Genomic DNA, 55,205 nt, shown 5'->3' with positions numbered 1-55,205 from the left:
TCGCAGGACTTGTCGGGCGGGCGCAGGCTGCCTTTCCGCTTCTTCGCGCATGGCTTTGTAGAGTTTTTGCTCCTCCTCTTCGGTGGTATTGCGCAAGCGGATTTCTTGAACAAACGCCTTAACGAGTTGCGGATGGTTTTGCTCGGCGGCGGCGCGTTTGTAGATGTCCGTTACCTTGACAAGCGCTTGTTTTTCAAGCCTTTGCTGTAATAGCGAATCCACCGACTTCCACATGCGGCGGTAGTAAAGCGAATCAACGGACATGGCGGTAGCGATTTGATAATCAGTCGTTTGAATTTCGGTCTTTGGCCAAGTCATTCCTATCCAAAGGGACAGCAGACTCCAAAAAATCGGGGATAAGTTCATGGCAATGTTAGTTTGTGAGTAAATTACGTAAAACACTGAACCTTTTTTACCGCAAAGTGCGCTATGGTTTACGCAGAGAACGCCAAAGTTGGATCTATTCTAACCTTTAAATTGTGTTTATTCGCATCAATCATCATGATCTGCGTGCTATTTTATTTGTGTTATCATAATTCCTGAATCATACCAAAGGTTACTGACGAAGTAAAAAATGGAAATTTTTAACATCTCTTCCGATATCCGCGAGGCGCATACGCTCCCTACGCAGTTTTACACCGACCCGTTGTATTTTCAACAGGCAAAAGAGAAAATATTTGCCCGCTCGTGGCAGTGGCTGGGCGATGACGCTGCCGTGCAGTTGCCGCAACATGTGCAGCCGCTCACGCTGTTGGAAGGCTACCTGAACGAACCGCTGTTGCTCAGTTCCGATGAGCAGGGCGAAATCCGCTGTTTGAGCAATGTTTGCACGCATAGAGGCAAGGTGTTGGTTCAGCAGGCAGGCAAATGCCGCAAACTGATTTGCGGCTATCACGGGCGGCGGTTTGCGCTCAACGGGCAGTTTGAGCATATGCCCGAGTTCAAAGAAGTTTGCAATTTTCCCTCCGAGGCGGATAATCTCACACGTATTCCGCTGCAAAAATGGCATCGGTTTTTGTTTGCCGCGCTCGACCCACAGTGGGATTTAGCGCCCGCGCTGGCTGAAATCAACCGCCGCGTTGGTTTTCTGGACTTTGAGCGCTTCGGCTACGACCCGCTGACCTCCCGCGACTATCTGGTGCGGGCGCACTGGGCGCTGTATTGCGAAAACTATCTGGAAGGTTTCCACATTCCATTTGTGCATCCCGATTTGAACGCAACGCTAGATTTTGCGACTTATGCCACTGAAAATCACAGTTTTATGAGTTTACAAGTAGGCTATGCAAGCAATGGGTCCGATTGTTTTGCTTTGCCCAAAGGCCACCCCGATGAAGGCAAAGAAATCGCTGCCTATTACTTTTGGATTTTCCCCAATCTGATGCTGAATTTCTACCCTTGGGGGCTTTCGGTCAATGTGGTGAAACCTTTGCAACCCGACCTTTGCAAGGTGAGTTTCATTACGTACGTATATGACTATCAGCGATTTAGCCAACAAACAGCCGCGCTGACCGACAAGGTAGAGCGCGAAGATGAGGCGGTGGTGGAAAGTGTGCAACAAGGCATCCGTTCGCGCTTTTACAAGGCAGGCCGCTACTCGCCGCGCTATGAAACAGGCGTACATCATTTTCACCAATTGATAGCCAAAGCTATGAACGCTCAATAAATTCGGGTTTTTTTCGTTAGAATTACGCTATATTTCTATAATCAAATTGCTGATTTACTCATATATGCAAGGCTTTCAGGCGCTCACAGTACGTACAGCCCATTTGCCTCAGAAGGTGTTTGTACGGATGGCTTTATGTTTTTGGCTGTTTACAGGTCTTGTTTTAATAGCTCATGCACAAAAAATAGAATACAAGGTTGAAATTGTTGACGAAGATGGTGCGCCTATCAACCAACAAGGTATGCTTATTTTCAATAAGAAAGAACAGGCAACCATTCGCAATGGCAGGGGGCTTGTACTTTTGCCGCGCAACGCTCAGTGGATTTTTAGTGTGAAAGTCAATTTACAATCCGATGGAAATATTGATTATCAGCCTATCCATAAAGGCTGGACGATAAATAAGGATGCAGGAAAAATAACAGTGCGGCTACAAAAAGTAAGACCTGTTACGCTTTCGGTTAACTATCCGAATAAGAAGCCTTGGGGGGATGCCACAATTGTATTTCAGGGGCCTAATAACAATGATACCTTACAGTTGAAAGCCTCTCAAAATGGATTGATTAAGTTTGCAATCCCGCACCATGTAGATGTTGTCTCAGATAAAAATTACAAATTTTTTGTGGATGGATTTCCTGCAACTGTGGTATCAGAGCGAAGTAATATTATCAACATTGTTGCAGAGAGCGTGCGAACAGCAGATAAGGCAGTAGCCGCAGATAAACGCTCCACAGATGAGACGCGTCTGATGCTTTTAGATCATACCAGTAAAAAACCGTTGGCAAATAAGCGCATCACGATTGGCGACCAGACTGTTACCAGCGACGAACGCGGAATTGTCAGCGTGAAAATCAATAATGATTTAGACATCAAGGATTATGACATCACCAATCAGTTGGTAGATGACAACAACGGATTGGTAAAAGTATTTATCAAACCTATTCCACCCCCGATTGATATTACCTCCAGCGCATTATCGCTTGAAATGCAGTTGGAAGGACTGATCCGCATGCTGGGCGATAGAAATAACGTAATGGAGCAGGCGATTGAGAAAATTAAACTGCGGATCAATGCAGACCGGAGCTTTACCAAAGAACAGCGCGAACGACTCACCCGACAGATCCAGATTCTGGAAAATATTACTGACCAAAACGATTTAGCCTATAAAAAAGCCCATCAGGAAATCAAAAATATTCTCAAGCAGATCGGTACACGACCTGTTTCTGACACGACTATGGAGAAAGAACTCTCTATTGTCAATGCAAAACTAAAACAGGCAGAAGAAGAAAAAACACGCATCAGACAGGAGCAACTGGAAGCAGAGGAAAAATCGCGGATGCAGTTGGCAGCAGCGCTCAGCGTAGCAGGATTACTGTTGTTTATCGTATTAATATTTTTTATTGTCAATAAAAGCATCAATCGTCAGAAGCAGGAACTGGCGATGCGCATGGAAGAAATCAACCGTCAAAACGATAAAATCCGCTCACAAAACGAGTTGCTGATGATGCAACAGGATGAAATCGCACGTAAAAATTTGCGGTTGGAGGAACTTAACAACGAGAAGAATAGCCTAATGGATATTGTGGCACACGACCTCAAATCGCCACTCAGCAAAGTTGTCAACATTGCTCAGTTATTACCTGTCGTTGGTGATTTGAACGAAGATCAGCGCAATTATGTCAATATTATCCGCAAATCTGCCCTAGAAGGTACGCGCTTTATAGACAACTTGCTTGATATCAATGCAATTGAGCAAGGACAAACCATCGAAATTTCACAAGAGAACATCAGTTTGGCTGTTTTTCTCCCCGAGTTGCTGAAAAGTTTCCGCCATCAGGCCGACATGAAATCCATCCGCATGCACTTCCAGAACAAAGCCGATGATGCTATGATTAGCACAGACCGTGAATATCTGAAGCGCATCATAGAAAATCTGGTTTCAAATGCGATTAAGTTTTCACCGGCAGGCAGCAATATTTACCTCAAAGTGAAAGAAGTCGATATGCACCTGCATATTTCCGTGAAAGACGAAGGCCCGGGCATTAGCGAAGAAGACCACAAGCGGCTTTTCAAAAAATTCCAGCGACTTGCTGCACGCCCCACCGGCGGCGAAAGTTCAACAGGTTTAGGCTTGTCTATAGTTAAGCTACTGACTGAAAGGCTCGGTGGACGCATCATGGTCAACAGCGTACAGGGCAAGGGATCTGAATTTGTAGTCGTATTACCCAAAGATCCGGCTTTTAGCCCCAAAGTACTGGCTGCCGAATCAGAACTGGCATTCAGGCAGGATTGATGTCTTTTACAAGGAACTAATGGAAACACCTTCCACAAGGTAATCCATACTTACAGGCAAACCGTTGCAAATACCGTCGAGGTAATCTGCCTGCTCACCGGGTTCGATGAGAGAAAAGACAACCCGCTTGGCCGCCCCAGATATTTGCCTTGTGTTTTCGATGATAAATACCTCATACTTATCCGTTTTTTTGCTATCAGGTATTTGCCGTTGAAAATCAAGCGTTTGCCCCACTTTTACGCTGCCGAAATTGGATGCGCGGCTTTGTAATACGGTCTTGTCAAGGGGCAGTTAATTTGCATGAGGAAACAGTTAGGTCAATCAAAAATATGAATAATGTCTGTTTGGGCTGTCAGGTGCAGGGCGTGCAGTCCTGCTTTTTTTGCTCCTTCGATGTGCTGGATGGAGTCGTCTATGAATAGCGTTTCCGAAGCGCGAAGCCCGTGTGTTTCCAGAATGTAATGGAAGACCTCTGCGTGCGGTTTGCGCATGCCCAACAGATGAGAGTAATAATCCTGCTCGAAGAGATGCCCTAATCCTGTGATACTATGCTGATTTTCAATGATTTGATCGAATGCAGTTTTGTGAATGGCGTTGGTATTGCTCAAAAGAAAAGTGCGTTTGCTTTCTTTTAACTGTTTCAGCAGTTGCAGGCGCTCAGCCGGCAAGTCGAGCAACATGGCATTCCAGCAGTTGTCTATTTCCGCATCGCTGAGCGGCACTCCCAACTCCTTGCGGAGCGCGTGCCGAAACTCTTCGGGGCTTATTTTACCGATTTCGAAAGCATCGAAAAGCGCTTTTTGGTTGGCTTGGGTGTACCATTGAGCAAAATCTTTCCCTGTAATTTCCGAAAAGGCACGAATGGTACGCGGAATATCGAGATTTAAAATCACCCCGCCCAGATCAAAAATAATATTGGGAAAATCCTTTGGCTGCATCGTTTTTCTTTTTTCCGTCAAAATTGCCCGAATTTGCGATACTTTTTGTAACCTTCGCACAATTTTTCACTAAATAACCCATGAATAGACTACTAGTATGGCTTTCATGCCTTTATCTGCTTAGCGGTTGTGCTTCGCTGCCCGATCTTTCCGGGTATGCTCAGCAAACCCGCGAGTTGGCGGTGGCAGTTAATCAGTCTTACAACCGAACAGAAACCGATGTTACCCAGCGTTATATAAAAACAAGCCGCAAGTATATCATAGACACGCTGCGCAGTGCATGGCAACCTACGCAGCAGGCGCTGGCCGGCATGGCAGCCTATGCTGACGCGCTGGCAAAATGCACTGCCTCTAATAATGATCCGAAGGCACTCAACCACTTAGGAACGCAGTTGCAGCGGCTGGCAACTACTGCACGAGGCTTTGCGCCCGTTCAGGGCAGGGCGGCGAGCGAGCTAGCCAACACGGCAGTATTTCTGATCAAGCAGGCGCAGTTGGCAGCTACGCGGCGCAAATTAGCCTTTCTGCTCGAAGATTCGGATGTTGTTATCCAGCGTATGGCTGTACTGATACAGGAAAATCTGACGGACTTACAGCGCATCCATCGCGTAGTTTTGGAAGATAATTTTGATGATCTTTTTGTCAAATATGCAAGAACGGCGCGTCAGTATGAAGAGCGTCTGAAAATCAATGAATCGCTGATGCCGGAAATGCTCGCCATCGCCGAATACAGACAGGCAAAGTTGCAGGAGCGAAAGGCTAATTTATTACAAGCAATCAACATAGACCGCAATCCGGCGCAGCCTGCAACAGAGGAAGAGTTGGTTAAGCGCCGTGAGGCCGATATTTTGCAGGTTTATAATACAAATCAGGAATTTCTGAAAAATAACGAGTCTATTTACAGAGAATATGCGCAAAGCAGCGCTGCTATTAACGAACAACTCGTACAGTCTGAATTGCTGCACCGCAATACTATTGCTGCTTTGCAGGCATGGGCACAGGCGCATTCCTCTTTGAAGCGCATAGATGCTGTTGGACGTTTCTTTAGTTTTGCAGAATTTATTACAGCGGTACAAAATATCCAGCAGATCCATGCAGCATACGAAAGACCTTTTAACCCACAAAGAAGATGAGCAGAGCAAGTTGGGCTGCCCGATTGTTAGCCCTCACCGAAAAAGCCGAAGCGGCTGTCAGCAGTAAAAATCTGGACGCACAGATGCAAGTGCGTCAGGAACTGCGCGATTTTATGCAAAATCCCGAAGTTCCTACCGACGTATTGAACATTGCCAAAACTTTTAAGGACGACCTATCAACTGCTATCATTGACGGATCTATTAAAAACATACAGGCGCGAAGCGAGGAGCTGCGCCGCCTGACTGCAACTCTTGGGGAAATTACCGCCGATGTGCAGAATATCCGACAGGTAGTAGTTGCAGCAACTTCCCGCATTACCGACGGAATGCAACAGGCGATGACTGCTTTACAAGAGTTTCAAAAGATAGAAAGCCAGCTCAAAGCCAAGTTCAAATCTGCCGAAGACATAGAGACAATGGAAAAGTTGCAAACTGTATTCCAGTCCCTCAAAAAAACGCAGGAAGTTGTCCAAAACTTCAAGAAAGAGGTTGTCGACAAAAACAAGATGAGCTAATCTTTCACCAGAAGATCGCCAATGCTAATGTGCCGGTCTGCTTGCCCTTCATAAGTATAGTAGTTTAGTGAGGTAGCATCAGGAGCAGTTTATCCGGTAGGTTCGCCGGACTGCATAATTTCCCGCAGGCGTTTCTGCGATTTGTCCGATAGTGCATCGGGATTGATGTCCAACTGTCGGATAATGTCAGTCAGGCTGTTAATTTTTCCTTCCAGCGGAAAGAACTTATTAATCAGAATGACGCGGGTATCTTTCAAGATGCAATAGCCGGACTTGAAATTGCCTTTTTCGTAGCGCAAGATATAATCGGTTTCTGCAATGAGATTTTCCAGCGAGTCTAAAAATGGTTTTGTGTAGCGAATCATTGCTTCCTAAGCATTTGTCAGGCGGCGCACAGTTTCGACGAGTACATCAAAGTTGATTGGCTTTTGGATGTAATCGTTAATGCCTACGCTGCGGAAATCGTCCATTGTGTAGTTTTTGGCATTACCCGTGATAGCAACAATAGGCACAGATGCTTTGCGGGCATCGGTCAGTTGGCGCACCTTAGTAGCGCACTCCATCCCATCCATTACGGGCATACTGATGTCCATTAGGATAATATCGCAGTCGTTGGTTTCCAAGTAGTCCAGCACTTGCTGGCCGTTTTTAACTACTGTGATATCGAAGTTTTGGAACTGCAATACGCGGCGGGTAATATTTTGAATCACAGAACTGTCTTCGGCTATGAGTACTTGTTTGGGCATGTTGATTGGGGTTTAATAAATTGATGCAATTTTACGAATTAATCTGCAAAATTGATCGGTAATGCTGCTGGAACTCTGTAAAAAGGCGGATGATTTCGGCAAATTCTTCTTCCGCACGGCTTGTTTGTCCTTGTTTGAGCGCAGCCTCAAAACTTGCAGCAGCCGCGTATAACTTTTCTATGCCAAGCGTTCCGGCATTGCCTTTCAGGGTGTGCAGAATGCTCTTGGCTTGGTCGAATTGCTGCTCGGAAACGTGCATGGCAAGTGCCTCGATTAGTTGGCGGCTTTCCTGCTCAAATTCAACAAATGATTCTTCTACCATTTCTCTGCCGCCGTATTTGGTCATTTGTGCAATGACTTCGGGGCTGATAACATTCGGCGAATGGTTGCTTGGCGGGTGCTTTAATGTGAGCAGATCCTCTGCTGCATCGGCAGGCGGCGGATTGTGGATGTCCTTGCCGGCAATCATTTCTTTGACTTTAGCAATCAGCGCCTGTGCCTTGATTGGTTTGGCGATAAAATCGTCCATGCCGGCTTGTAAGAAACTTTCTCGCTCTTCTTGCATGGAAAAGGCTGTCATAGCAACAATCGGCGGCAGATTGGGGATGCCGAGCTGTTTGATGTGCTGCGTAGTCTCTATGCCATTCATTACAGGCATTTGAACGTCCATAAAGATAAGATCAAAGGCCTGCTGCTGTACGATCTCAATGGCTTCTTTGCCGCTGCGGGCGATGCTTACATGACAACCTGCGCGTTTGAGAATGCTGCGGGCAACGTTGAGGTTAACGCTGTTGTCATCTACGACTAAGATATAGGGGTTAGAAAGAATCTGCCCGCTGATTTGTGTGTCGCGCAGGTGCTCACTTTCCTCCATCACCACATCATCTGCAGCGCATTCTTTGGCGCGAAAGGTGAACCAGAAAGTACTGCCTTTGCCCGGTTCGGATGCCACGCCAATGTCGCCGTGCATTAGGCGGCAAAGCTCTTGGGAAATAGACAGCCCAAGCCCTGTGCCGCTATAAGATTTGGTGTAGCTGTTGTCTAACTGGCTGAACTTTTGAAAGAGTAGATTTTGCTGTTCGGGCGCAATACCAATGCCTGTATCTATTACTTTGGCTCTGAGCAGATAACCCTGTTGGTGTTCGTCCAGCAAAATATCGTTGGGATCGGGCATTTGTTCAACTTCGAGCAGAATTTCGATGCTGCCTTTTTCGGTAAACTTGAGCGCATTTGAAGTCAGGTTGGAGAGGATCTGCAAGAGGCGCGTTTCATCGGCAATGATATAGCGCGGCACATCTTCTGCCACCCGATAGCCGAAGGCAATATCTTTCTGTAAAGCCCGTTGCTGGAAAAGCGCGATGAGCTTATCCATCATTTTGAGGGTAGAAATCGGGGTTTTGCGCAGCTCCATTTTACCGGCTTCAATTTTGGACAGATCCAATATGTCATTCAGGATGTGGAGCAGCGTTTCCGAAGATTTTTTGATCGTTGTGATATATTGCTGGTATTCAGGTTCTAAGTTTTCGGCTTCCGACAGCAGATCTATCATCCCAATGATACCATTCATAGGGGTGCGGATCTCGTGGCTCATGTTGGAAAGGAAGCGTTTTTTGACCTCGAGCGAGTGTTCGGCAAGCTCTTTGGCGAGGCGTAACTCATCGGCAGCTTTTTTCTTGACGGTGATGTTGTGTGCAACGCCCGCAACTTCATCAACCTCAAAGCCATTTGTCGTAATAATTGGGCTGAGGAAAACCTCGTACCAGTACTCTTCGCCATTAATGCCGATCATCTTGCGCTCGAACTGCTGCGGATAGCCCGAAAAGGCGAGTTTGTATTTGTCTAACCAGAAATACGCCTGTTCGCGGTCGTTCTGGCGATAAATATCAGGCAGCGACATGCCTGAGGTAAGGTTGAGGTTGTACAGCAATCGCAGCGAATTGGCATAGTTACCATTGAAGCGCGTAATGACGAGGTCTTTGTTGACCGACCACATCAGGTGTTGCCCACTTTCAAAAATAGCTTGCAGGCGGGCGTTTTGCTCGTTGATTTTTTCCTGATTTTGCGTTCTTTGGATAGCCGTTGCCAACTGCCCCGAAATAAAGTTGAGCAAATCCAAGTCGCGTTTGTTGTACATTTTCCGGTCGCGGTACGACTGCAAGATAATCATCCCGATGACTTTCTGGTCAATTTTGAGCGGTACGCCCATCCAAGTCTGCGGCAGCGGATCTTCGGCATGAATATCATTACTCTGAATGATGCGCCGCATCATGTCGTCGTAAAAGAACATAGGGCGGTCAAATGTGAGTGCATATTCAGCAAAGGCTCTGCCTTGTATGCCCTCGTCGGGGGCGTAGTCCGAATTGACGAAGTAAGGGAAATAAACACTCTGATCTTTTTCGTTGCGCAGTGCAATGAGGAAGCTATCTACTTCTATGGTTTTCTTAAGCTCCATGTAGAAGTTGTGGTAGAGCATCTCCAGATTGGTACTATTGACCGTCAGGCGAGACAGGTTATAGTACAGGGTTTGTGCCTTTTCCGAGCGGATTTGCTCGGTAACGTCGTGGAATACAGCCCGATACATAGCGGATTTTCCTTCCTCAAAGCTGTAACTGATGCTGCCGCGCAGGCTGATTTTGCGCCCACTGCGGCTGACAAAGCAGGTTTCAAAATTACCAACTGCACCTTCTATGGCTGCTTTTTCCAGCATTTGGCGCATGGTGAGCGAACTGTCTTCATGGACAACATCTTGCAAGCGGATCGTGCGGAGGTCTTCGGGCGTGTACTCCATCGTATTGTACCATGCCTTATTGACAAATGCGAACTGGCCTGTCTCATTGGTGATTTGAATCAGATCGCTTGCATTGTCGAATAGGTCTTGCAACAGCAGGTTGCTTTGCGTAAGTGCCTGCTGTACGCGCATGGTTTCGGAAATATCTTCGCCAACAATTGTCACCGAAGCCGGCTCACCACTTGTATTGTTCCAGACAATAGTATTGAACCGCAGTTGCAGGTATTCGCCATTAGCACACCGTAGCTTGCCGCGAAAAGTATTGAGAAGTTGCTCGTGGAAAAATTTACTGTTGCCAATGAGTTTATCCGTATTGTCGAATATTAGGATCTGCTGTAGGGGGATGCCGATTAGCGCTTCTTCATCCCATCCGGTGCTCTGCAACAAAAAGCGGTTGCAATAAGAGATGCACCCGTCTGTTTCTACCGTCAGTGCAAGGATCTGTGCTTTTTCTATGGCACTCTCCAGCCCCTCGCGCGAGTAGCGCAGGGCTTCAGCGCGTGTAATTTCTAACTCCTTAGCTTTGCGCTCGGTAATGTCGGATGCTGAAAAGATAAACCCTTCGAAATCGTTTTGGTTGTCGAAATAAGGCACGCCATTTTCCAACATCCACCGATAGTCGCCGTTTTGTTTGCGCAGCCGGTAGCTGATCTCAAAGTTTTGCCGCTTGATCAGGTTGCTGTTGAATACGCTCATGACATGGTTGCGGTCTTCGGGATGAACGTATTGCAGCCACTGAATCTGTCCTTCCCCTTGCAAGCCGACAAACCGATACCAACGCTGGCTAAAGAATACAAAGTTGCCGTTTGCGTCGGTAGTACGCAGCAACGAGGGCGAGTTATCGGCAATAATTCGAAAGCGATTTTCACTTTGTACTAACTTGTTTGCTAACCGCGCTTGTGTGATGAAACTGCCAATTTCGGTACTAAGCAGGTTGAGCAACAGTGCAGAGTTGCGTATATAGCTTTCTAACTCTACAAGCAGCACGTGTCCGACTTTGTTTTCGATGATAATCGGAATAAACATCAGGTGGGTCTGCTGCTCTCGGCTGAGTGTTCCGGCAGGAAGTTCGAGTGATTGCCGTTCCTGAAAGACAGTCGGGTACTGAGCAGTCTGAATTTCCTTGAGAATGGGTAGCAGGCGGTTGTCTATGTTAAAATGGAACTTGAGCAGCGCAAAGTAAAGATCGTTGCTCACTTGGTAAAATCCTGCACCTTTGATATAGTCCAGTTCATAAAGTTTGGCAATAGCAGCGATGAGAATATCATCGGTTCGGTGCATACCCGCAATAGCGCGGATAGTTTCTTTGACTACTTTCAGTTCGTTGTAGCTGGCAATAACAGATTCTTCGTTTGCCTGCTGGTGGGTAACATCGCTTAGGAAACCTATCAGCATATCTTGTCTGCCGTAGCGTACTTTTCTGAAAAGGACTTCGTTTTCACGCAAATCGCCAAGGGGGCTTTTTGCCGTCCAGTGGTAGGTAGCTTGCTGGTTTTTCCATGCTTCGATGATCTGTTCGCGCAAGCGTTTTTTATGAGCGGGGACCGAATGTATGAAGTCTTGGAAAGGGATACCTGTTAGTCCTTTGGCAGATTGTTTTTGTAAAAAACGTGCAGCAGTTTCATTGATTTCTACTACTATTCCGCCCGCATTGAGTAGCACCATTGCCTGTGGACTGTTTTGAAATAATTGGCGGCAATAGTCTTGCTGCGATGTTTCGGGCTGCTCGCCGCTAATGTCCCATGCCGACCAGCGGACATAGCTGCTGCTTTCTGTGATGCCTGTTACTTGCTCCAAGCGAGCTTCGAAGCGCACGTAGTGCAGGTTGCCATTTTTGTCTATCAATTGCTGTTCGCCCTCTGTACGGGTCTGTTCGATGAGCTGCTCGATGTAACTTTTGAACAGATGCCTTTGGTCATAAACAATAAAATGGCGGAGATTCTCGGGTTTTCCTTCCTTGCTGAAGGGCTCGAAAAGTTTCCTCATTTCATCGCTCATGCGGATGATATTACCCGAAAGATCATGCAGACATATCCAAGAGGCGCTGCTCCTTGCAGGCTCTCCTACCTGATGATGTAGTTTTTCCTCCAGTATCTTAAGTTGCGCACGCAACTTTTCGGCTTCCTCTTGTAGCAATGCTCTGCTTTTTCCTGTATCGGGAATGATCATGCTTTGTTTCTCTATGCGCTCGAAGACACTCCTAATGTAGCAATTTACCCATAAATAGTATAACTTTTTTAGTGCAAATATTGACCCGAATTTAAATCTGGCAGAAGGGATTGGTACGCTGTTCATATCCGATGCTCGTCTGCGGCCCATGTCCCGGATAAACAACTGTTTCAGGCGGCATCGTGTAGAGTTGCTTGCGAATATTAGCGAGTAATTGCGCGTGGTTTCCGCCGGGAAGGTCTGTCCTGCCAATGCTGTTGAAAAACAGCACATCTCCGCCAATGCAAAAACCATCTTTCGGGCTGTAAAATACCAGATGTCCGGGCGAGTGTCCGGGTACAAATCGGATTTCCATTTGCGCACTACCAAAAGTTAGCGTATCCTTTTCGGTCAGAAAACCCGATGGCTCGGCGGGTTCGTAGCCACCGAAGCCGTACATACCTGCATATTGCGGTACAGAAGATAGTACGACCTGCTCTTTTTCAGGAATCAGGAAAGGGACTTTGTAGGTCTGCTGGATGAAATAATTACCCAAAACATGGTCTATGTGGCAATGTGTATTGACAAGCAGGACGACTTCTAATCCATTATTGGCAATGTATTGTTGCAAAATAGCCTTTTCGCGCCGATGATAGCATCCCGGGTCAATAACTACAGTTTTGCCCTGCGGATCAGACAGCAGATAAGTGTTCTCTTGAAATTCGTTGAAGGTAAACGAGTGAACTTTAATCATTACCAAGCGCTATAGCACAACTAATTTTACATCTATGTTGCCCCTTGTGGCTTTTGAATAGGGGCAGGTATTATGTGCAGTAGCTACGAGTTCTTCGGCTTCTTGTCTGCTAAGATGGGGGAGTGCAACGTGTATTTCTGCGCCCAGCCCGTAGCCGCCTTCCTTGTCTGTACCGATATGTACCAATACAGTAACAGTAGCATCAGTCAGATTTTTTCCTTTACCTGCAGCCTGTAAAGCTCCACCAAAGCAAGCGGCATAGGCTGCAGCAAACAGTTGTTCGGGGTTGGTGAAATTACCTTTAGGTCCGCCGAGCGCTTGTGGTTGGCGCACCTCCAAATCTAAAATACCGTCATCGGATTTGACGTTGCCTGTGCGAGCGCCTGTATTGGTTACAGTTGCAGTGTAGTGTATCTTGCTAAGCATAGTAATTAGTTGATTGTTGTTGATATGGGTAAAAATAGTAACTATTAGCAAACTTTATGCTTCGGGCACAGGAGGAATTCCCGACCCTTCGGGTACTTGTTCTATCAGACGCGCTATTTCTTCCCTGATCTGCTCTATTGTATAGCTGTCATCGAAAACGATAGGGGGCTTGAAACGAACCGAGAGCGTTGTTCCGCGCTTTTTGAGGCGTAGTCCTTTTTTGTCGAAAGCGCGGCGGAAACCATTGAGAACGACAGGCACAACAATGGGCTTATAGTCCTTAATGATGTGTGCTGTACCCTTGCGGATGGGAGCATAAGGTTTGGTAGTGCCTTGTGGAAAGTTGATCACCCAGCCGTACTCCAGCGCTTTTTTAATCTTTTCAGGTGCATGCCGGTCAGGTGCGCGTTGTACGTCTTCGCCCTTGCTGCGCCACGACCTCCTAACCGTTACTGCGCCGGCATAGCTGAACAGCTTCGGCAAAAATCCGCTTTCCATCATGGTTTCTTCCGCAGCCACATAAAAACTTTTAACACGTGGCATAAAAAAATAGACAGGAAAGCGGATAGTGTCTTTCATTCGCCACTTGACACTGCAAAAAATATGGTACAGCGCGATCACGTCGGCATAGTAGGTCTGATGGTTGGAGATGAATAAAACGTTTTTATCCGGTAAATCCATCAAATATTCAGAGCCTTCTATTTTGAGCTTATTGATAATATTCATTCTCGCATAAGTACCAACGGCAAAAACGCTCATTAATGCGCGTTTGAAAATAAGCCAGTTGCCAAAAGGATCGCGCCGCAGAAGTTTTAAACGGGGCAATTTGACTTTCTTAGGATTAAATATGCGAAGTGCCATTGCTGATGAAGGTTTACATTGTTGCAAAATTGTTATGATCGCATCCCGATATTGATACCATCTTCACTCACGCATAATTAATAAAAAAGCAGCTAATTCGCTATTCACTAATGAACGAAATGACTTCCGATGGAAGTTCGTGTCCGCCTTCAAAGTTGACAATCTTCGGACAGAGTCCTGCTGCTTCTAAGGCATCAAAATGTTTTTCGGCTTCGCCTTCGGCAATCAATTCGTCCTGATTACCATAAACGAAAAGCAGTTCATGCTGAGGAATAGCCGTTTCATGGATATTTGCCAGCACGTCGGCAGGCATTTCGCCCGCCCATAAAATCAGGCGGGTGTAGGGCGCTTGGTTTTGTGCCAGCCAGCGGCAAAGCGTTGCGCAGCCCTGCGAAAAGCCCAGCATATAAACCTGCGGCACGTCTTTGAAATGCGGCTTTGCCGATTCGGTTGCATAGACGGTTTGCAGGTAGCGCATGTTGTTGGCAATGTCGTTCAGGCGGTCTTCGCGGGTCATCCAAACCGCGCCGACTCTGCCCTCAAAGCCTTTGAGGTAGTGTTTGGAAAGTCCCTGCGGCGCGATGATATAGTTGCGGGCAGGGTCTAAATGAGTAAACTTACGCAAAAAATAGGCTGCCAACTGCCCGTAGCCGTGCATGACAAACCAGATTTTTTCTGTTTGAGCCGAAAGTTCGCCCCAAGTGTAATAGCGGGCGTTGAAATTAAAAACAGCATCGTGTTGTGTAATATCTTCCATCGGTTACAGCCGCTCGCGCAAGGTTTTTGCCAGTTCTTCGTAGCCCGGTTTGCCCAAAAGCGCAAACATATTGACTTTGTAAGCCTCTACTCCGGGTTGGTCGAAAGGATTGACGCCCAAGATATAACCGCTAATGGCGCAGGCTTTTTCAAAGAAGTAGAACAACTGCCCGATGTAGTATTCGCTAATGGTCGGTATTTCAATCACCAGATTAGGCACGTTGCCTTCTATGTGTGCCAGCAGCGTGCCTTTTTCCGCCATTTTATTGACGGTGTGCATATCTTTGCCTGCTAAGTAGTTGAGTTTGTCCAAATCTTCGGTATCGGTCGGAATCAGTACTTGGCGGCGGGTTTTGCCTACGGAAATCACTGTTTCAAACAGGTTGCGCTCGCCGTCCTGAATGAGTTGCCCCATCGAGTGCAGGTCGGTTGTAAAGCCAACGCCTACAGGCAGAATGGCTTTCAGGTCTTTGCCTTCGCTTTCGCCGTAGAGTTGCTTCCACCATTCTACGAGGTATTGCAGGCGCGGGTGGTAAGTTGCCAGAATTTCAATGTTTTTGCCCCGACGGTACAGCGCATTGCGCACGGCAGCGTATAGCGAAACCGGATTTTTTTCCATGTCGCTGCCTTGCTGCGAATGAAGCTCCATGTCGCGTGCGCCTGCCATCAGTTGGCGGATGTCAAAACCTGCCACAGCAATCGGCAGCAAGCCCACAGGGGTCAGCACCGAAAAGCGCCCGCCCACATCGGGTGGAATGGAAAAGGTTTGGTAGCCTTCCTGCGTAGCCATTTTGCGCAGCGCACCCGATTCGGGGTCGGTGATGGCAATGATGCGCTCGCGTGCGCCTTCCTTGCCATAGCGCTTTTCCAAATCCTGCTTTAACAGGCGGAAAGCAATTGCAGGCTCGGTAGTTGTTCCCGACTTGGAAATAACGGCAACGGCATAGCTTTTATCTGCCAGAATGTCCATCAGGTCGGCGTGATAGTCGGCGCAAATGTTCTGCCCTGCAAAAATGACTAATGGGGCTTTGCGTTGTTCTTTGCTCAGCATTGGGCTGAAATGGTGCGAAAGCGCATCAATCACTGCCTTTGCGCCCAGATAGGAGCCGCCAATGCCCACTACGACAAAAATATCGGCGACTTGCTGCATTCTGCGGGCAGCAACTTCTATTTCGCTAATTAACTGCTCGCTGGTGCTGCTCGGCAAGTTGACCCAGCCCAGAAATTCGCTGCCTTTGCCGGTGCGGTTGCGCAAGGCTTCGTGGTGCTGGTCTATTTCTGCCTGATAGCGGCTAATATCTCTGTGAAGTACAAACTCTAAGATTTTGCTGATGTCAATTTTCAATGGTTCCATTTCTTTGCGTTCAGTGTGCGTAGCAAAGATAAAATTTTAGTCTTAACGAAACCGACGCATATCAATACCGCACCTGAATTTCACTTAAAAAAGAAGTTGCCGCGAATCTGTACCGAGCAAGGCGTTTCGGTAGCAAGCGGTACGGGTTTTCCGGTGAGTTTGTCCAACCAACTGCGGCGTTTGTCTTTGACCTGTAACTCGCTCATCATCAGTTGAATTGCCCGATGAATAGTTGGAAAGGGGGGAGTAATATCTTAATAACACCCAGTCCTCCTGTGATGAAAATATCCAGATGTTTACCTTCCAGCGCTTCGTTGCGCAGGTCTATAATGGTTTCGCTGAAATAGCTTTCAATGCGGATTTGAAACTCATTACCAACTATTTGAGCCGTCCGAAAGTCAATTTTCTGCGTTCCGAACAGGGCAGTACCTTTAACGGGACGCTCATCCAGCACAGGCATCTCCTGCTTTTCACTGTTGAAAATGGTTTGAAAAGGCGCTGTTTGCATAGTTGGAGACACCACTGTGCGTTCGTAGGCAGCCTCTTGTACAAACTGCGGTTGCTGTTGTGCAGGTGGAAAAATTTTGTGGCGAATGGATTTGGGAAAGTCGGAAATTACAGGCTTCAAATCTTCAATGCATTCGGCTTTCATGGCTTCCTGCAAGCGCCTTTCGTATTCTTTTTCATCCAGATTTTGCTAGGAAAAGGCAGTTTGCAGCGCCTGAATGACCTCTTCCATCTTTTTAGGAAGTCCGTAAGTAGTTTTCATGGCTGTGGGCGTGTGTAAAGTAGTACGGCTCATTTGACGATTGCGCAATTAAAAAGTGCGATACGTAGAGTAATCATACGCCAAATCAGCCTGCCGGGTTTTTTAAAAAATATAACCTCAGCGTTCTTAGCGTAAACCTCAGCGTTCTTAGCAGTAAAAAGAGTTCAACCGTTAAGGACACTGAGTTTAAAACGCTGAGTTCGCTGAGGCTCAATTTATTTGCGTATTAGTTGCTCTTGGCGTTCTTCACGTACTTTTCCAGCCACTGATCCATTTCCCACAGCATGTGCATCACGGATTCCTTGGCGCGGTAGCCGTGGCTTTCGTGTGGGAGCATTACCAATCGGGTAATAGCGCCATGTCCTTTCAATGCGTTGTAGAAACGCTCACTCTGGATCGGGAAAGTGCCTGAGTTGTTGTCAGCCTCGCCGTGGATGAGCAGAATCGGCTCTTTGATTTTATCGGCATACATAAACGGCGACATCTGGCTGTAAATTTCAGGAGCTTCCCAGAACGTGCGCTCTTCGCTTTGGAAACCAAACGGAGTCAGCGTGCGGTTATAAGCGCCGCTGCGGGCAATGCCTGCACGGAAATAGTCGGTGTGCGCCAGCAGGTTTGCGGTCATAAATGCGCCGTAGGAGTGTCCGCCAACGGCAACACGGGCAGGATCCATTACGCCGAGGCGCGTGCCTTCCTCAATCAGCGCTCTGGCGTTCATCTCCAACTGTTGCACGAAAGAATCGTTTGGCTGCTTATCGCCTTCGCCTACAATAGGCATCGAGGCATTGTCAAAAACGGCGTAACCTCTTGTTACCCAGAAAATAGGCGAACCCCAAGAGAGGCGCGTAAAGCGATACGGCGACCCACTTACACGACCTGCAGCGTCGGCGCTCTTGTACTCACGCGGATATGCCCACACGAACGAAGGCAGCGGTCCGTCTTCTTTTTTGTAGCCCGCAGGCAAGTACAAATCGGCAGTCATTTCCACGCCGTCGGCGCGCTTGTATTTCAATAATTGTTTGGTTACGCCTTTCAGACCTTCGTAAGGATTGGTGAAAGCAGTCAGTTGTGTTATCTGCTTTTTCTTCAAGTCGCGAAGGAAGTAGTTCGGATTCTCGGTTGTTGATTCGCGGACGGTAACTAACAGCTGTTTCTCATTGTTGATAATATCAACAGGTCGCTCGTAGTAAGGAGCTTCTGAACGCCATAAACGGGTTACTTTCTTGGTAGTCAGGTTGAATAAATCTACAAATGGACGGTCGCCTTCGGGAGAAGCGCCTGCGCCGAAGAAGTAAATTGTGTTGTCTTTCTGGATGTCCAATACGTTGCGTCCGAAGGCGTTGCGCTTGGTGCGCGGCGTGCCCGGATCGGTGTAGGTGTCTTCGTAGGAGCGGTCGAAGAGGACAACCGGAGCGGCTTGCGCATCGGGATGGATGACGTGTACGATCTCTTTGCGGGTAGCCCACCAGCGCTCGCGGGCGAAAGCCGTTCTCTCATTGCCCCATGTAATGCTCGTAAAACGGAATTTGGTTGCCAGAATCTCCTTTGCTTGTCCGTCGAAGGGAGCATTGAGCGCGAACACGCGGTCGCGGATGGCTGCTTCTTTTTTGGGATCGCCCTCGTCCTGTGCTTCTACCCATACGATGGTTGCAGGTGCATCGGCTCGCCAGCTGTGGCGGCGCGGGCCTGTTGGTACGGCATCAAAACCTGTCGGGAGGTTTTCTGCCAGCGGGCGGTCTGTCAAAACTTTTACCAACTTGCCCGTAGCAGCGTCGTAAACAGCTACCTGATAAGGGAAGTTATTGACAGGTACTAAGTAAGAAAATGGACGCTTGATGATTTGCATCATCACAAAACGGCCGTCGGGTGAAGCAGAAGCCTCGCCGATCATACCTGCCTCGCCGATTGGGGTCAGCGTGCCGTTCAGGTCAGTAATAACTGTTTGAGCTGTGGCGTAGTACTCAAACATTTTCTCGTCGGAAGGAGATTTGAGCAAGTCCTGATAGGTGCGTGCAGGGGCGCGTTTGCCTACGTTTTCTTGTACTATCGGGCCTTGCGGCACGTTATCGGCAGCAGGGGCAGCGCCTCTTCCCTGCGGAATAATGGTGCAAAGCAGGCGCTTGCTATCGTTCATCCACTCAAAGGGAGTACCGAGCACGCTATTGAGGACAAAGTTACCTACACGGTTGGCAGTTGCTGTTGCTATGTCAATTACCCATAGTTCAATGGACTTATCTGTTGTATGTGCGAAAGCAATTTTCTTTTCATCAGGCGACCACGAAACGTTGGAAATCAGCGCATTAGCAGGCATGCCTTTCACATCAATTTCTTCTTTGCCCATCACTTTGCGCAGTTTAATGCCTACAATGTAGCCTGCGCGGCTCGGGCCATTAGTATTAGGATTGATCCGAAGACCAGCTAAGCGCAGTTCGGGCTGTGAAAGCTCGGCAATGCTTGGCAGTTCGGACTGCATCAACAACACCATCCAGTCGCCTTTGCTGTCAATGCTTACGCTTGGGGTAGAGGATGCATTGACCAAATCAACAATAGATTGCGGTGGGGTCTGGTATTTGACATCTATTTGCGCCAGCAGTTGTGCGGCAGGGCTGAGACCGCATAGCAGCAGCATCGCCCCGCGAAATAGTAGTTTTTTCATACGTATTCGTGTTGTTTTTCCGAATGCGCCAAAGGTACGCAATTTTCCTATTTACAGGGAAGAGTAAACACAAGTTGCCTGTTTGTTGCACACGCCACAAATCATACTGCAATGCATCATATACCACGTGGATTTTATCCTGATTATATACTGGTAGCATGAAAATCAACCCTGCCCCCCTTTTGCTGATCTGAATTTATCCATCATGCAATTCATAATGGTATAAGTTACCGATTAGAAAATATCGCTTTGTGTCTGCTATGCGGGCTAAAGTACGTTGTCAAATTTAGGGTACATATACAAAAAAGGCGTACCGCATGATGTAGTACGCCTTTTTTACTTTGATCTTGCACCGGACTATACCATTGCCGTAATTTGGCTTTGGGCATAAATGCCGCTGCGCAGTTTATCAGAAATTTTTTCGAATGCTTCAATAGTGCGGTTTACATCATCCAAACTATGAGCAGCTGTAGGAATCAGACGCAGCATAATTACATCTTTCGGCACTACCGGATAGATAACGACAGAGCAGAAAATGTGGTAGTTTTCGCGTAGGTCTATGATCAGATTGGCAGCCTCGTTAGTGCCGCCACTCAGGAATACAGGGGTTACAGGGGACTCGCAGGCACCGATTTTAAAGCCGCGTGACTTCAGTCCGCTTTGCAGCGCATTAACAATTTCCCACAGCTTATCTTTCAGTTCGGGCATTGTGCGCAGCATTTCCAGACGCTTCATATTACCGATGACAATTGGCATGGGCAGCGTTTTGGCAAAAATCTGCGAACGACAGTTGTAGCGCAGGTACTCAATCACGTTTTCAGGGCCTGCAATAAAGCCGCCAATACTTGCCATTGATTTGGCGAATGTAGAAAAATACAAATCTACTTCGTCCATTACGCCGAAGTGTTCAGGTGTGCCAATACCTGTTTTGCCCATCGTGCCGAAGCCGTGCGCATCATCTACCAGCAGGCGGAACTGATATTTTTGCTTCAAGGCAACAATCTGATCCAGTTTACCCAAATCGCCAAGCATACCAAATACGCCTTCTGTAATTACCAGAATAGCGCCGCCTGTTTCATTGGCAAGTTTGGTAGCGCGTTGCAACTGCTTTTCGCAGTTTTCAATATCGTTGTGGGGGAACATGAAGCGCTTGCCCATGTGCATCCGCAAGCCGTCTATGATACATGCGTGGCATTCTGAATCGTACACAACTACGTCGTGGCGGGTCAGAAGTGCGTCAATAACCGACATGATACCCTGATAGCCATAGTTAAGCACCATTGCATCTTCCTTGCCCACAAACTCGGACAGTTGTGCTTCGAACTGTTCAATAATTGTAGAGTTGCCCGACATCATGCGTGCGCCCATCGGATAGGCAAGTCCGTATTGTTGTGTGGCTTCTGTATCAGTTTTGCGGATTTCGGGATGATTGGCAAGTCCCAGATAGTTGTTCAGGCTCCAGTTCAACACTTCCTTGCCTCTGAACATCATATGAGGGCCGATTTCGCCTTCCAGTTTAGGGAAAGCAAAATAACCATGAGCTACCTGCGAATGTTGCCCCAGCGGGCCACGATTGGTTTTGAGTTTCTCAAATAAATCTACCACGGCTTCAAGTATTGGTTTTTTACGATAAATCCGGCAAAGTTAAGGAAATAACCTGAGTCCGACAACGCGCAATTGGCGCGCTTTTGGGGCTTACTTATACGCATGAGTAGTTAAAAATTTTTTAACCAGTTGCTAAGCAAAGCCGCACCACAGGCAGTCATTACCGATTCGGGATGAAATTGTACTCCTTTGATGTCATACTGCTTGTGAGACAGTGCCATAATTGTTCCATTGGTACTAAGGGCAGTTACCTGCAAGCAATCGGGAAGGGTTGCTACTGCCCATGAGTGGTAAAGCCCGACCTCAAAAGTTTCGGGCAGCCCGCAAAACAGGCGCTCTTGCGGCTCTGTTACGCGGATAGGAACTTTCATGCCGTGCCATACCTGCCCCATATTAAACAATACCCCGCCAAAGGCTTCTGCGATTGCCTGATGCCCTAAGCATACTCCTAAGATAGATTTCTTGCTGCCATAAGTCATTAGAATATCGCGCATCAGCGGTATTTCCGAAGGCACGCCCGGCCCAGGCGAAAAAATTATTTTATCATAGTTTGCAACTTCGGGCAATGAGATTTCATCGCAAGTGCGTACTGCCCATATACCATCGAAATTTTCATCAATCAGTTGTGCAAGGTTGTAAGTAAAAGAGTCGCGATTATCTAACAATAAAAGTCGGACAGACATGAAGCAGGGACAAGGTTTTTTACTAAAAACAACTTATTTTTCACTCAAAAATACGGGAATAATCCAATGGTCAATTTCTACGAAGTGCTGGGCTTGCCCAATTTTTCCTCAGTGGCGGAGGTTAAATCTGCGTTCAAACGATTGGCCTTACAGTATCATCCCGATCGCAACCCTAATGATCCGCAGGCGGAAGACAAATTTAAAGCGATTAATCAGGCTTATCAATACCTGAGAAACCCCGATAAGAAAGCCCGTTATGACTATCTTTTGCGCATTGGCTACGATCCGAGGCGATATGCTGCACCTGCAAAAAAGTCTGTCTATCAGCCGCAACAACGTCGCCGCGCCTACGTGCGCACTATGTCGCCCGAAGAGCAGGCAGAACACGACCGCTACATGAAAGCCGCGCCATGGGTTGCTGTGGCAATAGTTGGATACATGTTTTTTATCGTTTATTCGCTGTTCGCATTTATTGGAAGAGTTAATTACCACTGGGCTTATGAGGCATATAAGGAAGGCAAATACATGAAGGCAGAGTACTACCTCAACCAAGGTTTAGGAACAGATCACAATTATTTTCGCGCCTTGTTTCTGCGCGGGAAAATTTACATAGATCACTTCGGATTTTACAGCGAGGGGCGCAATCTGATTCAGGCTGCCATAGACAACGCAGAAATTGAGTTTCCTGAACACTATTTTTATCTCGGACTTGCCCATGCTTATTTGCAAAATCCCGATTCGGCACGGCTCAACTTTTTATATGCTTTTGAGCGGATGCCGCCCGACAAGGAGAAATACATGCGGGCAGCAACGCTTTTACTGTATAAAAACCAAGCGCTCGATCATGCAAAAACGATCTTCGAGGAGATGCTGCGCAAGGGTATGGCAGATGAGGCTGTCTTTACAAGTCTGGCGCTGATTGCCAATGCCAAAGAGGATTATGCGGCAGAGGTGCAGGCCTATTCCAACGCTATTTTGTGCAATCCGCGCAACGGAAACCTGTATTACCAACGCGCATTGGCTTATGTAAATCTGGCGAAAATTCCGGAGTCTTGTTACGATTGGAATATTGCTAAAAAACTTAACCGCCAACTGCGCGATGAAACGCTGGATTATTTCTGCGAAAGTTATGCAGCAAGTTTAACTACTTCTCAAGCAGTACCAGATAGCGAAACGCCCAGTGCCAACTGATGCGAAAACGCTGCGGCGCAACACTTTGCAGCAGATCTTCTAATTCTTTTCTTCGAAAAGCCCGCAATACCGAAAGCGGGGCATCGTGCTGCACCAGATAGGAGCCGCGCAGTCCCCGCGTCAGCCATTTGATGCTGTAATAGGCGAGCGGATGCCTGTGTAAGTCGTTGATAATGATCCCTTTACGAGCTTGTGTGAGCAGTCTGCCCAGTAGTTTTTGCAGCTCCTCGTCGGTAAAGTGGTGGCAAAACAGGCTGAGCATAAACACGTCGGGCTGCACTTTTTCAAAATCTGCAGACCAGAGGTCGGTGCAGTGGTAGCTGATTGCAGGGGAGTGTTTCGGATGGTTTTGCGCATAGCTCACCATGAAGGGATTAGCATCGTAGCCTGCCAATCGTAGCGGAACTTGTTTTTTGGCTGCCCAATGGGCAAAGTAGCGCAGCGTATCTCCACCGCCGCAGCCGACATCTGCCACAGAAAGCGGCTGACCACTATCCTCAATAAAATATTGCAAACCCTTGAGCGCCACACTGTTGCCGCCCAGATAAGTATTGACATATTCCAGTTCGCGCAGGTTCTGTGCAAGGGCTTCGTTGCCAAGCGTCAGGTCATCCATCAGTTCCGGCTGGTTGCTTCTTCGGCTAAAATCAGGCATGGCGGAAGTCTAAGTTTTGCAGTTGAATCATTGCCGACTCCATCGTTAGCCCGGGGCCAAATGCCGCTGCCAGCACTTGTGCGCCTGGTTGGTAACTTTCGCTGCGCAGCGTAGCCATCAAATGCTGAAGCACAAACAGGATAGTGGCAGAGGACATATTGCCAAAACGCTGCATGATGTCGTATGCCCAGCGGTTTTCATGCGAGCTGATGCCAAGCCCGTTTTCAATTTCGGTTAATATTTTTTTGCCTCCCGGATGAAAGACAAAATACTTGATAGCATCGGCAGGTAGCTGTAGTTGTTCTTGAATTTTTTCGATGAAAAATTTGATTTTCCTACCCAGCAGTCGCGGTACGTAAGATGAAAGTTTCATCTCAAAGCCAAAATTGCCGATGTGCCATGCCATCTCGTTGCTGCCTTCGGGTATCAATCCACTGTAAAAGCCTTCTAAGGAAAGCAATCCTTTATCGGGTGTAACAGGTTCTACCAGTAGTGCCGCTGCGCCGTCTGCAAAAATAGCATTGGCGAGCAATTGGTCTTCAGTATTGATTTTCTGGAAGTGCAGGGTACAGAGTTCCACGTCGGCAATCAGAACTTTTGCTTCGGGATAGGCTCTGCAAATAGCCTCGGCAGCTTTTAGTGCATTAAAAGCTGCATAGCACCCCATGAAATAAATACAGGTACGCTGCACATGTTGCGGCAGCCCGAAACGAGTCATCAGGTCAATATCCAAGCCCGGGGCATACATACCCGTACAGCTAACCGTAATCAAATGTGTGATTGTACCGAAATAATCGGCGGGTAACTGCATATTTTCTATTGCTTTGCCAGCCAGTAGCGATGCTTCGCGCTTGTAGATGCTCATTCGGTCTGCGGTAGTAGGGAAAGGCTCCAGATTTTCGGTCAGCGGAAACAACTCACGCTGTTCTGTACCGCAGAAATCGGGAATAACGCTGTAACGTGTTTTGATGCCCGTTGCCCGATAGATCAGCCGTACTTTTCTGGCTTCGTTGGGAGGCAGGGCGAGCGATGTAGCCACCCAGTCGGGTGCGAGTTCCTGCCTGATTTCGTGCGCAGGCGCTGCCGTTCCGATGGCTGTGATGTGTGGTTTACGCATGAAGCGGTTTATTTTAGTAATTTGCGTCAATTTAGCAAAAAATGCGAAATGAAGCACAAGACGATGAGTAGCCTCAGACTTTTAATAGTTGCTGCGTTGCTGCTCGGAGGGCTTGCCTCCTGCAAAAAGACTGTATCCGGCACAGCAGTGCCACCGTTTTCGATGGATTTGAGCGTTTACCGACCACAGTTTGCCGCATCCGAACAGCCCATAGGGCAACCGCAAGGCAATAGCGTACCTGCCGCCACAACGGTTAGTATTGCAGGAGACATTCAGGCGCAGCTCAATGCGATGCGCGAAACGATGTCAGCAAGCAACAAAACGCTGAAGTTTTCGCAGGGTTATCGCGTGGTCATCTATTCGGGCGGCAATCGCGACGAAGCCAACAAAGTAATGACCGATGTGCGCAGATTAACTACCGAAGTGCCCGAATTGGTGTACGAACAACCCAATTTCAGAGTCAAGGTGGGTAACTTTTTTTCTAAAACAGATGCTTTTGCACTTTATACACAAATCAAACCTGCGTATCCTAATGCCTTTATTACCAACGAACGCATTACGATTCCGCTGGAAAAATATCGTTAGACTTTTTTTCAATAATAGCTATGCAATTTAAACTTTTCGGAAAAACCGGCTTGCGCGTATCAGAACTATGTCTGGGTACGATGACTTTCGGCACAGAATGGAACACCGGTGCAGATTATGAAACAAGCAAAAAAATATTTGATACTTACGCGAATACAGGTGGTAATTTTATTGACACTGCAAATCGCTACACAGAAGGGACGAGTGAAAAGTGGTTGAGCGAGTTTGTCGCAGCCGATCGCGATTACTTTGTGATAGCCAGCAAATACACCCTGTTCGACGAGCGCAACAATCCTAATGCGAATGGCAACCACCGTAAGAACATGATGCGATCGGTGGAAGGCAGCCTGAAGCGTCTGAACACAGGTTTCCTCGATATTTTTTGGGTACACATGTGGGATTTTACTACTTCGCCCGAAGAGGTGATGCGTGGCTTAGATGACTTGGTGCGGCAAGGCAAGGTACACTACGTAGGCATTTCAGATGCGCCTGCTTGGGTGGTTGCGCAGTGTAATACACTGGCAGATTTTCGCGGTTGGACTTCTTTTGCGGGCTTGCAGATTGAGTACAGCCTCATCCAGCGCAGCGCCGAACGCGACTTGCTGCCGATGGCTAAACATTTCGGCATGGCGGTTACCCCTTGGGCGCCGCTTGGCGCGGGTATGCTGACGGGCAAGTACAATCAAGGGATTCCTACCGATCAGGCGGTGCGGCTAAGCGAAAAAAGTATCAAACTAAACGATAGAAACCGCGCTATTGCACAGAAAGTTTGCGATGTGGCAGCGGAAATTGGCGCAACTCCTTCGCAAGTAGCGTTGGCTTGGTTGCGTCAGCAAGGCGACAACATCATCCCTATTCTGGGGGCGCGCCGTTTAGAGCAAATCCGCGACAGCCTCGGCTGCCTGCGTGTGCATCTCTCCGAAGAACATTTGGCAGTTTTGAATGAGGTAAGTCAAATTGAACTGGGCTTCCCCCACGACTTCCTGCAACTGCCAACAGTTAAGGATGCCATTTTTGCCGATACGAAAGACAAAATTATTTTCAGAAAATAGCCTATCATGTTCGATGAAACCGACTACCGCATGATGCGGGAGGCACTCCGTCTGGCGCAAGTAGCAGCCGAAATGGGCGAGATTCCCGTAGGTGCGGTGGTGGCTTGGCAAGACAAAATTATCGGCAAAGGCTACAACCAGACGGTTGCGCTGAATGATCCAACAGCGCATGCCGAAATAATCGCCATTACTGCCGCTACACAATATCTCGGAGCGCGTTACCTCAACGAATGCACGCTGTACGTAACGCTGGAGCCTTGTGTAATGTGTGCAGGGGCTTGCTTTTGGGCCATGTTCAAGCGAATTGTGTATGGCGCTGCCGATGAAAAAAACGGCTTCTCCAAGCTAGGCGAACAGGCGCACCGCGCCTTTCACCCAAAAACCAATCTCCAACAAGGGCTGATGGCAGATGAAGCGATTGCGCTATTGAAAAACTTCTTCAAAAAACTGCGCCACTAATACCTATGACGCTCTGTTTTGCCGACTTGTCCGAAAAGCCCGTATGGACAGCCGATCAAATCCTGCAACTGACTGATTATCAGTTAGAAGCTTATAAGGATATACCTCGTGCTGCTTTGCTGTTTAGTCGCGACTGGCTGCGCGGACAGGAAGTCTTTCATCTACAAACCTCCGGCTCTACAGGCACTCCCAAGCCCATTGCCGTAAGCCGCAGGCAGATGCTGGCAAGCATTCGCGGAACGGCGGCGGCTTTGCAACTGCAAAGCGGGCAAACGGCATTAGTCTGCCTCAATCCTGCCTACATTGCAGGCATGATGATGCTGGCGCGTGGCTGGGAATTAGGCTTACAAATGCAATTAGTTGCACCTTCGTCGCGTCCTTTGCAAAATTTTTCTTCTGAAACAGGCTTTGACTTTGTAGCAATGGTGCCGCTGCAACTGCAACAAAGCCTCGCAAATTTCCCTGATCGCCTGATCTTAGACCGTTGCCACAAGCTCATTATTGGTGGGGCTGCTCTGAACGCCGATCTGGAAGAGGCTGCGCAACAAAGCCCTGCTGCGATCTACGCAACCTTTGGCATGACCGAAACCGTATCGCACATCGCACTGCGGCGTATCAATGGCAATTCGCCCGAAACAGCCTATCGGCTCCTGCCCGGCATAGCTGCCCAAGTTGACGAGCGCGGCTGCCTGATGCTCAAGGGCGAGGTAACTGAAAACAGGTGGGTGCAAACAAACGACATTGTAACTTTTACAGCACCCGAAGTATTTCGCTTTGAAGGTCGGGCAGATTTTGTAATCAACTCTGGAGGCATCAAAATATTCCCCGAACAGTTGGAGGAAGAAATACGGCGTTTGCAACTGCCGATGCTGTCAGGGAAACGCCTGATGGTTGGTGCAATAGCAGATGAAAAATTGGGGCAGGCGGTTGTGCTGGTCATCGAAGGTGAAAAAAGCAGCGATGCAACCGAACTTTTGACCATACTGAAGCAAAAAATGCCTCGTTTTCAGGTGCCGAGGTATTTAGCTTTTCTCAAACAATTTCCTGAAACGCCAACCGGAAAGATAGATCGCAGCAAAGTCAATGCGCATATCTCAAATGATGATATATTTGCGACATCAACTTCACCCAACTCAAGCATGACGGCAAATTTTTATAAGAAACTTTACAAGCATATAGGCGTATTGCTCTATGCTATTGCCAAAGCCGACGGACAGATCCATGACAAGGAAGTAAAGGCAATTCACAAAATAGTAGTGGAAGATCTTGCTCCGCTCGAAGAGAGTGTGGACAGTTTCGGTACAGATGCTGCGTTTTTTGCCGAGTTTGAGTTTGAAATCCTCCAAGACCGCGACATCAGCGCCCAAAAGGCATTCGACCGATTTGTTGCTTTTGCCAAAGAAAACGATAAAAACCTTTCCGAAGAGTTGCGCGGGCTGATTGTGAAGAGCGTAGAAAAAGTAGCGGCAGCTTATCGCGGTACGAACAAAGCCGAAGCTGCGATGATCGAAGCACTCAAAAAACAACTTTTCTAAAATTTTTTTTCGCCCAATAGGGAACGTTTGTCGGTTTGCGGTATTAAGCAGTAAAAAACATATGTTCCCTATGAAAAAGCCTCAGTTCATCCTGTTTATTCTTTTGCTGCTTGCCGGCGCTGCTTTTGCTCAAAATCCCGAAGCAGTTTTCAAAAAAGCTATCAAGTCTTCTGTCAATGTGATTGGCAGCGGAAAAACCGGATCCGGTTTCTTTGTGTTGCCCAACGTAGTGGCTACCAACTTTCACGTAATCGAGGGCGAAGGCGAGGTGGAGATCCATGCCAACGACTCCGATCAGGTCTGGAAGGTAACAGGCGTTGTCGGTTATGACATTGTCGCAGATCTTGCGCTGTTGCAAGTAGCAGGCAAAGGGCTGCCGCTCGCGCTGGGCAGCGATCCCCAAGTAGGGCAGCAAGTATTTACCATCGGCAGACCGCTGGGCTTTGCAGCTACTTTTACCGACGGACTGATCAGCGCGATCCGCGAAATGAACAATGTCACAAATCTGCAAATCAGTGTGCCTGTATCTCCGGGCAATAGCGGTGGCCCGCTAATCAACCTGCAAAACGAAGTCGTGGGCGTGGTTGTCAGTTCAGTTTTGCGCGGGCAGAACCTCAACTTTGCCATCCACATCAACCACCTGAAAGATTTGCTCAAGAATCGTTTTGAAACACCAATGCCCTTGGTGAATCTGCTCAAGACTGTAACCATAGAGACAAGACGTTCTGCAACCGACTATGAAAACGAGGCAGCTTTTATCGCAGAGGTATTGCGCATGATCAACCAATTCAGGAAGGGGCCTTGGCCGAGCCAATACGGGATGCTTCCTGCGCAAAATAACCTGACATGGAACGACTTACTCGCACAGGCAGCGCTTAGCACCTTAGACAAAGTCCAGGGCGTTGCGCCGATGACGGTGAAGACTTACGACGGCGAAACCTCGCTCCGTCGGGCAGCATTGGCAGGAGTAAAGGCGAACGGCGTACACGAAATGCTGATCCACGGACACGACAATATTGAAGATTGCTTAGAGGCTTGGTTGAGATTCCCGCAGTTTCGCAGCAAAATTTTGGATCCGAGAGTCAAAGAAATTGCTATTGCACGTCAGGGTTTATTTTGGTCAATGATGCTGGCTTATTAAGGATACCCAATGCAGTCCTCGCGGCAATGATGACCCATGTTGCAGTTCGCCAATGCTAAAGCTACTCGCTACATGGGTCATCTGCCAAAACAACTCAACCCAAAGCGCACAAAGTAATCAATCCATAGCCACGGAGGAGGAGCCACAAGCCAATGCAGACATCGCTTTCACTGTGGCAAAAAGTTGCTGCCTATAATAATTTTGACGTTCGGGGCATGGTTCGCGACTTTTCCGATGAGGTTGTCTTTCGGCATGTGCAACAGGGAGAAACGACTATGATGCTGAACGGCATCGAGGCATTTATCTGTCAGGCAGAAACCGCTAAGGGCTATTTTTCGGAACGCAGGCAGCAAATTACTTCTTATGCACACAGGGAAAGTCAAACTTTAATTACGATTGATTATGTCGCCGTTTTGGCAATAGACTTTCCCAACGGCATGAAAAAAGGGCAGGAAATCCGCATGAGCGGTAAATCTGTTTTTACATTCAAAGACAATAAAATCATCGGACTGACAGACGAAGGCTGATGCGCCGACAGAGAAAAGCAGGCGGCAAGCACATGAAAATTCTACGGGATTGTTTACCTTAGTATCTCATTTCCGAAAGGTACACACATGCCCATAGATTTAGGAATTGTTAAACAGTATGGCAATCTGGAACTGCTCGCCAAACAAATGGTAGAGGGTTTCATTACAGGTTTGCACAAATCGCCTTATCACGGTTTTTCGGTAGAGTTTGCCGAGCATCGCCTCTACAACACGGGCGAAGGCACGCGACACATAGACTGGAAGGTTTTTGCCAAAACTGACCGCCTCTACACCAAGCGCTACGAGGAGGAGACCAACCTGCGTTGCCAAATTTTGATTGACAACTCCTCGTCTATGTATTATCCGGAAAAAGATTTGGGTAAAATCCGATTTAGCATTGTAGCGGCTGCCTGCCTTGCCTATATGTTGCAGCGGCAGCGCGATGCAGTGGGGGTTGCGGCCTTCTCCGATCGGATAGAGTGGGAGACTCCTATCAAATCTACGCCTACGCACATCCACAATGTGTTTTTGCGTTTGCAAAAGATGCTCGATGAGCCTGTGCCAAATAAAAAAACAGAAGCCGCCCAGATTATCCACCAGATAGCCGATAAGATTCACCGCCGTTCGCTGATCGTTATTTTCAGCGATATGCTGGACAATCCCGATCATCAAAGCGAACTGTTTTCAGCTCTGCAACACCTCAAGCACAACCGCCACGAAGTACTGCTTTTTCATACGATTGACAAAAAGACCGAAGAGGCGTTTGAGTTTGCAGACCGCCCCCATATTTTTGTTGATCTGGAAAGCGGCGAGCGGGTCAAATTGCAGCCTTCGCAGGTGCGCGAGTACTACCGCGAGCAGATCGCCCGCCAGTTCCACGACTTAAAACTCAAGTGCGGACAGTACAAAATAGACTTCATCGAGGCAGATATTGCCCAACCTATAGACCAGATTTTGCTTGCTTATCTGATTAAGCGCGCCAAAATGAAATAAACACGCATTATGCCTGCTTCCCCAAATCGCCTGCTGAAACAAAAACACGGCTTCGGTTCATTTCCTGTTTTTTTTCTGTCGCTTTGCACTTTGCAGGGCGCACTGATGATCCTTTGGCTGGGGCATGCCATCGGTCATCTGGGCATGATTGCCGCCGTAGGTATGGTGATGCTTGCCCATGCCATTACGATACCAACCGCGATGGCTTTTTCTGAAATTGCCACCAACCAGAAAGTAGAAGGTGGCGGTGAATATTTTATTATTTCGCGCTCTTTCGGTATTACTATTGGCGTACCGATTGGCATTACGCTCTATATGGCGCAGACCATCCTGACTGCTCTGTATCTAATTGCGTTTTCGCAGGCTTTTAAGCCTTTTTTTGATTATTTGCTTGCCTCGCCGCTGAATATTTATGTGTATGATTATCGCGTAGCAAGCATTCCTGCTTTTGTATTGCTGACACTTTTGCTGTTGCGTTTCGGTACAGAAGTATTGCTAAGGCTGCTCTATCTGGCAGTTCCGATAATGGTATTAGGTTACTCCTTATTTCTGGCTGGCCCTGCTACTTATCGCAGCGAGTTGGCTTTGAGCGAACTAACGCAGCACGTTGACCAGCCAATGAGCTTTTTTGCGGTGCTTGCTTTGAGTTTTCCGATGTTTGGCGGGATCACTGCCGGACTGGGATTTTCCAAAAAACTGCGCGAGCCGCGCCGTTCTTTACCACGCGGGATCATCGGCGCTGCTATTGTCGGCTTCTTTGCCTACATTGTTTTCATTGTCAAACTGTACATGATTGCGCCGCCCGCAGAGTTGGTAAGCAATCCCTTAGTGATGGCTGAAAAAATGCCCTTTGGTGTTGAAATTATCCTTGTGCTGGGGGTAGTGAGTTTGCTGTCGGCTGCGGGGTCTTTTCTCATGGCGAGCCGCACCTTGCAGGCGCTGGCTTCAGATCGGGTACTGCCCAATCTAGTTTGGGACAGATGGCTTTCGCGCATGAACCGCGAGGATGTTAATAATCCACTTCCAATTCATGCGATACAGACAACTGCAGTGCTGGTGTTGGTCGCCCTGATTTACGACAATATGCCCTATATGCTGGAGGCTGTGTCGGTACTCCTTTGCCTTACCTTTGGCTCGATCTGCCTGATCTCTTGCTTGGAGCATTTTGCAGCAGATCCTGCCTATCGGCCGCTGTTCCGCACCCGTTGGTACATTTCGCTGGCCGGAACAGTTGCCAGCATCTTTGTAATGACCAATATCAACCTGCGCTTTTCGCTATTGGTGCTTGTCCTGATGGTTTTTACTTACCTAGTCGTCAGCCGCTATCAGCACCGCAAGCAGGGGCTGTCTGTTATTTTTCAGGGAGTAATTTTTCAGCTGAGCCGCACCTTGCAAATCTTTTTGCAGAAAGCCCGCAAAGAGCCGGAGGCAGAACACTGGCGACCTTCCATCATCTGTATTTCTACACATTCATTCGATCGCGTGTCGGGCTTTCAATTTTTGCGGTGGATTTCTTACAAATACGGTTTTGGTACTTACATCCACCTGATAGAAGGCTATCTGTCTAAAGAGACACACCGGCAGTCTAAGGAATGCTACAAGCAACTCATACAGATTTCGGATACGACACACAGCAACGTGTATATAGATACCTTAGTCAGTCCTTCGGCAACGGCAGCTATTTCGCAAGTGATCCAGCTGCCGGGTATTTCGGGTAAGGAAAACAACGTGATTATGTTCGAGTTTTCCAAGTCTAATCCGGAAGGGCTTGCAAATATTGCCGCTCATTTCCAACTGGCACGAGCCACAGAATTTGATGCAATCGTATTAGGCAGTTCTGACCGCAACTTTGGTTATCATAGCGAAATTGACATCTGGATAACATCTAACGACTACGAAAATGCAACTTTGATGATTCTGTTGGGCTACATTATCCTCGGACATCCCGAGTGGAGCAGTGCCTGTATCAAAATTTTTGCGATTTATCCTGAAGACGAACTGGCAGAGCAAAAGCAAAATCTAATGGAACTCATCAATTCAGGACGCTTGCCGATTTCGCCCTCCAATATCGAGCTGATTCCGCAGAAAGAGAACGTGGACACCAAAACGATCATCAACCAGAAGTCCAAACGTGCCGATCTGACGATTATAGGTGTGCGTGCCGAGTCTGTGAAGCACAGCGGCGAAGCAGTTTTCATGGGCTACGACAGTATCGGCGATGTGCTTTTTGTCAATACGAAAACCATGAAATCGCTGCGCTGATGGCGGGGCTGTATCTGCAATCTAGCCTGCTGCTTGGGCGCGTGCTTGCCAATTTGCCTTATTTGCTGCAAAAAGGCAGGGCGATTCGCGCAAATGTCGCCCGCCTGCCCTTGCCGCAAGATCAGCCTTTCGGCATTGTGGGCGAGGGACAACTGCCGTTCAGGCTACTTGTTTTTGGCGAATCTACAGTCGCAGGGGTCGGTATCCCACACCATGCAGATGCATTGGGCGGCGCTTGTGCGCGTGCGCTTGCTGCGCAACATCCTGATTTACAGGTAAAATGGCTGGCAGTCGGAAAAAATGGATTGACAGTAGCAAAGGCTATCCGCTACTTTGAGGAACAAGTTCCGGCACAGCAAACTTTTGATATGCTGCTGATTGGCTTGGGTGCAAACGATGTTTTCAAATTCACTCCTGTTTGGAAGTGGCAGAAAGACATACAAAAATTACTACAGATAGCCGCCGCGCGCAGCCCGCAGATCGTTTGGGCAACGGTTCCACCGGTTGGGCAGTTCCCGATTTTCCATACACCCGAAAACAGGAAACTGCAACAACTGATTGCCCGCCAGCGGCAGCTACTTGAACTTGCACTCGTAAACGTACAGCAAAACTCTGCTATTCCTTTTACCTATGTACAACTTGATTTCAGCTTTATGACTGATGATATGTTCGTTGCCGACGGGGTGCATCCTTCGGCTAAAGCCAATGCGCTTTGGACTGCTGAAATGATCAAAGCTATCGGGAAACCACTCATTAGGCGCTGACACCTTTGAACGCTTCCATCAGGCGGCTGAGTTGCATCAGATCGTTGGCGGTAATTTCCGGCAAGCGAGTGGATTCTATCCAGGCAATATGCCGGAACAGTTTGTGCACGGTATCTTCGTCTGCTCCTGTCTTGCGCGCCACATGCCGCAACCATTGCGGATCGAAGGTCGCTTTGTTAGGTGGTAGTGGAAAGTGTCCGGCCGTAGTGATTCCGTGTTGTTGCCGCAGCTGCTCCATAAAGAAGCGGATTTTGCGTTTTGCCATTGCCTTATGATCGGGATTGATGAAGTAAAGCCTCCCTACAGCTTTGACAAACTCCAGCGAGGTATTTTCGGGTGGGCGAATAATTGGAATAGCTTTCTGGCGACGCTTGATACCAAAGAGTGCAAAAATCAGCAGCGTAAACAACGAGAGCCGCCAAGCCCACGCAAGAGGCGGCTGGCTAAGTAAGAACCGCACAGGGGAGCGGCTACCTCTGATGCGCGTTTTGTAATATTCATCCCAGATAATACGGCGACCTTCGGGCAGGTAGGAGAGGGCAGAGGCAATGTACTCCCGATGATTGCCGTAGAGCATATAGTAGTTGGTAAATATTTGAGGTACGCTGTGCAGCCAAAAGTTGCCTTTCCCATAAGGAACGCGAATAAACACAGGTGCGCGGTAGGTATTTTGTCCCAATACGATCGCATTTTTAGCGCTGGCGAAGTGATAAGATGCGCTGCCGCGTTTCAGAAAGTAGGGCAGCGGGGCTTTCAGCAGCGGATTGACCATGAACAAACCCACCGAATCGGTCAATTCTTTGAGCACAGGCTGCTTGGAAAGATAATAGTTCGCAAAAATTGCCAGTTGTAGGCTGTCGCTCAGCGGTGAACTAATTGACTGTGCCGCAATAAATACATCACTCCCGTTGCGGACTAATTGCAGCATGACTTGCGTATCTAATGAATCCATGCGCAGATCTTCCTGTATCAGGATGTAGTTTGCCAAAGCAGTGTCTCTTATTAGCAGCCGCTCATAAAAAGTTTGCGTATTTTCGGTAACAGGCTGATTGAACAGTGTAGGAAGTTGGCGATAGAGGATATAGTTGCCGTAGGGGATTTTGTCTTCTTGTCTGTAAGTTGTGCGCCAGTCAATCGGTTTTGGGGTAAGGTACTCAACCGCCAGCAGCAGCAGGAAACTGCCGATTACGAGGGCAATATACTTGTTGTTTCCTTTCATACCTGTGCGGTTTGTGCCTTATTGGTTTGCCGGCGTAGCGCTTGCTGGCGTTCTTTGAATGATTGATAAGCAGCAGGATTTACCTCAAAATGACCATACCAAGTATAAGCAAAAGAGCGCGTAACTGATTCAAAATCAGTATTGAATTGCGTTTTGGACATCTCGGCTACATACTGCATATTGGTTTTCTGCGGCTCCCATCGGATCATTCCATTATCGCTCAGGTGTTTGAGTAGTTGCAGGTATTGCAGGCGAATGGCATAGCGGAGATCGCCTTGAGCTTCTGCTGCCGCAATAGCGTTCTCAAACGAAATAGCATGAATATTTTCGCTGCCAATGATAAACTCATCAGGTACAGCGCTGCGCTTGCGGACAAAGAGACCGGGTTGTAAGCCCAGTATCCGCGCAATTACAAAACTGATAATAGTTGCAGCAATTATGTAGAAAAAATAGTCAATCCATTTGCCGTCTCTGTCGCTTTTGAAGAAGGCATCGAGTTTTTCGCGCAGCCATCGGCGAAAGCGCTTCTTAATACTTTCAGAACTGATTTTAGGTCGGTCGTAAAGAAATTCATCATTAGACAGGTAAGCCGCAATAGCTGCGCTGTCAAATTTCAGTATCCGCACAGCGCTTTTATCCTGCTTTTTAGGATTGATAGGCGACTCTACGCGGTCTTTACCGTAGGCTGGTTGTGTGGCAGGTAGTTGCTTCCAGATGTCATCGCCGCTGCTTTGTGCAATAGATTCCGCAACAGTAAATAATATTGCTACTAAGCAGGTAATCAGTAGTTTGCGCTGCTTTTGCTTCATTAATAGCTCTCTTCTTCGTCTGTGTAGGATTTGCGTTGTATATCGCCTCTGCCTAATTTAGAAATTCGTCCGAGCAGCCCCGTTCCTTCTTTGATTTCAACCAGATGGTGATAGTGAAAGGCGTACATTGTCAGTGGGATAACCTGGATAATAAAATTACCCAACAGATATACTATACTGGCTAAAATCCCCCAGATTCCAAGAGAATCCAGTCCGGTAGAGGTACTCAGGAAGGGCAAAGCTCCAAATGTCAGCACAAAGGGCAACTGGAAAATATAGGAAAACAGGTAGTTGATAATTGCGGCAACTATGACAAGCCCAAAGGTTTCCCACCAGTGATTTTTGACAAGCTGGAAAGCGCGGGAAATAGCTTCTATCACATTCATATCTTCGGCAACGATGGCATAAGGAACAAAAAGCAAGGGAATTGCCAGATAAACGCCGGGGATAATGAATAACAGGAACGCAGGCAATAAAATGGCGTAGGTCAGGATCATCGCGCCGAGTAGCTTGAGCCAGTGCTTTTTCAGTTCGCCGAGGACTTCTTCTACCGAAAAAGTTGCCGCCTCTTGTTCGCGGTACAGTTTGATGTAAGAAAAAACAACAGATGCAGGCAGGAATCCAAGCAAGACAAAGTAGTAAAGGATAAAAATCAGCCCTATGGACAGGACAGTAGTTACACTTTCTGAACCTGTAGCGAGGTTGTCCGCTTGCGAATAACGGAAAAAAAGCAGTCCGGCAGCGCCGCCAATAGCCAGCAGTGGCGTAATTACCACGAGCATAGCGCCTGTAAGCGGCAGAAAATTGCGCTTGATAAAATCAAAAGCTACATTGATGCGACTTCCCAGATCGCGTTCTGCCTGAAATTCAATTTTGTTGTCGAAGTACATGTTTAGTTATTGCTGTTTTGATATTCCTGTTCGTTGGCGTAGCCGATTTTCTTGACTAACTGTATCGGATAAATTACAAAATACCACACAATGAATGCCGCCGATCCGATGATGATACCTGCTTTGAGGAATGCGGGCATTTCGGTCAGGCGGGTAATATAGCTTTCCAGAAAGCCTGCCATGACAAACACCGGCACCAGCCCTACAATGATTTTCAATCCTTTTTTTGCTCCAATCTTAAAAGCCTCGCGGCGCGGATAAGTACCCGGAAACAAAAAACTGTTGCCCATTACTATGCCCGCCGTACCTGCGATTACGACAGCGGAAATTTCGAGCGTACCGTGAATCCAAATCGTCAGGAATGAATCCAGAAACAGCCCGCGCTCATAGAAAAAGTACTGGAAAGCGCCCACCATGATGCCGTTGCTCAGCATGATCCATAGTGTGAGGATAGGGGTAAACAAGCCGCCCGCAAAGGCATAAAATGAAACGCGCACATTATTGAATGTGATTGCCATGAACATATCGGCGCGTCCCATGCTTTTGTAAACAGCCATTGGGTCGTTGTTTTTGATATTTTCCAGCGTCATGTTTACATAAGCATCACCCAAGATCAGCCGACAAAAACTCTCATCGTGTGCAGAAGAAATAACACCTATGCCAACAGCCAGCAGAAAAAACAGCGTTGCAAAAAGCAACTGCCTATGCACGCTTTGGAAGAGCAGCGGCAGCTCAGTTTTCCAAAACTGCACAATGCGCCCTGCATCTTCGCGTTTGTTGCGGTAGAGCAGCCGATGCGCTTTGGCCGCCATTTGGTTCAGGTAGGCAGTTGTTCGGCTTTCGGGATAGAACGTGCGGGCATAAGCCAAGTCGTCCGTAAGCTGGATGAACATGTCTGCCAGTGCATCAGGATCGGTTGTTTCCCTTTCTGCACCGGGTTTTAGGTTCAGTGCCTGCTCAAATCTTTGCCAGCGTTCAGTATTTCGCTGAATGAAAACGGCTTCGCGCAACATGATGCCGTAAAATGCTATTTTTTTAGTGCATTTGCAAAAATAGCGGCAAGCTCTTGCCAGTTTTCGGCTGAAAAATCGGGGTGTATGTCTGCAGGCATTTGTTCGCTGCCAAATAGTAGGGTGCGCATACCTGCCTTTTTGCCGAATTGCATATCGCTTGCCGTATCGCCAATTATCAGCGAACTGCTAAGTACTATTTCGGGGAAATCCTGCACCGCCCGCAGCGCCATGCCAATCTCAGGTTTACGGTCGGGGTGATTATCCGCAGCCAGCGCGGGGCAGTGATATACGCGATCAATCATTGGCAATTTTTGCAGCATAAAAGCATGAATAGCCGCCAAATCTGCTTCGCTCATAAGCCCTTTGCCGATGCCCTGTTGATTGGTTACGACTACCACGCGGGCAAACAGCGGACGCAATTGCGCCAGCGTTTCCGCTACATTGGGAAGCAGGATAAAATCGTTGACAGTCTTGACGTAGCCGCCTACAATCCGACGATTGATTACTCCATCGCGATCGAGAAAAAGGGCGCTTGTAGCAGGGTTGAACATTTGAGAATACAAGTATTAAGATTTCAGTCAGACCCACAGGGTCTGACCGTGATTGAAATACTGTTTTTAATTCAAAAAATCAGCAAAAATCTGTGTCATCCGCAGTCGTCAGCGTTCTCAATAGGCAAAACTATCGGCTCAAATACAGGTTTCGCTCCGCGTAGAGTTGCAGGAATTTATCATCGTCCAGATCACTGATGAAGTAGATCGCTTCGCCTGTGGACTTCATTTCGGGCCCTAACTCCTTGTTCACACCCGGGAACTTGTTGAACGAGAACACCGGAATTTTAATAGCGTATCCTTCGCGATGCGGATTGAACGTAAAATCTTTGATTTTTTTCGTTCCCAGCATCACCTTCGTAGCATAATTTACATAAGGTTCGCGGTAGGCTTTGCAAATAAACGGCACGGTACGGCTGGCGCGTGGGTTTGCCTCGATTACGTACACAACGTCGTTTTTAATAGCAAACTGAATGTTGATCAGACCAACGGTTTTCAGCGCAAGCGCGATGGTGCGGGTATGGTCGCGGATCTGCTTGAGCACTAAATCGCCGAGGTTGAACGGCGGCAACACGGCATTGGAGTCGCCTGAGTGGATTCCGGCAGGCTCAATATGTTCCATGATACCGATGATGTACACATCTTCGCCGTCGCAGATCGCATCGGCTTCGGCTTCAATTGCTCCGTCTAAAAAGTGATCGAGCAGTACGCGGTTGTCAGGGTCTTGGTTTAAAATATTGACAACATGCTGCTCCAATTCCTGATCGTTGATAACAATTTTCATGCTTTGCCCGCCGAGTACGTAGCTGGGGCGCACCAGCAGCGGATAGCCCAACTCTTTGGCGAGGTCTGAAGCCTGATCGGCATCTTCAATTACTCCGTAGGCAGGGTAGGGGATTTTATGCGCTTTCAGCAAATCGGAAAATTTACCGCGATCTTCCGCCAAATCGAGGCTTTCAAAGTCCGTTCCGATGATCTTGATGCCGTAGCGGTGCAGTTTTTCGGCTAATTTGAGGGCAGTTTGTCCGCCTAACTGAACAATTACGCCTTCGGGTTCTTCGTGTTCAACAAGGTCAATGAGGTGCTCCCAGAAAACCGGCTCGAAGTAGAGTTTATCGGAAATATCGGGGTCGGTGGAAACAGTTTCGGGGTTGCAGTTCATCATGATGGTTTCATAACCCTCTTCGCGGGCAGCCAGTACGCCGTGTACGCAGGAGTAGTCGAACTCGATGCCCTGCCCGATGCGGTTTGGCCCTGAACCCAGTACGATGATTTTTTTGCGGTCGGAGCGTATTGATTCGTTTTCGCTCTCTTCAAACGTGCTGTAATAATAAGGAGTCTTTGCCTCAAATTCAGCGGCGCAGGTATCTACACATTTATATACACGGTTGATATTCAGCGCTTTGCGACGGGCGCGCACTTCGCTTTCCAAACAGCGCAACAAGTGTCCTAATTGACGGTCGGAATAGCCTTTTTGCTTGGCAGTTAAAAATAATTGACGCGGCAGGGTTTCGAGCGTATATTTTTGAATTTCTTTTTCCAACAAGACCAATTCCTCGATTTGGCTCAAAAACCAGCGGTCAATTTTGGTCAGTTTTTGGATGGTTCTGAAAGCGATGCCCATTTTGAAGGCATCGTAGATATGGAACAGGCGATTCCAACTGGGATGCGCGAGGCTTTTCAGGATGGCTTCTTGGTCTGTTAGCTCTTTGCCGTCGGCCCCCAGCCCGTTGCGGCGGATTTCCAGCGACTGACAGGCTTTTTGCAGCGCTTCTTGAAAGTTTCTGCCAATGCCCATCGCTTCGCCTACGGATTTCATTTGTAGCCCCAGTTCGGTATTGGCCCCACGGAATTTATCGAAGTTCCAGCGCGGAATTTTGACGATTACATAGTCTAATGCAGGCTCAAAATAGGCGGAAGTCGTTTTTGTAATCGGGTTGATGAGTTCGTCCAGATTGTAGCCGATGGCGAGTTTGGCAGCAATTTTAGCGATTGGGTAGCCTGTTGCTTTGGATGCCAGCGCTGAGGAGCGGCTTACACGCGGATTGATTTCAACGGCAACAATAGTATCGTCCACCGGATTGACGGCAAACTGTACGTTGCAGCCGCCGGCAAACTGCCCGATGCCGTTCATCATCTTGATTGCCAGATCGCGCATTTGCTGATAGACCGTGTCAGGCAGCGTCATGGCAGGGGCAACGGTGATGGAGTCGCCCGTGTGTACGCCCATTGGGTCAAAGTTCTCGATGGAACAGATGATAATGATGTTTTGGTTGTTGTCGCGCAGGAGTTCTAGTTCGTATTCGCGCCAGCCGAGAATGCTCTGCTCTACGAGCACCTCGTGTACGGGCGAAGTTTGCAAACCATGTTGCAGCGCTTTGTCAAACTCTTCGGGGCTATTTACAAAGCCGCCGCCTGAGCCGCCGAGCGTAAACGAAGGGCGAATAACGAGCGGAAAGCCAATTTCCTGTGCAATTTCTTTGCCTTCCAGAAATGATTTGGCGGTGCGTCCTTTGCAGACGTTTACGCCCAATTCCAGCATTTTTTTGCGGAACAGTTCGCGGTCTTCGGTGGTGTTGATGGCGTTGATATCCACGCCGATAATTTTCACTCCGTATTTTTTCCAGATGCCTGCCTTTTCGCACTCAATGGCAAGATTGAGCGCCGTTTGTCCGCCCATCGTTGGCAGCACGGCATCAATTTTATGCTTTTCAAGAATTTTGACAATAGACTTTTTCTCTAACGGCATCAAATACACGTTGTCGGCGGTAACCGGGTCGGTCATAATGGTTGCTGGATTGGAGTTAATCAGCGTAACTTCAATGCCCTCTTCGCGCAGTGAACGCGCCGCCTGCGAACCGGAGTAGTCAAATTCGCAAGCCTGTCCGATGACAATAGGCCCGCTACCAATGATAAGCACGGATTTGATGTCTTGATTTTTCGGCATCTCAAATCAGATTTTACTTGGAAAAATGGATGAAAAGGAACTTCACAGGGCAGGACAAACGCGTGCGGTTGATACAAGCCCAAAAATTGGGCGAAATTAAACCATTTGGAAATGGTTTGTGCGATTAGAAAGGTTAAATCTTTTGGAATTATTGTCCGGAACGGGAATCTTTGAACGTGAGCCATCCTCGCACGCCACATTAAATTTTTGGAATGCTTGTTTCACAGATTCCTGTAGATTTTTATGAAAAAAATCAGTGTTCTAAATGTCGTTGCTTGTGCTGCATGAGGAGCAGACATTTTCAGCTTGCCCTGTGCTATTTTTCTGTGATGAAATATACCATGATGAATTGCATGATGGGTCAATCGAGGCTTTCTAAAAAGGCTGAATGTAGCACAGACTTCAATCTGTAGCTATTTGATTATCACGTGATTAACAAATAACAGGCTAAAGTCTGTGTTACTTTTTGGACAGCCTCAGAAAAAGGGAAATACAGCTTACAACCGACTGTTGAGAATCTCAGCTATGTGCATCACCCGCATATTGCTTTTCTGTCTTTTGAGCAAACCTTCCAGATGCATCAGGCAGGAAGTGTCCGTTCCTGTGATGACCTGCGTGCCTGCCGCTGTATGGTCTGCAATGCGGTCTAAGCCCATTTTGACGGATACAGCTTCTTCCGACACTGCAAAAGTTCCCCCAAAGCCACAGCATTCGTCTGTGCGGCGCAAAGTGGTAAGCTGAATGCCTTTTACTTTGCTCAGTAATTGCTCTACTTTGGAAAACGGCGGTGCTACCAGCTCAGATGATTGTGCCAGCCGCAGCCCGCGCTGCCCGTGGCAACTTTGGTGCAATCCTGTTCTGAAAGGGAAAGATGCGCCCAGATCTGTTATTTGTAGTACATCGGTCAAAAATTCGCAAAGTTCATAAGTGTGTTTGCGTACGTGCTGTACTTCCTCAGTTTGTGGCAGCGTGTCGTAGTGTTTGCGGATGTGGTACACGCATGAACCCGAAGGGGCTACGATGTATTCAAAATCAGTAAAATTTTTGACTAATAGCTGCATGGCAGGCAGCGCTTCGGATTCCATGCCGCTGTTTGCCATAGGTTGTCCGCAGCAGGTCTGATCTGTGGGGTAGCCAACTTGGATACCAAGCCGCTCGAAAATCTCGAGCGTAGCTATGGCTACCTGTGGATAAAACTGGTCAATATAGCAGGGAACAAATAATCCGATTTTCATAGATTGCCTTAAACTGCTTGAAGGGGTTGCAGCGGCAAATATACAGTAAAGGTAGAACCTACGCCCTTAGCGCTCTCTACTCTGATATCCCCTTGTAGCTCTTCAACCAATTGTTTAACAATAGCAAGTCCCAGCCCTGTGCTACTTTCGTTGCCAGTCGGGCTGGCACTCAGGCGCTTAAACTTGGTAAACAGCAGCTTTTGCTCGTCAATTGGAATGCCCTGCCCCTGATCTGTTACTTTGATGATTAAACGCTCCTGTTGCACGCCTGCGTAAAACTGCACTTTGTGGCCTGTAAAAGTGAATTTGATAGCATTGGAAACCAAATTATCAATAATGCGCAAAATCCATCTGGGGTCAGTTATCACCTGTGTATCTGCGTCGGTTTGCCACTCGAAGTCAATCTGTTTCTTTGCTGCGCGGTTCATGTGGAGCTGCAAACTCGGCTCTATTATCTCTTGCAGATTGACCTGCTCGAATTTGGGGGGATTGTAGCGCCCTTCGTGTGCATTGAGGAACAGAATATCGCCGATGAGCGACGTGCCGCGCTCAACGGAAAGCTCGATTAGTCGGAGGCATTCCAGTTGATGATCGTCCAGATTTTGCTGCATTTGGATGACTTCTGTCAAGCCTTTGATGCCGTCCAAAGGGGTTTTCAGGTCGTGTGCCATTACTCCCATTAGCCCGTCTTTTTCCCGATTGAGTTCTGTAAGATCTTCGTTGCTTTTTCTGAGGAGAGTAACGGTTTCTTCTAACTCTTTAGCTTTTTGGCGATAGGCACGGCTGCTTGCAGAAAGATCCTTGTTTATTTTTTCGATAGTTGCCTGCCGTTCGGCGAGTTGATCATTTTTTCGTCTAGTTTTCAACGAGACGTAAATCAGGCTTCCTATAATCATTATGAGGGACGCAATGATAACGATTGTTGCCTGACGGGCAGATTTTTGCGTTTCTGCTTCTGTTTTTTTGCGTTCCTGCTCTTTGCTAAGCTGTACTTGGGCTTCTTGTTTGTCTTTAAGTTCCTGTATGTATTTGAGTTCGATAGACTGGTTGACGCTGTTAGCAGTGTTGATGCTGTCTTTTAAGTTCCAGTGCATATTGAGCCATTTTAATGCGCTGTTGTAGTTGCCTGCTACGGAATCCAACTTGTAGAACAGCAGATAGGTAGTGAGCAGTTCCATTCTCGTCTGCGAGATATCGCCGATTCGTTTTGCTTGTTCAAGTGTTTTTTTAGCATCCTTAAGTCGCCTCAAACCAATATAGGCTTGTGCTAACGAGTTGAGCGATCGAACGTGCTGCCAGTTACTCGTTCCTATGGCAAGAGAGTTGGAGGCAATTGCATAGCGGAGGGCATCGTCATATTGGCGGCGATCCGAATAAATATTGCTGATAGCAGACAGGGCAAAGGATGCGTTGTAATTTACATGGTTGGAAGATGCAAGTTCATAGGCTTTCCAATAGTAGTGTAGCGCCGAATCGCTATTGCCCGACTTGCGATGCGATTCCCCAATATCTGTCAGCGACGCAGTTGTGGCATATAAGTCGTTTTCCCTGCGGCGAATTTCGTAGGCTTGTCTGAAATAATAGCGTGCGCTGTCATAATCCCTGATATTGCTGCGAATCCGTCCGATATTGGTAATGGAGTTAGAAATACCGATATTATCGCCGATCGCTCTTCGCAGTTGCAGAGCGTTGTGAAAGTACTCTAAACTAATGAAAACATAGCCCTGATAGCTGTACAACAGCCCTATGTTATTTAAAGTACGTGCCAGATTGAGTGTGTCTATCTTGGGCAGGCTGACATAAATACTTTGTGCAAGTTGATAATGGCTGATTGCTTTGTCATATTTACCTTTATTGGTATAGACAATTCCCAAAATACGATAGGCGTTTGCTTGTAGTAATTCGTTGTTAGATTTCACAGCGCCATCCAGCGCACTCTTGGCGTAATGCATGGCTTCCTCGTTGAATGCATGTTGCCATGCAAAAGTGGCCATTTGCAAATAAATGCGTGTGCGGGCAGTATCGGATTGTACTTTCGACAGTTCTCTATTCAGGCTATCCAATAGCGGATGACTTGCCTGAGCATGTGCAAATGCACTGCTCAAAGCGAGGATTAATGCCCCTAAAATGGTTAGCAAGCTGCGTTTCAATGCTTGTTTTGTCGTTGAGTAGTCAGATAGGAATTATCGAGTATCTACAGACAAAAGTAGATAAAAAGTCTTACATTCGTTGCGAAAACCTGTCTGGTTTTACAAATGAAAGATATTGTCATTTTTTCGCACAGCCGCACCGATGGCGCGTATTCATCTACAGCTTTTTCGTTGGCTAAGGCGCTCGCTGCGCAGCGCCGCGTATTTTATATCGAGCAGCCGTTTACATGGAAAGATGTATGGAAGCAATGGAACACGGCGCCTATTCGCAATAGAAGGCAGGCAATAGGCGGCAGTCCGCTTTTTTACCGCCAAAAAGATTGGCCCGAAGGCTTTACTGCTATTGCGTTGCCGCCTTTTCTACCGGTAAATTTTCTGCCTGAAGGCAAATTTTATCGGCTATTGCAGATGATCAACGAGCGGCTGCTTTGGAAAGCGATTCGCCGACTTATCAGCCAATACCAACTGCGCGACTGGGTTTTTATGAATGTATATTATCCTTATGCAGGCTTTGATTTCCCCAAAGACCTACAGCCGCTTACAAAAATTTACTACTCGGTAGATGATATTTCGCAAGAACCTTACACTGCACGACACGGCGTTATAGGCGAGCAGCGCATCGTTGCTGCCTACGAACTTGTACTAACAACCAGCCGCACACTCTATAACAAACTACAGGCGTGGAATACTGCTACTTTCTATCTGCCCAACGCTGCCGACGTAACACTGTTCAGTCGTTCGGTTATGCAGGATTTTGTGCGCCCCGCCGATTTGCCGCCGCCTGATAAACCTTGCATTGGCTATGTAGGCAATGTAGATGCTGCCCGCAATGACTTTGCGCTGCTGGCCGGGCTGGCAGCAGCCTGTCCGGAGCTAAACGTCGTACTGATCGGACCGCTGAGTTCGCCGCAGGAGGCAGCGGCCGCAGGTTTGCGCCGGCTCTCCAATGTGTTCTTCTTGGGCAGCAAGCCAATGACAGAACTACCAGCCTATCTCCAACACATGCATTGTATGCTGATTCCGTTTCTTTGCAATACGCTGACCAAAAGTATTTATCCGCTGAAGATCAATGAATATCTGGCGGCGGGGAAGCCCGTTGTTGCAACAGCTTTTTCGGAAGACATTCGCTCATTTGGGCATGTGATTGAACTGGCAGACTCACAGGAGGATTTTATTGCTGCTGTACGCCGTTCTATAGCTACCGATACGCCCGATAAAGCCCGCCGGAGAATGCAAGTTGCCGCGCAGAACACTTGGGAGGCACGTGCGCGGCAATTGGAAATTATGATCGAGGATTTTCTTCAAAGCAATACTAACGGCGTTTCTTAGCCATTTTCTGCAACTGGGCAGGATTCATCTGGTTCATTTTCTTCATCATGTTGCGCATGGCATCAAACTGCTTGAGCAGGTTGTTGACCTGTACGACAGAGGTGCCGCTACCTGCCGCAATGCGTTTTTTGCGGCTGGCATTGTTCACCAATTCAGGATTGCTGCGCTCCTTAGGTGTCATCGAAAGGATAATAGCCTCGATTGGCTTAAAGGCATCATCGTCAATGGCAACATCTTTCATCATGGTGCTCATGCCGGGGATCATTCCTATGAGATCTTTGAGGTTGCCCATGCGCTTGATCTGCTGTAGTTGGCTGAGGAAGTCGTTGAAGTCGAGTTGATTCTTGCGGATTTTCTGATTGATGCGGCGGGCTTCATCCTCGTCAAAGGCACGCTGCGCACGCTCCACAAGCGAGAGTACGTCGCCCATGCCTAAAATTCGCTGCGCCATACGGTCGGGGTAGAAGTAGTCCAGTGCCTCCATTTTTTCCCCCGTACTGATAAACTTGATAGGTTTGTTTACCTCTGTGCGGATAGAAAGGGCAGCGCCGCCGCGTGCATCGCCATCTAATTTGGTCAGTACAACGCCGTCGTAGTTAATCCGTTCGTTGAATGCCACAGCCGTATTTACAGCATCCTGCCCTGTCATGGCATCTACTACAAAGAGTGTTTCAGAAGGTTGCAAGGCAGTTTTCAACTCGGCAATTTCGGTCATTAGCACCTCGTCGAGCGCAAGACGACCTGCCGTATCTACGATCACTATTTTTTTGCCTATAGCCTTTGCGTGTTGGATAGCGTTGCGGGCAATAGCTAATGCGTTTTTGCTGTCCGGTTCGGCATAAACCTCTACGCCGATCTGTCCGCCGAGTACTTTTAGCTGATCAATCGCAGCGGGGCGGTAGATGTCGCAGGCTACGAGCATCACCTGCCTGCCCTGACTTTTGAGCAGGTTGGCAAGTTTGCCCGCAAAAGTCGTTTTACCTGCACCGTTCAAACCTGCAATCATAATCACGGCAGGATCGCCTTTGATGTTCAGGTCGTGGCGCTCGCTGCCCATCAGTTCTACGAGCTTGTCGTAAACAATCTTTACAAACAACTCGTTCGGATTGACAGCAATGAGGACTTTCTGGCCTATGGCTTCGTCCTTGATTTGGTCGGTAATCTGTTTGGCGATTTTATAGTTCACGTCTGCCTCTACAAGTGCCTTTCGGATCTCTTTGACTGTAGTGGCGATGTTAATTTCAGTAATCGAGCCTTTGCCTTTCAGCGTTTTCAGCGCTTGGTTGAGCCGCTGCGACAGGTTTTCAAACATAGTCGGATATTTTTTTATTTGTTGAATTCAATGAATTTGACCACATCCTGCGATTTACCCAGCACGATGATCACGTCGGTGTATTCCAGTTCTGTATCTTCCGAAGGGCGAATGATGAGGTGTTCTACGGATCGTTTGCGGGCATCGAAATACTCTTCGTATTTGCGTTTGATAGCGATAAGCTCCAGCCGGAAGTTGTCTGCCAGTCCAATGTCTTTGAGCGAGCGTTTGAATACGCGGCGCGGCACCTGAATTTCTACGATTTCGTAGCTGTCGGGCAGTGGCAAAATTGCCTTCATATTCGGGTTGAGCAACATTTCGGCGACCATCATACCGATCTCTTCCTCAGGGGAAATAATTTCATTGATACCGAGTTTTTGCAGAATCAGTTTTTGCTGCTGGCTCATTGCCCGCGCAATAATGCGTTTGGCTTTTAGTTCGAGTAACTGTACAACCGTAAGCAGCAGCCCTTCAGTATTTTCGCCGATAGCTACCAGTACGGCATCCATATCGGCAATACTCTGCGAGCTGAGCGCCTTGAAATCAGTTGCATCAAGCGCTACAGCATAGGCAACATCGTCGCGGATTTCCTCAATCAGGTCAATGTCTTTGTCTATGGCAAGCACTTCAGCGCCCCTAGCCGCCAGATTGCGTGCTACCGAGTAGCCAAATTGACCCAATCCTATAACTGCAAAACGATTTCCGTTACTCATCCGAGTTTGTATCTTAAAAAGCCGATGACTACCTCCAATGCCCTGTCCGGGCTTCGATTGTTAGGCACGATCATATCTACCTCATTTTTGAGCGGGCTGATATAGCGCTCGTAGGCAGGCATTACGTGGTGCTCGTAGCGGTAGAGTACGTCGTCTAAGTCATAGCCGCGCTCTACGTTATCGCGCAGAATCCTCCGCTTGATTTTGATATGATCTTTTGCTTCTATGAAAATTTTCAGATCTATCAGCCTTGCAATTTCAGGAAAATAAAATACAAACAGCCCTTCAACAACAATAATCGGTCGTGGTTTAAAAACCAGCATCTTAGGTATAATTGCTGGATTGTTGAAGGTGTATTCTTTGCGCTGCACTTCGTAGCCATTGCGCAGTTGCATAATATCATGCACAAACTGCTGATCGTCTATAGATTCGGGTGTATCAAAGTTTTTAATGCCGTTTTCGTCTGTAGGTTGCTGGTCGCGGTCGCGGTAGTAGTTGTCCTGCGAAATGAGACAGATTGTATCTTCCCTAAAGGTGTACATCAACTTATTCAGGAAATAAGTTTTGCCCGAGCCGCTGCCCCCTGAAATACCGATTAAAAAAGGATGGTTCATAATCAGTTGCAAAATTAATGTGTTTCCTTGCATTTGCGCATGCTTTTTACTTAGTCGGTTTGCATACGATTTGTAATTGAATAGCATTCTTGCCAAATTTGCACGATATTGCCTGCTGAATCGGTATTTATCGGGTTGTCTTCAAATACCGTTGAATTTGGTTGATAATTACTGCGCATGTTAAGTATTGAATCGCTCGGGCAGGAACTTGCCGTACCTCGCAGAGTAGCCATTATTCCCCATCAAAAGCCTGATGCAGATGCACTGGGTTCGAGTTTGGCTTTGTGGGGTTTCCTGAGAAAAAAGGGGCATTCACCGACGGTGATTTCGCCTACAGACTATCCTGATTTTCTGTTTTGGATGCCCGGCAATGATTCGGTGATCAGCTATTCGGAGCAAACAAAAGAGGAATGTGCTAAAGCTATTGCCGATGCAGAAGTAATATTTTGTCTGGACTTCAATGACCCTAAACGCTGTGAGCCGCTCGATACTTTCTTGCATGCCAATACTTCGGCTATCAAAGCACTCATAGATCATCATCAGGACAAAAAAGATTTTGCAGATTTTGAATACTGCCGCGTAAGCGCCGCAGCTACTGCCGAACTGATCTACGAATTCATTGGGCTGATTGGCAGCCACAACGATATAGATACTGATATTGCTTCCTGCATCTATGCGGGTATCCTGACCGATACAGGCAGTTTTAAATACCCGGCTACAACGGCAGCCATCCATCGCATTGTTGCAGACCTCTTGGAAACAGGCATAGACCACACAGCTATCCATCGCAATATCTATGATACCAGCACCTTAGATCGCCTCAAACTTAAAGGATTTGCATTGAGCGAGCGTCTGAAAGTAATTCCCGATCTGCAAACAGCTTATTTTATCCTTTCAAAAGCTGACTTGGGGCGTTTCCGCCACCAGACAGGGGACACAGAAGGACTTGTCAATTATGGACTTTCGATCAAAGGTATCAAACTTGCTGTCATCCTTAAAGAAGACGAGGGCTTCGTTAAAATGTCGCTGCGTTCGGTAGGCAATCTCTCTGTCAATGAGATGGCGCGTACTTATTTCAATGGCGGCGGCCATATGAACGCAGCAGGCGGACGGCTCGATATGTCCATACAAGACGCTGAGGCTACCTTCCTTGAGGTATTATCGGCATACAAATCCATCTTAGCTGAGAGTTAATTACTATTTTCGCATCAAATTTCCACTTAAACACTAATTTTGATAGCATTCATGTTCAAATCTTTTATTTCAGTTTCGTGCGCAGTTGCCGCATTTGCTTTGTTGACAGGTTGCGGTCAGGGCGGCAGTAGCATTAAAACGCTGCCCAATGGTTTGCGTTATGCCAATCACACCAATAATAAAGGTGAAACAGCAAAAGCCGGCGAGTATATGTCGCTGCATTTCCAGATGTGGGGCACTAATGCAGAGGGAAAAGATACCCTCTTGCAAGATACCCGTGCGCTTGGCGAACCGATGATTCTCATGCCTGATAATCCTGCCATCGGACGTATTGGAGAAGGATTGCAGCGGGTTGTAAAGGGCGATAGCGTATCCTTCTACGAATCTGTGGACTCCTTGTATGGACAAATGGTGCCGCCATTTCTGAAAAAAGGCAGCAACATTCGTTTCGATATGAAAATCATAGACATCATGAACCAGCAGGCGCTGGAAGCCATGATGGAGAAACGCCAGCGCGAGCAAGTAGGCAAAGATGAAGAAATAATTAAGAAGTTTCTTGCCGATAAGGGCATCAGCAATGCGCAGCGCACCAGCTCCGGATTGTATTACACGATTGACAAAGAAGGTACAGGCCCTCAGCCTAAAAAAGGCGATGAGGTACAGACCCACTACACTGGTTCTATCATACCTACCGAGCGCAAGTTTGACTCTTCTCTGGATCCGGGACGCGGCGAGCCGTTGAAATTCTCCTGCGGCGTAGGACAGATGATTCCCGGCTTCGACGAGGGTGTTATGCTGATGAAGCAAGGCGGCAAGGCAACTTTTTATCTGCCTTCTGCTTTGGGTTATGGCCCGCAGTCGCCTTCACCTGATATTCCAGCGAATAGCATCCTGCGTTTTGAGGTAGAACTTGTTTCCGTGAAACCGGCATCTGCGCAATAGGTAATACCTGCCTAAGGCATTTTTAGAGGCTGTCCAAAAAAAGTAGCACGGACTTTAGTCTGTGATTGGTTAATCACTTGATAATCAAACAGCTACAGACTGAAGTCTGCGCTACATTCAGTCTTCTTGGACAGCCTACGAGATAAAAGGCTGCATGGTAGATGATTTATTTTATTATAAGACCTGTGTTCAGGTCGTGGATAAAAGTTTGGAGTCGTATCGGGTGGTTAAGAGTTTTGGCTCTTTTACTACACAGGAAACAGCGCTCATCCATTAGGCAAAAGCCCAGATAGAAACCTATCAGACTATCAGAGCTTATATCAGAACTTAAAATCGCTTGATTTTTCAAATACAATACAAGCAAAAGATGCAACTTTAGTCGTCCCAATCGTCCTGCCACTGCCTGTAGGCGCGTTGCAGTTCGTTGAGCGCATGGCGGTCTTGTATTTTTTGGCAAACAGCAATTCCTTTTTCGTAAGTGGCAATCGCTTCATCGTTGCGTCCCGCTTCGCGGTACATCGCCGCCAAGTGGTAATAGGTGGCTGTATAGTCGGGTTGGTTGGCTGCCAACTGCTCCAACATTTGCAAGGCTTTAGCAGGTTCGTCCTTGCGGTATTCCATAGCGACCGCATAAATCAAAAAAGCATCATCTGGCTCATTTGCAAGCATTTGCAGCAACTCTTGCAATCTTTCTTCGGATTTCATCAAACAATGCGGTTTAAGAAAATGTTATGCAAGCATAATATTTTTGGGCAAATCCTTTGATTTCATCTAAAGGATGGCTTAATTCGCAAAACAAATAAAGTACACCGAAAATTCATCTTTTCCATTAGCCTAATGATATGAAAATCTTAGTTTGTATCAGCCACGTACCGGACACAAACGCTAAAATTCCGTTTAAAGACGGAAAGCCAGACCTAAACGGCATCAGCTTTGTCATCGCTCCTTATGATGACTTTGCGCTGGCGCGCGCCGTAGAGTTGCGCGACCAAACCAAAGGCAAACTCACTGTGCTGAACGTAGGTTTGGCAGATACAGAGCCAACCATTCGCAAAGCGCTGGCTATTGGCGCAGACGATGCTATTCGCGTTAATGCGCATCCGCACGATGCCTTCTATGTAGCCTCGCAAATTGCAGCTATTGCTAAACAAGAAAATTACGATCTGATCTTGATGGGGCGCGAAAGCAGCGACTTCAACGGCGGGCAGGTACATGGCATGGTTGCCGAAATGCTGGGCTTGCCTTGCGTAGTGCCTTGCATGAAGTTAGATTTGAACGGCAACGTGGCTACGATGCAGCGCGAAATTGAAGGCGGCAAAGAAATTGTAGAAGTGGCTACTCCGTTCGTAGCCGGCTGCCAAGAACCTATCGCCGAGTGGAAAATTCCAAACATGCGCGGCATTATGTCGGCTAAAACCAAGCCGTTGAAAGTAGTTGAGCCTGTGGCAGTAGAAAACTACACCCATGTTAGTAAATACGAAATGCCCCCGCAACGCAGCGGCGTGAAGATGATTGACAAAGACAACATCGGTGAACTGGTGCGCCTGTTGCGCGAAGAAGCAAAAGTTCTTTAATTTCAACCACTAAATAACTATCTGAAAATGAGCAACGTATTGATATATGTAGAAGCCGAAAACGGCGCTGCAAAAAAATCTTCGCTGGAAGCGGTCAGCTATGGGGCTGCCGTAGCCGAAATGCTGGGCGGGCAAGCAATCGCCATAGCCACTGCCGACCTTTCAGCCGACCATGCGGGCGAAGTTGCCAAATTTGGCGCGGACAAAATATTGCACTACGGCGGAACGGTCGCACAAGGCAGCCAAATTGCAGAGTTGGTAGCCGCCGCCGCACAACAAGAAAACGCTTCGGTGGTCATTACCGCAAAATCTATCAATGCCGATTTGGCCGTGCCGATGATTGGCGTCAAGCTCAAGGCCGCCGTAGCGACCAACGTAACCGCGCTGCCCGATTTGTCTAACGGTTTCACCGTAACGCGCGCTGCCTACACAGGCAAGGCTATTACGCAAGTTTCTTTGACCGGCTCGGTAAAAGTATTAAGCATTAAGAAAAATGCTTCCGGCATGAAGGAATATAATAAAACGCTTGTGGTAGAACTTTTTAACACAAGCATTAGCTCAAGCAAAATCACTGTAAAGGAAGTCAAAAAGCAAACCGGTGAGGTTTTGTTGCCCGAAGCCGATATTGTAGTTTCTGCCGGTCGCGGACTGAAAGGCCCCGAAAACTGGGGCATGATTGAAGAACTTGCCAAAACCTTAGGTGCTGCTACAGCCTGCTCTAAACCCGTGAGCGACATGGACTGGCGACCGCACCATGAACACGTTGGGCAAACAGGCATCAAAGTGAGCCCCAACTTGTACTTTGCCATTGGCATTTCAGGGGCTATTCAGCACTTGGCGGGTGTAAACTCTTCCAAAGTGATCGTTGTAGTTAACAAAGACCCTGAAGCGCCTTTCTTTAAGTCTGCTGATTATGGCATTGTTGGCGACGCTTTTGAGGTGGTGCCTAAGTTGAATGAAGCCTTGAAAGCCGCTTTGTAAATGTTAAATTTTTAGCAAAATAAATTCGCCTGACACGTTTTAAGCGCGTCAGGCGTAATTTTTTGGTCAAAAAATTACACTTCTAATTTCATGCGCACCTTAGCGATTTGCTCGCCCAGCCATGGCATTGGTTTCATGCGGCGATAGGTGAGATTGAAGCGCTCAATAGCATATTTTTTAATGTGCGCCATAGCTTCGTCTATTGAATCGGTCAGGCAGATGAGATTCATATCTTCCGGGCTAAGCGTGCCTTGTTCTACCATCATCTCCATAAAGTCAATCAAGCGTTTCCAATATGCGCCGCCGATAAGCACAATTGGAAAATTATCAATTTTTTTGGTTTGTATGAGCGTAAGTGTTTCAAAAAATTCATCCATCGTGCCTGCCCCGCCGGGCATCACCACAAAGGCATAGGAATATTTGAGCAACAACACTTTGCGCACGAAAAAATGCTCAATGGTTACCCACCTGTCCATGTAAGGATTGTGCGCTTGTTCGTGCGGCAGTTTGATGTTACATCCTACCGAGTAGCCGCCCGCTTCCTTAGCGCCCCGATTGGCGGCTTCCATAATGCCCGGACCGCCGCCCGTCATCACGGTAAAGCCCATTTTGGCTAATTGACGACCGACTTCCCGCGCTTGTATGTAGTAGGGGTGATGTTCGTTAAATCGCGCCGAGCCGAATACAGTTACACAAGGGCCTACAAAGTGTAATTTGCGGAAACCCTGAATAAAATCGGCTAATACTTTGAGCGTAAACAGAAACTCTGCACGCCTGCTTCGAGGACCTTCTAAAAATTTTTTATCGTCGTTATCTTCGTTTGTCGCCATACTTGTGAAAAAATGAAGCGAGATAGTAATGACCTTCGCGCATTGCTTTGTTTTCACAAAATACGAATAAATTATCGAATTACCTTATTGAGCTGTCCCCAAAGTTCGTTGTCAAAACTTGAAGCAGCTAATTGCATGTTGCCCGCCGACTCGCCCATGCGTATTACAACCAACCGTTGAGAGGGAACTATGTAAATTTTTTGGTCATTTTTACCTAATGCCGCATACATATCTGCGGGCGCATTGGGGACAAGCGCGCCGTTAAATACAAGCCTCACATTGGGCAGCATGTGTGCGCTTTTGCCGTTCAACCATGTCAGGTAGCCATAGGAAGGGTTCAATTGCTGCGAACTGTTAATCATATCGTTAAAATAAGCGCCATCGTCCAGAATGGGCGCGCCGTTCCACTTGCCCCGATTGAGCAACAGCAGCCCGAATCGCGCCATGCTGCGGGCATTGCTGAAATACACGTTGTTAAATCCTACTTTTAGCCACAAACCGCTCATGCCGATTCGGTTGCCGATAGTGCGTCGGAA

General features: G+C 47.6%; 50 protein-coding genes and 1 pseudogene. 19 read left to right on the top strand and 32 right to left on the bottom strand.

All coding sequences use genetic code 11. The annotated features are described in order from the left end of the window. Window positions 1-366, bottom strand: a 366-nt coding sequence (locus ACWIP2_RS08310; RefSeq protein WP_448519457.1) for a hypothetical protein, incomplete at its 3' end; no start/stop codon positions are given. 208 nt (window positions 367-574) lie between these two features. Between ACWIP2_RS08310 and ACWIP2_RS08305 the strand changes: the two genes are divergently transcribed. Next, window positions 575-1,663, top strand: coding sequence for an aromatic ring-hydroxylating oxygenase subunit alpha (locus ACWIP2_RS08305; protein WP_448519456.1), 1,089 nt, complete (start codon window positions 575-577; stop codon window positions 1,661-1,663). Window positions 1,664-1,790: 127 nt separating this feature from the next. Further along, window positions 1,791-3,953 (top strand): ATP-binding protein, encoded by a 2,163-nt coding sequence (locus ACWIP2_RS08300; protein ID WP_448519455.1) that lies wholly within the window; start codon window positions 1,791-1,793, stop codon window positions 3,951-3,953. Window positions 3,954-3,959: 6 nt separating this feature from the next. Here the strand turns inward: ACWIP2_RS08300 and ACWIP2_RS08295 are convergent, their stop codons facing one another. Beyond that, window positions 3,960-4,187, bottom strand: coding sequence for a hypothetical protein (locus tag ACWIP2_RS08295; RefSeq protein WP_448519454.1), 228 nt, complete (start codon window positions 4,185-4,187; stop codon window positions 3,960-3,962). Window positions 4,188-4,270: 83 nt separating this feature from the next. Then, window positions 4,271-4,891 carry an HAD family hydrolase gene (locus ACWIP2_RS08290; protein ID WP_448519453.1) on the bottom strand — a complete coding sequence of 207 codons (621 nt, stop codon included), beginning with the start codon at window positions 4,889-4,891 and terminating at the stop codon, window positions 4,271-4,273. Window positions 4,892-4,971: 80 nt separating this feature from the next. Between ACWIP2_RS08290 and ACWIP2_RS08285 the strand changes: the two genes are divergently transcribed. Together ACWIP2_RS08285 and ACWIP2_RS08280 are read left to right on the top strand one after the other, a co-directional pair. Then, window positions 4,972-6,024, top strand: coding sequence for a hypothetical protein (locus ACWIP2_RS08285; RefSeq protein ID WP_448519452.1), 1,053 nt, complete (start codon window positions 4,972-4,974; stop codon window positions 6,022-6,024). Further along, window positions 6,021-6,539 carry a hypothetical protein gene (locus ACWIP2_RS08280; protein WP_448519451.1) on the top strand — a complete coding sequence of 173 codons (519 nt, stop codon included), beginning with the start codon at window positions 6,021-6,023 and terminating at the stop codon, window positions 6,537-6,539. Before ACWIP2_RS08285 ends, ACWIP2_RS08280 begins: the two co-directional genes overlap by 4 nt. A gap of 89 nt (window positions 6,540-6,628) precedes the next feature. Here ACWIP2_RS08280 and ACWIP2_RS08275 read toward each other — a convergent pair whose 3' ends face one another. The 13 genes from ACWIP2_RS08275 to ACWIP2_RS08215 all read right to left on the bottom strand — a co-directional run bounded on the left by ACWIP2_RS08275 (window position 6,629) and on the right by ACWIP2_RS08215 (window position 22,085). Next, window positions 6,629-6,904 (bottom strand): hypothetical protein, encoded by a 276-nt coding sequence (locus ACWIP2_RS08275; RefSeq protein WP_448519450.1) that lies wholly within the window; start codon window positions 6,902-6,904, stop codon window positions 6,629-6,631. Window positions 6,905-6,910: 6 nt separating this feature from the next. Next, window positions 6,911-7,285, bottom strand: coding sequence for a response regulator (locus ACWIP2_RS08270; RefSeq protein WP_448519449.1), 375 nt, complete (start codon window positions 7,283-7,285; stop codon window positions 6,911-6,913). A 31-nt stretch (window positions 7,286-7,316) separates the two neighbouring features. Beyond that, window positions 7,317-12,242 (bottom strand): PAS domain S-box protein, encoded by a 4,926-nt coding sequence (locus ACWIP2_RS08265; protein ID WP_448519448.1) that lies wholly within the window; start codon window positions 12,240-12,242, stop codon window positions 7,317-7,319. Between the two features lie 91 nt (window positions 12,243-12,333). Further along, complete coding sequence (locus ACWIP2_RS08260; protein WP_448519447.1) at window positions 12,334-12,975, bottom strand: MBL fold metallo-hydrolase; 642 nt, start codon at window positions 12,973-12,975, stop codon at window positions 12,334-12,336. A 9-nt stretch (window positions 12,976-12,984) separates the two neighbouring features. Then, entirely contained in the window at window positions 12,985-13,401 is a 417-nt protein-coding gene (locus tag ACWIP2_RS08255) for an organic hydroperoxide resistance protein (protein ID WP_448519446.1), read from the bottom strand. A gap of 54 nt (window positions 13,402-13,455) precedes the next feature. After that, complete coding sequence (locus ACWIP2_RS08250) at window positions 13,456-14,262, bottom strand: lysophospholipid acyltransferase family protein (RefSeq protein ID WP_448519445.1); 807 nt, start codon at window positions 14,260-14,262, stop codon at window positions 13,456-13,458. Window positions 14,263-14,362: 100 nt separating this feature from the next. After that, window positions 14,363-15,019 carry an alpha/beta hydrolase gene (locus ACWIP2_RS08245; RefSeq protein ID WP_448519444.1) on the bottom strand — a complete coding sequence of 219 codons (657 nt, stop codon included), beginning with the start codon at window positions 15,017-15,019 and terminating at the stop codon, window positions 14,363-14,365. 3 nt (window positions 15,020-15,022) lie between these two features. Then, window positions 15,023-16,372: a glucose-6-phosphate isomerase gene (locus tag ACWIP2_RS08240; RefSeq protein WP_448519443.1), complete on the bottom strand. Its 1,350-nt coding sequence runs from the start codon at window positions 16,370-16,372 to the stop codon at window positions 15,023-15,025. An 80-nt stretch (window positions 16,373-16,452) separates the two neighbouring features. Further along, window positions 16,453-16,578 carry a hypothetical protein gene (locus tag ACWIP2_RS08235; protein WP_448519442.1) on the bottom strand — a complete coding sequence of 42 codons (126 nt, stop codon included), beginning with the start codon at window positions 16,576-16,578 and terminating at the stop codon, window positions 16,453-16,455. Window positions 16,579-16,580: 2 nt separating this feature from the next. Further along, on the bottom strand, window positions 16,581-17,024 hold the full coding sequence (locus ACWIP2_RS08230) for a hypothetical protein (RefSeq protein WP_448519441.1): 444 nt from the start codon (window positions 17,022-17,024) through the stop codon (window positions 16,581-16,583). A gap of 343 nt (window positions 17,025-17,367) precedes the next feature. Next, complete coding sequence (locus tag ACWIP2_RS08225) at window positions 17,368-19,797, bottom strand: prolyl oligopeptidase family serine peptidase (protein ID WP_448519440.1); 2,430 nt, start codon at window positions 19,795-19,797, stop codon at window positions 17,368-17,370. A 357-nt stretch (window positions 19,798-20,154) separates the two neighbouring features. Further along, on the bottom strand, window positions 20,155-21,402 hold the full coding sequence (locus tag ACWIP2_RS08220) for an aminotransferase class I/II-fold pyridoxal phosphate-dependent enzyme (protein ID WP_448519439.1): 1,248 nt from the start codon (window positions 21,400-21,402) through the stop codon (window positions 20,155-20,157). A 110-nt stretch (window positions 21,403-21,512) separates the two neighbouring features. Next, on the bottom strand, window positions 21,513-22,085 hold the full coding sequence (locus ACWIP2_RS08215; RefSeq protein ID WP_448519438.1) for an anthranilate synthase component II: 573 nt from the start codon (window positions 22,083-22,085) through the stop codon (window positions 21,513-21,515). 66 nt (window positions 22,086-22,151) lie between these two features. Here ACWIP2_RS08215 and ACWIP2_RS08210 point away from each other — a divergent pair, with 66 nt between their 5' ends. Further along, window positions 22,152-23,276, top strand: a complete 1,125-nt coding sequence (locus ACWIP2_RS08210; protein WP_448519437.1) for a DnaJ domain-containing protein — start codon at window positions 22,152-22,154, stop codon at window positions 23,274-23,276. On the opposite strand, the gene ACWIP2_RS08205 is transcribed toward ACWIP2_RS08210, so the two are convergent. Next, window positions 23,230-23,931, bottom strand: coding sequence for a methyltransferase domain-containing protein (locus ACWIP2_RS08205; protein ID WP_448519436.1), 702 nt, complete (start codon window positions 23,929-23,931; stop codon window positions 23,230-23,232). The two genes, ACWIP2_RS08210 and ACWIP2_RS08205, sit on opposite strands and share 47 nt — an antisense overlap. Continuing rightward, entirely contained in the window at window positions 23,924-25,048 is a 1,125-nt protein-coding gene (locus ACWIP2_RS08200) for a type III polyketide synthase (protein WP_448519435.1), read from the bottom strand. Before ACWIP2_RS08200 ends, ACWIP2_RS08205 begins: the two co-directional genes overlap by 8 nt. Before the next feature lie 63 nt (window positions 25,049-25,111). Here ACWIP2_RS08200 and ACWIP2_RS08195 point away from each other — a divergent pair, with 63 nt between their 5' ends. The 9 genes from ACWIP2_RS08195 (at window position 25,112) to ACWIP2_RS08155 (ending at window position 34,366) form a co-directional block, all read left to right on the top strand. Then, on the top strand, window positions 25,112-25,633 hold the full coding sequence (locus ACWIP2_RS08195; RefSeq protein ID WP_448519434.1) for an SPOR domain-containing protein: 522 nt from the start codon (window positions 25,112-25,114) through the stop codon (window positions 25,631-25,633). Between the two features lie 20 nt (window positions 25,634-25,653). Beyond that, window positions 25,654-26,685: an aldo/keto reductase gene (locus ACWIP2_RS08190; protein ID WP_448519433.1), complete on the top strand. Its 1,032-nt coding sequence runs from the start codon at window positions 25,654-25,656 to the stop codon at window positions 26,683-26,685. Window positions 26,686-26,691: 6 nt separating this feature from the next. Further along, entirely contained in the window at window positions 26,692-27,144 is a 453-nt protein-coding gene (locus tag ACWIP2_RS08185) for a nucleoside deaminase (protein ID WP_448519432.1), read from the top strand. A gap of 5 nt (window positions 27,145-27,149) precedes the next feature. Further along, window positions 27,150-28,679 (top strand): AMP-binding protein, encoded by a 1,530-nt coding sequence (locus tag ACWIP2_RS08180; RefSeq protein WP_448519431.1) that lies wholly within the window; start codon window positions 27,150-27,152, stop codon window positions 28,677-28,679. A 70-nt stretch (window positions 28,680-28,749) separates the two neighbouring features. After that, window positions 28,750-29,820 (top strand): trypsin-like peptidase domain-containing protein, encoded by a 1,071-nt coding sequence (locus ACWIP2_RS08175; RefSeq protein ID WP_448519430.1) that lies wholly within the window; start codon window positions 28,750-28,752, stop codon window positions 29,818-29,820. Between the two features lie 152 nt (window positions 29,821-29,972). Continuing rightward, on the top strand, window positions 29,973-30,347 hold the full coding sequence (locus ACWIP2_RS08170) for a nuclear transport factor 2 family protein (protein WP_448519429.1): 375 nt from the start codon (window positions 29,973-29,975) through the stop codon (window positions 30,345-30,347). 87 nt (window positions 30,348-30,434) lie between these two features. Beyond that, a complete protein-coding gene (locus tag ACWIP2_RS08165) occupies window positions 30,435-31,340 on the top strand; it encodes a DUF58 domain-containing protein (RefSeq protein ID WP_448519428.1) in 906 nt (301 codons plus the stop codon). A gap of 9 nt (window positions 31,341-31,349) precedes the next feature. Continuing rightward, complete coding sequence (locus tag ACWIP2_RS08160) at window positions 31,350-33,602, top strand: APC family permease (protein ID WP_448519427.1); 2,253 nt, start codon at window positions 31,350-31,352, stop codon at window positions 33,600-33,602. Next, complete coding sequence (locus tag ACWIP2_RS08155; RefSeq protein WP_448519426.1) at window positions 33,602-34,366, top strand: SGNH/GDSL hydrolase family protein; 765 nt, start codon at window positions 33,602-33,604, stop codon at window positions 34,364-34,366. Before ACWIP2_RS08160 ends, ACWIP2_RS08155 begins: the two co-directional genes overlap by 1 nt. On the opposite strand, the gene ACWIP2_RS08150 is transcribed toward ACWIP2_RS08155, so the two are convergent. The 8 genes from ACWIP2_RS08150 to ACWIP2_RS08115 form a co-directional block, all read right to left on the bottom strand. Next, entirely contained in the window at window positions 34,356-35,585 is a 1,230-nt protein-coding gene (locus tag ACWIP2_RS08150) for a DUF4350 domain-containing protein (RefSeq protein WP_448519425.1), read from the bottom strand. The genes ACWIP2_RS08155 and ACWIP2_RS08150 overlap by 11 nt on opposite strands. Further along, window positions 35,582-36,394 carry a DUF4129 domain-containing protein gene (locus ACWIP2_RS08145; RefSeq protein ID WP_448519424.1) on the bottom strand — a complete coding sequence of 271 codons (813 nt, stop codon included), beginning with the start codon at window positions 36,392-36,394 and terminating at the stop codon, window positions 35,582-35,584. Before ACWIP2_RS08145 ends, ACWIP2_RS08150 begins: the two co-directional genes overlap by 4 nt. After that, the gene (locus ACWIP2_RS08140; RefSeq protein WP_448519423.1) at window positions 36,394-37,284 is read right to left on the bottom strand and encodes a hypothetical protein; all 891 of its coding nucleotides are present in this window, start codon (window positions 37,282-37,284) and stop codon (window positions 36,394-36,396) included. Before ACWIP2_RS08140 ends, ACWIP2_RS08145 begins: the two co-directional genes overlap by 1 nt. A 2-nt stretch (window positions 37,285-37,286) precedes the next feature. After that, a complete protein-coding gene (locus ACWIP2_RS08135; RefSeq protein WP_448519422.1) occupies window positions 37,287-38,297 on the bottom strand; it encodes a stage II sporulation protein M in 1,011 nt (336 codons plus the stop codon). Between the two features lie 14 nt (window positions 38,298-38,311). After that, window positions 38,312-38,848 carry a D-glycero-alpha-D-manno-heptose-1,7-bisphosphate 7-phosphatase gene (locus tag ACWIP2_RS08130; RefSeq protein ID WP_448519421.1) on the bottom strand — a complete coding sequence of 179 codons (537 nt, stop codon included), beginning with the start codon at window positions 38,846-38,848 and terminating at the stop codon, window positions 38,312-38,314. A gap of 130 nt (window positions 38,849-38,978) precedes the next feature. After that, the gene (gene carB / locus ACWIP2_RS08125; RefSeq protein WP_448519420.1) at window positions 38,979-41,795 is read right to left on the bottom strand and encodes a carbamoyl-phosphate synthase large subunit; all 2,817 of its coding nucleotides are present in this window, start codon (window positions 41,793-41,795) and stop codon (window positions 38,979-38,981) included. Between the two features lie 497 nt (window positions 41,796-42,292). After that, entirely contained in the window at window positions 42,293-43,030 is a 738-nt protein-coding gene (locus tag ACWIP2_RS08120) for a (Fe-S)-binding protein (protein WP_448519419.1), read from the bottom strand. A gap of 8 nt (window positions 43,031-43,038) precedes the next feature. Then, complete coding sequence (locus tag ACWIP2_RS08115) at window positions 43,039-45,180, bottom strand: tetratricopeptide repeat protein (protein ID WP_448519418.1); 2,142 nt, start codon at window positions 45,178-45,180, stop codon at window positions 43,039-43,041. Between the two features lie 105 nt (window positions 45,181-45,285). On the opposite strand from ACWIP2_RS08115, the gene ACWIP2_RS08110 reads away from it, so the two are divergent. Further along, window positions 45,286-46,509, top strand: coding sequence for a glycosyltransferase (locus ACWIP2_RS08110; protein ID WP_448519417.1), 1,224 nt, complete (start codon window positions 45,286-45,288; stop codon window positions 46,507-46,509). On the opposite strand, the gene ffh is transcribed toward ACWIP2_RS08110, so the two are convergent. Genes ffh through ACWIP2_RS08095 form a run of 3 tightly spaced genes read right to left on the bottom strand, consistent with a single transcriptional unit; the run spans window position 46,493 to window position 49,148 of the window. Continuing rightward, the gene (gene ffh / locus ACWIP2_RS08105; protein WP_448519416.1) at window positions 46,493-47,821 is read right to left on the bottom strand and encodes a signal recognition particle protein; all 1,329 of its coding nucleotides are present in this window, start codon (window positions 47,819-47,821) and stop codon (window positions 46,493-46,495) included. The genes ACWIP2_RS08110 and ffh overlap by 17 nt on opposite strands. A 14-nt stretch (window positions 47,822-47,835) precedes the next feature. Then, window positions 47,836-48,534, bottom strand: coding sequence for a potassium channel family protein (locus ACWIP2_RS08100; protein ID WP_448519415.1), 699 nt, complete (start codon window positions 48,532-48,534; stop codon window positions 47,836-47,838). Next, window positions 48,531-49,148 (bottom strand): uridine kinase family protein, encoded by a 618-nt coding sequence (locus tag ACWIP2_RS08095; protein WP_448519414.1) that lies wholly within the window; start codon window positions 49,146-49,148, stop codon window positions 48,531-48,533. Before ACWIP2_RS08095 ends, ACWIP2_RS08100 begins: the two co-directional genes overlap by 4 nt. Window positions 49,149-49,325: 177 nt before the next feature. Between ACWIP2_RS08095 and ACWIP2_RS08090 the strand changes: the two genes are divergently transcribed. Next, entirely contained in the window at window positions 49,326-50,342 is a 1,017-nt protein-coding gene (locus ACWIP2_RS08090; RefSeq protein WP_448519413.1) for a DHH family phosphoesterase, read from the top strand. Between the two features lie 51 nt (window positions 50,343-50,393). Next, complete coding sequence (locus ACWIP2_RS08085) at window positions 50,394-51,284, top strand: FKBP-type peptidyl-prolyl cis-trans isomerase (protein ID WP_448519412.1); 891 nt, start codon at window positions 50,394-50,396, stop codon at window positions 51,282-51,284. A gap of 375 nt (window positions 51,285-51,659) precedes the next feature. Here the strand turns inward: ACWIP2_RS08085 and ACWIP2_RS08080 are convergent, their stop codons facing one another. Next, window positions 51,660-51,989, bottom strand: a complete 330-nt coding sequence (locus ACWIP2_RS08080) for a tetratricopeptide repeat protein (protein WP_448519411.1) — start codon at window positions 51,987-51,989, stop codon at window positions 51,660-51,662. Window positions 51,990-52,126: 137 nt separating this feature from the next. On the opposite strand from ACWIP2_RS08080, the gene ACWIP2_RS08075 reads away from it, so the two are divergent. Next, a complete protein-coding gene (locus tag ACWIP2_RS08075) occupies window positions 52,127-52,858 on the top strand; it encodes an electron transfer flavoprotein subunit beta/FixA family protein (RefSeq protein ID WP_448519410.1) in 732 nt (243 codons plus the stop codon). 27 nt (window positions 52,859-52,885) lie between these two features. Then, window positions 52,886-53,839 (top strand): electron transfer flavoprotein subunit alpha/FixB family protein, encoded by a 954-nt coding sequence (locus ACWIP2_RS08070; protein ID WP_448519409.1) that lies wholly within the window; start codon window positions 52,886-52,888, stop codon window positions 53,837-53,839. 74 nt (window positions 53,840-53,913) lie between these two features. Here the strand turns inward: ACWIP2_RS08070 and ACWIP2_RS08065 are convergent, their stop codons facing one another. Both ACWIP2_RS08065 and ACWIP2_RS08060 read right to left on the bottom strand, forming a co-directional pair. Beyond that, window positions 53,914-54,669 carry an LOG family protein gene (locus ACWIP2_RS08065; protein ID WP_448519408.1) on the bottom strand — a complete coding sequence of 252 codons (756 nt, stop codon included), beginning with the start codon at window positions 54,667-54,669 and terminating at the stop codon, window positions 53,914-53,916. Window positions 54,670-54,740: 71 nt separating this feature from the next. Continuing rightward, window positions 54,741-55,205, bottom strand: a pseudogene (locus tag ACWIP2_RS08060) (serine hydrolase); the annotation flags it as partial.

This window comes from Rhodoflexus sp. (assembly GCF_053489755.1).
The sequence above is the reverse complement of the archived record's forward strand: the minus strand, read 5'-3'. Positions and strand labels throughout refer to the sequence as shown.

Excerpts from the sequence above, each read along its gene's own strand:
- ACWIP2_RS08305 (WP_448519456.1), top strand. The coding sequence starts at position 575 with ATGGAAATTTTTAACATCTCTTCCGATATCCGCGAGGCGCATACGCTC.
- ACWIP2_RS08300 (WP_448519455.1), top strand. The coding sequence starts at position 1,791 with ATGGCTTTATGTTTTTGGCTGTTTACAGGTCTTGTTTTAATAGCTCAT.
- ACWIP2_RS08290 (WP_448519453.1), bottom strand. The coding sequence starts at position 4,891 with ATGCAGCCAAAGGATTTTCCCAATATTATTTTTGATCTGGGCGGGGTG.
- ACWIP2_RS08285 (WP_448519452.1), top strand. The coding sequence starts at position 4,972 with ATGAATAGACTACTAGTATGGCTTTCATGCCTTTATCTGCTTAGCGGT.
- ACWIP2_RS08280 (WP_448519451.1), top strand. The coding sequence starts at position 6,021 with ATGAGCAGAGCAAGTTGGGCTGCCCGATTGTTAGCCCTCACCGAAAAA.
- ACWIP2_RS08275 (WP_448519450.1), bottom strand. The coding sequence starts at position 6,904 with ATGATTCGCTACACAAAACCATTTTTAGACTCGCTGGAAAATCTCATT.
- ACWIP2_RS08270 (WP_448519449.1), bottom strand. The coding sequence starts at position 7,285 with ATGCCCAAACAAGTACTCATAGCCGAAGACAGTTCTGTGATTCAAAAT.
- ACWIP2_RS08265 (WP_448519448.1), bottom strand. The coding sequence starts at position 12,242 with ATGATCATTCCCGATACAGGAAAAAGCAGAGCATTGCTACAAGAGGAA.
- ACWIP2_RS08260 (WP_448519447.1), bottom strand. The coding sequence starts at position 12,975 with ATGATTAAAGTTCACTCGTTTACCTTCAACGAATTTCAAGAGAACACT.
- ACWIP2_RS08255 (WP_448519446.1), bottom strand. The coding sequence starts at position 13,401 with ATGCTTAGCAAGATACACTACACTGCAACTGTAACCAATACAGGCGCT.
- ACWIP2_RS08250 (WP_448519445.1), bottom strand. The coding sequence starts at position 14,262 with ATGGCACTTCGCATATTTAATCCTAAGAAAGTCAAATTGCCCCGTTTA.
- ACWIP2_RS08245 (WP_448519444.1), bottom strand. The coding sequence starts at position 15,019 with ATGGAAGATATTACACAACACGATGCTGTTTTTAATTTCAACGCCCGC.
- ACWIP2_RS08240 (WP_448519443.1), bottom strand. The coding sequence starts at position 16,372 with ATGGAACCATTGAAAATTGACATCAGCAAAATCTTAGAGTTTGTACTT.
- ACWIP2_RS08235 (WP_448519442.1), bottom strand. The coding sequence starts at position 16,578 with ATGAGCGAGTTACAGGTCAAAGACAAACGCCGCAGTTGGTTGGACAAA.
- ACWIP2_RS08230 (WP_448519441.1), bottom strand. The coding sequence starts at position 17,024 with ATGAAAGCCGAATGCATTGAAGATTTGAAGCCTGTAATTTCCGACTTT.
- ACWIP2_RS08225 (WP_448519440.1), bottom strand. The coding sequence starts at position 19,797 with ATGAAAAAACTACTATTTCGCGGGGCGATGCTGCTGCTATGCGGTCTC.
- ACWIP2_RS08215 (WP_448519438.1), bottom strand. The coding sequence starts at position 22,085 with ATGTCTGTCCGACTTTTATTGTTAGATAATCGCGACTCTTTTACTTAC.
- ACWIP2_RS08210 (WP_448519437.1), top strand. The coding sequence starts at position 22,152 with ATGGTCAATTTCTACGAAGTGCTGGGCTTGCCCAATTTTTCCTCAGTG.
- ACWIP2_RS08205 (WP_448519436.1), bottom strand. The coding sequence starts at position 23,931 with ATGCCTGATTTTAGCCGAAGAAGCAACCAGCCGGAACTGATGGATGAC.
- ACWIP2_RS08200 (WP_448519435.1), bottom strand. The coding sequence starts at position 25,048 with ATGCGTAAACCACACATCACAGCCATCGGAACGGCAGCGCCTGCGCAC.
- ACWIP2_RS08195 (WP_448519434.1), top strand. The coding sequence starts at position 25,112 with ATGAGTAGCCTCAGACTTTTAATAGTTGCTGCGTTGCTGCTCGGAGGG.
- ACWIP2_RS08190 (WP_448519433.1), top strand. The coding sequence starts at position 25,654 with ATGCAATTTAAACTTTTCGGAAAAACCGGCTTGCGCGTATCAGAACTA.
- ACWIP2_RS08185 (WP_448519432.1), top strand. The coding sequence starts at position 26,692 with ATGTTCGATGAAACCGACTACCGCATGATGCGGGAGGCACTCCGTCTG.
- ACWIP2_RS08180 (WP_448519431.1), top strand. The coding sequence starts at position 27,150 with ATGACGCTCTGTTTTGCCGACTTGTCCGAAAAGCCCGTATGGACAGCC.
- ACWIP2_RS08175 (WP_448519430.1), top strand. The coding sequence starts at position 28,750 with ATGAAAAAGCCTCAGTTCATCCTGTTTATTCTTTTGCTGCTTGCCGGC.
- ACWIP2_RS08170 (WP_448519429.1), top strand. The coding sequence starts at position 29,973 with ATGCAGACATCGCTTTCACTGTGGCAAAAAGTTGCTGCCTATAATAAT.
- ACWIP2_RS08165 (WP_448519428.1), top strand. The coding sequence starts at position 30,435 with ATGCCCATAGATTTAGGAATTGTTAAACAGTATGGCAATCTGGAACTG.
- ACWIP2_RS08160 (WP_448519427.1), top strand. The coding sequence starts at position 31,350 with ATGCCTGCTTCCCCAAATCGCCTGCTGAAACAAAAACACGGCTTCGGT.
- ACWIP2_RS08155 (WP_448519426.1), top strand. The coding sequence starts at position 33,602 with ATGGCGGGGCTGTATCTGCAATCTAGCCTGCTGCTTGGGCGCGTGCTT.
- ACWIP2_RS08150 (WP_448519425.1), bottom strand. The coding sequence starts at position 35,585 with ATGAAAGGAAACAACAAGTATATTGCCCTCGTAATCGGCAGTTTCCTG.
- ACWIP2_RS08145 (WP_448519424.1), bottom strand. The coding sequence starts at position 36,394 with ATGAAGCAAAAGCAGCGCAAACTACTGATTACCTGCTTAGTAGCAATA.
- ACWIP2_RS08140 (WP_448519423.1), bottom strand. The coding sequence starts at position 37,284 with ATGTACTTCGACAACAAAATTGAATTTCAGGCAGAACGCGATCTGGGA.
- ACWIP2_RS08135 (WP_448519422.1), bottom strand. The coding sequence starts at position 38,297 with ATGTTGCGCGAAGCCGTTTTCATTCAGCGAAATACTGAACGCTGGCAA.
- ACWIP2_RS08130 (WP_448519421.1), bottom strand. The coding sequence starts at position 38,848 with ATGTTCAACCCTGCTACAAGCGCCCTTTTTCTCGATCGCGATGGAGTA.
- carB (WP_448519420.1), bottom strand. The coding sequence starts at position 41,795 with ATGCCGAAAAATCAAGACATCAAATCCGTGCTTATCATTGGTAGCGGG.
- ACWIP2_RS08120 (WP_448519419.1), bottom strand. The coding sequence starts at position 43,030 with ATGAAAATCGGATTATTTGTTCCCTGCTATATTGACCAGTTTTATCCA.
- ACWIP2_RS08110 (WP_448519417.1), top strand. The coding sequence starts at position 45,286 with ATGAAAGATATTGTCATTTTTTCGCACAGCCGCACCGATGGCGCGTAT.
- ffh (WP_448519416.1), bottom strand. The coding sequence starts at position 47,821 with ATGTTTGAAAACCTGTCGCAGCGGCTCAACCAAGCGCTGAAAACGCTG.
- ACWIP2_RS08100 (WP_448519415.1), bottom strand. The coding sequence starts at position 48,534 with ATGAGTAACGGAAATCGTTTTGCAGTTATAGGATTGGGTCAATTTGGC.
- ACWIP2_RS08095 (WP_448519414.1), bottom strand. The coding sequence starts at position 49,148 with ATGAACCATCCTTTTTTAATCGGTATTTCAGGGGGCAGCGGCTCGGGC.
- ACWIP2_RS08090 (WP_448519413.1), top strand. The coding sequence starts at position 49,326 with ATGTTAAGTATTGAATCGCTCGGGCAGGAACTTGCCGTACCTCGCAGA.
- ACWIP2_RS08085 (WP_448519412.1), top strand. The coding sequence starts at position 50,394 with ATGTTCAAATCTTTTATTTCAGTTTCGTGCGCAGTTGCCGCATTTGCT.
- ACWIP2_RS08080 (WP_448519411.1), bottom strand. The coding sequence starts at position 51,989 with ATGAAATCCGAAGAAAGATTGCAAGAGTTGCTGCAAATGCTTGCAAAT.
- ACWIP2_RS08075 (WP_448519410.1), top strand. The coding sequence starts at position 52,127 with ATGAAAATCTTAGTTTGTATCAGCCACGTACCGGACACAAACGCTAAA.
- ACWIP2_RS08070 (WP_448519409.1), top strand. The coding sequence starts at position 52,886 with ATGAGCAACGTATTGATATATGTAGAAGCCGAAAACGGCGCTGCAAAA.
- ACWIP2_RS08065 (WP_448519408.1), bottom strand. The coding sequence starts at position 54,669 with ATGGCGACAAACGAAGATAACGACGATAAAAAATTTTTAGAAGGTCCT.